This window comes from Arthrobacter sp. 05N33_2 (assembly GCF_056397425.1).
On record NZ_JBFTNJ010000003.1, the window covers coordinates 57672 to 114243 of the forward strand.

Annotated in this window: 53 protein-coding genes and 1 pseudogene (2 of these 54 only partly in view); 20 read left to right on the top strand and 34 right to left on the bottom strand. The window is 68.3% G+C overall.

Translation table 11 applies throughout. From position 1 onward, the window contains the following. A protein-coding gene (locus AC1DHX_RS03915; RefSeq protein ID WP_028276409.1) for a 1,4-dihydroxy-2-naphthoate polyprenyltransferase crosses the window boundary here: on the top strand, positions 1–854 show its 3' portion. It extends 28 nt beyond the left edge of the window; only the last 854 of its 882 coding nucleotides appear in the window; its start codon lies off the left edge, out of view; it ends in the stop codon at positions 852–854. 194 nt (positions 855–1048) lie between these two features. Here the strand turns inward: AC1DHX_RS03915 and AC1DHX_RS03920 are convergent, their stop codons facing one another. Beyond that, on the bottom strand, positions 1049–1372 hold the full coding sequence (locus tag AC1DHX_RS03920; protein ID WP_018775060.1) for a DUF4229 domain-containing protein: 324 nt from the start codon (positions 1370–1372) through the stop codon (positions 1049–1051). A 129-nt stretch (positions 1373–1501) separates the two neighbouring features. On the opposite strand from AC1DHX_RS03920, the gene AC1DHX_RS03925 reads away from it, so the two are divergent. After that, positions 1502–1930, top strand: a complete 429-nt coding sequence (locus AC1DHX_RS03925) for a PLD nuclease N-terminal domain-containing protein (RefSeq protein ID WP_223913634.1) — start codon at positions 1502–1504, stop codon at positions 1928–1930. Between the two features lie 218 nt (positions 1931–2148). Continuing rightward, entirely contained in the window at positions 2149–3138 is a 990-nt protein-coding gene (locus AC1DHX_RS03930; protein WP_476859277.1) for a hypothetical protein, read from the top strand. Between the two features lie 331 nt (positions 3139–3469). Here the strand turns inward: AC1DHX_RS03930 and ccsB are convergent, their stop codons facing one another. Genes ccsB through AC1DHX_RS03955 form a run of 5 tightly spaced genes read right to left on the bottom strand, consistent with a single transcriptional unit; the run spans position 3470 to position 8431 of the window. Next, positions 3470–4588, bottom strand: coding sequence for a c-type cytochrome biogenesis protein CcsB (gene ccsB, locus AC1DHX_RS03935; protein WP_459385545.1), 1119 nt, complete (start codon positions 4586–4588; stop codon positions 3470–3472). Continuing rightward, the gene (resB, locus tag AC1DHX_RS03940) at positions 4588–6375 is read right to left on the bottom strand and encodes a cytochrome c biogenesis protein ResB (RefSeq protein ID WP_459385546.1); all 1788 of its coding nucleotides are present in this window, start codon (positions 6373–6375) and stop codon (positions 4588–4590) included. The genes ccsB and resB overlap by 1 nt, the downstream gene beginning before the upstream one ends. Beyond that, the gene (locus AC1DHX_RS03945; RefSeq protein ID WP_476899869.1) at positions 6375–7130 is read right to left on the bottom strand and encodes a cytochrome c biogenesis CcdA family protein; all 756 of its coding nucleotides are present in this window, start codon (positions 7128–7130) and stop codon (positions 6375–6377) included. The genes resB and AC1DHX_RS03945 overlap by 1 nt, the downstream gene beginning before the upstream one ends. A gap of 12 nt (positions 7131–7142) precedes the next feature. After that, positions 7143–7763, bottom strand: a complete 621-nt coding sequence (locus tag AC1DHX_RS03950; RefSeq protein WP_459385547.1) for a TlpA family protein disulfide reductase — start codon at positions 7761–7763, stop codon at positions 7143–7145. 2 nt (positions 7764–7765) lie between these two features. Next, positions 7766–8431 carry a histidine phosphatase family protein gene (locus AC1DHX_RS03955; protein WP_230010601.1) on the bottom strand — a complete coding sequence of 222 codons (666 nt, stop codon included), beginning with the start codon at positions 8429–8431 and terminating at the stop codon, positions 7766–7768. 213 nt (positions 8432–8644) lie between these two features. On the opposite strand from AC1DHX_RS03955, the gene AC1DHX_RS03960 reads away from it, so the two are divergent. The 3 genes from AC1DHX_RS03960 (at position 8645) to AC1DHX_RS03970 (ending at position 11249) form a co-directional block, all read left to right on the top strand. Beyond that, positions 8645–9193 carry a YceI family protein gene (locus AC1DHX_RS03960; RefSeq protein WP_028278101.1) on the top strand — a complete coding sequence of 183 codons (549 nt, stop codon included), beginning with the start codon at positions 8645–8647 and terminating at the stop codon, positions 9191–9193. 218 nt (positions 9194–9411) lie between these two features. Beyond that, a complete protein-coding gene (locus tag AC1DHX_RS03965) occupies positions 9412–10149 on the top strand; it encodes a hypothetical protein (protein ID WP_476899870.1) in 738 nt (245 codons plus the stop codon). 212 nt (positions 10150–10361) lie between these two features. Further along, positions 10362–11249, top strand: coding sequence for a Yip1 family protein (locus tag AC1DHX_RS03970; protein ID WP_476859275.1), 888 nt, complete (start codon positions 10362–10364; stop codon positions 11247–11249). Positions 11250–11314: 65 nt separating this feature from the next. On the opposite strand, the gene AC1DHX_RS03975 is transcribed toward AC1DHX_RS03970, so the two are convergent. Both AC1DHX_RS03975 and AC1DHX_RS03980 read right to left on the bottom strand, forming a co-directional pair. Next, on the bottom strand, positions 11315–12010 hold the full coding sequence (locus tag AC1DHX_RS03975; RefSeq protein WP_028278098.1) for a redox-sensing transcriptional repressor Rex: 696 nt from the start codon (positions 12008–12010) through the stop codon (positions 11315–11317). Between the two features lie 74 nt (positions 12011–12084). Beyond that, positions 12085–12357, bottom strand: coding sequence for a glutaredoxin family protein (locus AC1DHX_RS03980; RefSeq protein WP_459385550.1), 273 nt, complete (start codon positions 12355–12357; stop codon positions 12085–12087). 131 nt (positions 12358–12488) lie between these two features. Here AC1DHX_RS03980 and AC1DHX_RS03985 point away from each other — a divergent pair, with 131 nt between their 5' ends. After that, positions 12489–13307, top strand: coding sequence for an HAD family hydrolase (locus tag AC1DHX_RS03985; RefSeq protein WP_243182128.1), 819 nt, complete (start codon positions 12489–12491; stop codon positions 13305–13307). A 215-nt stretch (positions 13308–13522) separates the two neighbouring features. Here the strand turns inward: AC1DHX_RS03985 and AC1DHX_RS03990 are convergent, their stop codons facing one another. The 3 genes from AC1DHX_RS03990 to AC1DHX_RS04000 all read right to left on the bottom strand — a co-directional run bounded on the left by AC1DHX_RS03990 (position 13523) and on the right by AC1DHX_RS04000 (position 15363). Next, positions 13523–13621 (bottom strand): 30S ribosomal protein bS22, encoded by a 99-nt coding sequence (locus AC1DHX_RS03990; protein WP_003792170.1) that lies wholly within the window; start codon positions 13619–13621, stop codon positions 13523–13525. A gap of 205 nt (positions 13622–13826) precedes the next feature. Next, positions 13827–14048, bottom strand: a complete 222-nt coding sequence (locus AC1DHX_RS03995) for a helix-turn-helix domain-containing protein (protein WP_018775046.1) — start codon at positions 14046–14048, stop codon at positions 13827–13829. Between the two features lie 199 nt (positions 14049–14247). Further along, the gene (locus tag AC1DHX_RS04000) at positions 14248–15363 is read right to left on the bottom strand and encodes a 3-deoxy-7-phosphoheptulonate synthase (RefSeq protein ID WP_476850221.1); all 1116 of its coding nucleotides are present in this window, start codon (positions 15361–15363) and stop codon (positions 14248–14250) included. A gap of 396 nt (positions 15364–15759) precedes the next feature. Between AC1DHX_RS04000 and AC1DHX_RS04005 the strand changes: the two genes are divergently transcribed. Continuing rightward, a complete protein-coding gene (locus tag AC1DHX_RS04005) occupies positions 15760–17106 on the top strand; it encodes an alpha-hydroxy acid oxidase (RefSeq protein ID WP_476859274.1) in 1347 nt (448 codons plus the stop codon). 103 nt (positions 17107–17209) lie between these two features. On the opposite strand, the gene AC1DHX_RS04010 is transcribed toward AC1DHX_RS04005, so the two are convergent. Together AC1DHX_RS04010 and AC1DHX_RS04015 are read right to left on the bottom strand one after the other, a co-directional pair. Further along, positions 17210–17773 carry an ArsR/SmtB family transcription factor gene (locus tag AC1DHX_RS04010; protein WP_476855779.1) on the bottom strand — a complete coding sequence of 188 codons (564 nt, stop codon included), beginning with the start codon at positions 17771–17773 and terminating at the stop codon, positions 17210–17212. Between the two features lie 81 nt (positions 17774–17854). Next, positions 17855–19078 carry an acetoin utilization protein AcuC gene (locus AC1DHX_RS04015; RefSeq protein WP_476859273.1) on the bottom strand — a complete coding sequence of 408 codons (1224 nt, stop codon included), beginning with the start codon at positions 19076–19078 and terminating at the stop codon, positions 17855–17857. 118 nt (positions 19079–19196) lie between these two features. On the opposite strand from AC1DHX_RS04015, the gene AC1DHX_RS04020 reads away from it, so the two are divergent. Both AC1DHX_RS04020 and AC1DHX_RS04025 read left to right on the top strand, forming a co-directional pair. Beyond that, the gene (locus AC1DHX_RS04020; RefSeq protein WP_476859272.1) at positions 19197–20627 is read left to right on the top strand and encodes a TrkH family potassium uptake protein; all 1431 of its coding nucleotides are present in this window, start codon (positions 19197–19199) and stop codon (positions 20625–20627) included. 40 nt (positions 20628–20667) lie between these two features. Then, entirely contained in the window at positions 20668–21306 is a 639-nt protein-coding gene (locus AC1DHX_RS04025; RefSeq protein ID WP_026266712.1) for a potassium channel family protein, read from the top strand. Positions 21307–21364: 58 nt separating this feature from the next. On the opposite strand, the gene proC is transcribed toward AC1DHX_RS04025, so the two are convergent. The 7 genes from proC to AC1DHX_RS04060 form a co-directional block, all read right to left on the bottom strand. Next, on the bottom strand, positions 21365–22198 hold the full coding sequence (gene proC / locus AC1DHX_RS04030; protein WP_476850224.1) for a pyrroline-5-carboxylate reductase: 834 nt from the start codon (positions 22196–22198) through the stop codon (positions 21365–21367). 486 nt (positions 22199–22684) lie between these two features. Next, positions 22685–23986, bottom strand: a complete 1302-nt coding sequence (locus tag AC1DHX_RS04035; RefSeq protein WP_476859271.1) for an RNA polymerase sigma factor — start codon at positions 23984–23986, stop codon at positions 22685–22687. Between the two features lie 21 nt (positions 23987–24007). After that, a complete protein-coding gene (locus AC1DHX_RS04040; RefSeq protein WP_028277719.1) occupies positions 24008–24349 on the bottom strand; it encodes a YciI family protein in 342 nt (113 codons plus the stop codon). Positions 24350–24463: 114 nt separating this feature from the next. Continuing rightward, complete coding sequence (locus AC1DHX_RS04045; protein ID WP_223913619.1) at positions 24464–25468, bottom strand: Ppx/GppA family phosphatase; 1005 nt, start codon at positions 25466–25468, stop codon at positions 24464–24466. A 92-nt stretch (positions 25469–25560) separates the two neighbouring features. Next, positions 25561–26004: an SseB family protein gene (locus AC1DHX_RS04050; protein WP_028277718.1), complete on the bottom strand. Its 444-nt coding sequence runs from the start codon at positions 26002–26004 to the stop codon at positions 25561–25563. Between the two features lie 115 nt (positions 26005–26119). Beyond that, positions 26120–28858 (bottom strand): type I DNA topoisomerase, encoded by a 2739-nt coding sequence (gene topA, locus AC1DHX_RS04055; protein ID WP_476859270.1) that lies wholly within the window; start codon positions 28856–28858, stop codon positions 26120–26122. Between the two features lie 235 nt (positions 28859–29093). Continuing rightward, positions 29094–29795: an ArsR/SmtB family transcription factor gene (locus tag AC1DHX_RS04060; RefSeq protein ID WP_476899871.1), complete on the bottom strand. Its 702-nt coding sequence runs from the start codon at positions 29793–29795 to the stop codon at positions 29094–29096. 190 nt (positions 29796–29985) lie between these two features. On the opposite strand from AC1DHX_RS04060, the pseudogene AC1DHX_RS04065 reads away from it, so the two are divergent. Then, positions 29986–31137 (top strand): annotated as a pseudogene (locus tag AC1DHX_RS04065) (MFS transporter); the annotation flags it as partial. Positions 31138–31251: 114 nt separating this feature from the next. Here the strand turns inward: AC1DHX_RS04065 and AC1DHX_RS04070 are convergent. Then, the gene (locus AC1DHX_RS04070) at positions 31252–32931 is read right to left on the bottom strand and encodes a DUF7059 domain-containing protein (protein ID WP_476859269.1); all 1680 of its coding nucleotides are present in this window, start codon (positions 32929–32931) and stop codon (positions 31252–31254) included. A 92-nt stretch (positions 32932–33023) separates the two neighbouring features. Continuing rightward, positions 33024–33803 (bottom strand): MerR family transcriptional regulator, encoded by a 780-nt coding sequence (locus AC1DHX_RS04075; RefSeq protein ID WP_476859268.1) that lies wholly within the window; start codon positions 33801–33803, stop codon positions 33024–33026. Positions 33804–34047: 244 nt separating this feature from the next. Between AC1DHX_RS04075 and AC1DHX_RS04080 the strand changes: the two genes are divergently transcribed. Both AC1DHX_RS04080 and AC1DHX_RS04085 read left to right on the top strand, forming a co-directional pair. Then, the gene (locus tag AC1DHX_RS04080) at positions 34048–34506 is read left to right on the top strand and encodes a hypothetical protein (RefSeq protein WP_223913613.1); all 459 of its coding nucleotides are present in this window, start codon (positions 34048–34050) and stop codon (positions 34504–34506) included. Positions 34507–34616: 110 nt separating this feature from the next. Beyond that, positions 34617–35162, top strand: a complete 546-nt coding sequence (locus tag AC1DHX_RS04085) for a DUF6023 family protein (RefSeq protein WP_476850232.1) — start codon at positions 34617–34619, stop codon at positions 35160–35162. A 34-nt stretch (positions 35163–35196) separates the two neighbouring features. Here AC1DHX_RS04085 and trhO read toward each other — a convergent pair whose 3' ends face one another. Further along, positions 35197–36090 (bottom strand): oxygen-dependent tRNA uridine(34) hydroxylase TrhO, encoded by an 894-nt coding sequence (trhO, locus tag AC1DHX_RS04090; protein ID WP_476859267.1) that lies wholly within the window; start codon positions 36088–36090, stop codon positions 35197–35199. 117 nt (positions 36091–36207) lie between these two features. Here trhO and AC1DHX_RS04095 point away from each other — a divergent pair, with 117 nt between their 5' ends. Next, positions 36208–36900 carry a GNAT family N-acetyltransferase gene (locus tag AC1DHX_RS04095; protein ID WP_476850234.1) on the top strand — a complete coding sequence of 231 codons (693 nt, stop codon included), beginning with the start codon at positions 36208–36210 and terminating at the stop codon, positions 36898–36900. 162 nt (positions 36901–37062) lie between these two features. Then, positions 37063–39489, top strand: coding sequence for a DEAD/DEAH box helicase (locus AC1DHX_RS04100; protein WP_476855528.1), 2427 nt, complete (start codon positions 37063–37065; stop codon positions 39487–39489). A 151-nt stretch (positions 39490–39640) separates the two neighbouring features. Here the strand turns inward: AC1DHX_RS04100 and AC1DHX_RS04105 are convergent, their stop codons facing one another. The 8 genes from AC1DHX_RS04105 to ssd form a co-directional block, all read right to left on the bottom strand. After that, a complete protein-coding gene (locus tag AC1DHX_RS04105; RefSeq protein WP_476863708.1) occupies positions 39641–40114 on the bottom strand; it encodes an Rv3654c family TadE-like protein in 474 nt (157 codons plus the stop codon). Continuing rightward, positions 40111–40581 (bottom strand): TadE family type IV pilus minor pilin, encoded by a 471-nt coding sequence (locus tag AC1DHX_RS04110; protein ID WP_476859265.1) that lies wholly within the window; start codon positions 40579–40581, stop codon positions 40111–40113. Before AC1DHX_RS04110 ends, AC1DHX_RS04105 begins: the two co-directional genes overlap by 4 nt. Then, on the bottom strand, positions 40578–40904 hold the full coding sequence (locus tag AC1DHX_RS04115) for a DUF4244 domain-containing protein (RefSeq protein WP_476850273.1): 327 nt from the start codon (positions 40902–40904) through the stop codon (positions 40578–40580). The genes AC1DHX_RS04110 and AC1DHX_RS04115 overlap by 4 nt, the downstream gene beginning before the upstream one ends. A 253-nt stretch (positions 40905–41157) precedes the next feature. After that, entirely contained in the window at positions 41158–42864 is a 1707-nt protein-coding gene (locus AC1DHX_RS04120) for a hypothetical protein (RefSeq protein ID WP_476859264.1), read from the bottom strand. Positions 42865–43203: 339 nt separating this feature from the next. Next, positions 43204–43815: a type II secretion system F family protein gene (locus AC1DHX_RS04125; protein ID WP_476855525.1), complete on the bottom strand. Its 612-nt coding sequence runs from the start codon at positions 43813–43815 to the stop codon at positions 43204–43206. 16 nt (positions 43816–43831) lie between these two features. Then, entirely contained in the window at positions 43832–44731 is a 900-nt protein-coding gene (locus tag AC1DHX_RS04130; RefSeq protein WP_476863709.1) for a hypothetical protein, read from the bottom strand. Further along, entirely contained in the window at positions 44728–46068 is a 1341-nt protein-coding gene (locus tag AC1DHX_RS04135) for a TadA family conjugal transfer-associated ATPase (protein WP_476859262.1), read from the bottom strand. Before AC1DHX_RS04135 ends, AC1DHX_RS04130 begins: the two co-directional genes overlap by 4 nt. Next, the gene (ssd, locus tag AC1DHX_RS04140; RefSeq protein ID WP_476859261.1) at positions 46065–47174 is read right to left on the bottom strand and encodes a septum site-determining protein Ssd; all 1110 of its coding nucleotides are present in this window, start codon (positions 47172–47174) and stop codon (positions 46065–46067) included. The genes AC1DHX_RS04135 and ssd overlap by 4 nt, the downstream gene beginning before the upstream one ends. Before the next feature lie 134 nt (positions 47175–47308). On the opposite strand from ssd, the gene AC1DHX_RS04145 reads away from it, so the two are divergent. Together AC1DHX_RS04145 and AC1DHX_RS04150 are read left to right on the top strand one after the other, a co-directional pair. Beyond that, positions 47309–49051, top strand: coding sequence for a bifunctional 3'-5' exonuclease/DNA polymerase (locus tag AC1DHX_RS04145; protein WP_476859260.1), 1743 nt, complete (start codon positions 47309–47311; stop codon positions 49049–49051). Between the two features lie 80 nt (positions 49052–49131). After that, entirely contained in the window at positions 49132–49455 is a 324-nt protein-coding gene (locus tag AC1DHX_RS04150) for a YegP family protein (protein ID WP_308288883.1), read from the top strand. 85 nt (positions 49456–49540) lie between these two features. Here the strand turns inward: AC1DHX_RS04150 and AC1DHX_RS04155 are convergent, their stop codons facing one another. From AC1DHX_RS04155 to AC1DHX_RS04165, 3 genes are all read right to left on the bottom strand, one after another. Next, positions 49541–50221 (bottom strand): NUDIX hydrolase, encoded by a 681-nt coding sequence (locus AC1DHX_RS04155; protein WP_230008029.1) that lies wholly within the window; start codon positions 50219–50221, stop codon positions 49541–49543. Further along, positions 50218–50988, bottom strand: coding sequence for an endonuclease III (gene nth / locus AC1DHX_RS04160; protein WP_230008030.1), 771 nt, complete (start codon positions 50986–50988; stop codon positions 50218–50220). The genes AC1DHX_RS04155 and nth overlap by 4 nt, the downstream gene beginning before the upstream one ends. A gap of 96 nt (positions 50989–51084) precedes the next feature. Then, positions 51085–52572, bottom strand: a complete 1488-nt coding sequence (locus AC1DHX_RS04165) for a hypothetical protein (protein WP_476859259.1) — start codon at positions 52570–52572, stop codon at positions 51085–51087. A gap of 431 nt (positions 52573–53003) precedes the next feature. Between AC1DHX_RS04165 and acs the strand changes: the two genes are divergently transcribed. The 3 genes from acs to AC1DHX_RS04180 all read left to right on the top strand — a co-directional run. Beyond that, positions 53004–55034 (top strand): acetate--CoA ligase, encoded by a 2031-nt coding sequence (acs, locus tag AC1DHX_RS04170; protein WP_476859258.1) that lies wholly within the window; start codon positions 53004–53006, stop codon positions 55032–55034. Between the two features lie 202 nt (positions 55035–55236). Beyond that, positions 55237–55713 (top strand): type II 3-dehydroquinate dehydratase, encoded by a 477-nt coding sequence (gene aroQ / locus AC1DHX_RS04175; RefSeq protein WP_230009056.1) that lies wholly within the window; start codon positions 55237–55239, stop codon positions 55711–55713. Positions 55714–55715: 2 nt separating this feature from the next. Beyond that, positions 55716–56572, top strand: partial view of a DUF2332 domain-containing protein gene (locus tag AC1DHX_RS04180; protein ID WP_476859257.1) — the 5' portion only. Its footprint extends 325 nt past the window's final position; the window shows 857 of its 1182 coding nt (coding positions 1–857); its start codon is at positions 55716–55718; its stop codon lies beyond the right edge, outside the window.

A 56572-nucleotide genomic window follows, 5' to 3' on the forward strand; every position in this document is an offset into this window, starting at 1 on the left:
GCGCCCGACTGCGCACCCTGCCGGCCGCAATCGCACCGGTGCTGATCGGCAGCGCAGCCGCCTACGAGATGGATTCGTTCATCCTGCTGAACGCCGTGCTGGCCGCCCTGGTCGCCCTGCTCCTGCAGATCGGCGTCAACTACGCCAACGACTACTCGGACGGGATCCGGGGCACGGATGAGGACCGGGTGGGTCCGCTCCGGCTGGTGGGCTCGGGGGCGGCCAGCCCGGAGCACGTCAAACGGGCCGCGTTCGCAGCCTTCGGGCTGGCGATGCTGTTCGGCCTGATCCTCGTGATCATCACGCAGGCCTGGTGGCTGATCCTGGTCGGCGTCGGCTGCGTGCTGGCCGCCTGGGGTTATACCGGCGGCAAGAACCCGTACGGCTATCTCGGCCTGGGCGACGTCTTCGTGTTTGTGTTCTTCGGCCTCGTCGCAACGCTGGGCACCACGTACACGCAGGCGGGGCAGTTGAGCCTGGCCGCGATCATCGGGGCGATCGGCACGGGGCTGATCGCGTGCGCCCTGCTGATGGCCAACAACGTCCGCGACATCCCGACCGACAGGAAGGCGGGGAAGAAGACCCTGGCCGTGCGGCTCGGGGACAAGCATGCGCGCGAAAGCTATGTGCTGATGCTGGCCGTCGCGATCCTGCTGGTCATCGTCCTGGCCCCCGCCCGGCCATGGATGCTGATCGTGCTCCTGCTGATCCCCGCCAGCCTCATGCCGTCCTGGCTGATGATTGCCGGGCGGCGCCGCAAGAGCCTGATCCCGGTCCTGAAGCAGACCGGACTAATCAACCTCGGCTTCGCCGCGCTGTTTTCAATCGGACTCGTCCTCAGCCACGGGTTCTAGGCAGGGGCTTCTAAGCCGCGGGCTCCCGGGGCTTCCCGGGGCTTCAGGGGACCAACCCTGGGGCTCAGGCCCCGCGGGCTCCCGGGGCTTCCCGGGGCTTCAGGGGACCAGCCCAGGGGCTCAGGGCCGCGGCTTCCCGGGGCTTCCAGGGGCTTCCAGGGGCTTCCAGGGCTTCAGGGGACCAGCCCGGGGGCTCAGGCCCCCGGTTGCCGGGAATCTTTCGGGCGGTTGTCCGTGCGGACGGCAATGTCGGGGTTCTCGTCCACGAGGCGGTCTTCCGCCTCGGCGTCGGCCACCTCTCCTGCGCTGCGCATCGGCTTGGCCTTGCCCGAGAACCGGTGGTGGAGCGTCGCGGTGGCCGCGTCGCGCTGCTTCTGGAAGAACAGGAAGCTGACGGCGAAGGACATCATTCCGGCGCACAGGGCGGCCAGGAGCACCCCCAGCTGCAGGTAGAGAAAGAGCGCAAACAAGGGCGCAAACAGCGCCAGTCGAATAAGGGTGTATTTGAGGAAAGCCACGCCTCAAGTTTAGCCGCCAGGACGGCGCGCTGCTTCGGCCATCCCGCTCCCCTCGTCCGCGGTGCCGGCAGCCTGCACCCGGGCATAGTGACCGGCGCCGTCGAGGCGCCCGACGGCTAGACTGAAGGTATGCTCCGTGTAGTGGTTCCGATCGTCATACTGGCCGTGTTTGTCTATGGACTGGTGGACCTCATCCGCACTGACGCGCGGCTGACCAGGGGCATCTCCAAGACCGCCTGGATTTTCGTGCAGGTCCTCCTCCCCGTGGTCGGCGCCACGCTGTGGTTTCTCATGGGACGCCCCCGCGCCACGGACACCGCACCGGTCGCCTACAGCCACCCGGTAGCGCCCGATGACGACCCCGAATTCCTGCGCAACCTTGAGATCCGCCACCGCAACCAGGCCGAGGCAGACAGGCTCAAGAAGCTCAAGGAAGAACTCGACGCCAAGGACCGCAAGAACGACGCCGGCAACGCGGAAGCCGGCGGCAGCGAAGGCGCCGGCGGTGCCCACGAACCCGGCGACGCCGGAACGCCGGGCACCGATGAGGTCAAGTAACAATCACGTAGCAGTCCAGTAGCACCGTTCCGTGCATCCATCTGCGGCCGTTCGCCCCAGATGGCCGGAATCCCACGCTCCAAGCGGCCACCTCCGGCAAACGGCCGCCACGCATCCGCGCCCGTGCCTGGCTGCCCACACCGCCCACTTCTCCCCCACACCCTGCCCGCGCTGTGGATAACCTCCAAGCCCCATCGGCGCGGGCGCAGAATGCCCGTATGCGCCCGCCCAGTGAGCTCCCCCCGCATCTTCGAAACCAGCCCTTCACCGTGGCCGAGGCCCGCACTGCCGGGGTGGGGCGACGACGGACCCGGGCCAGGGATCTCGTCAGCCCCTGTTACGGGGTGCGCGCGACCGCCGCCACCCCGGACAGTTTGGTGAAACGTGTGCATGCCCTGACGGCCGTGACGGGCGCAATCGTGAGCCACCTGTCAGCGGCAGTGCTGTGGGGATTTCCCCTGCCGCAGGCCTTGGAGAACCTGGCTGTCATCCATCTGACGAGTCGGCCGGGCCAGCGGGCGGCGCGGCATAAGAATGTGGTGGGCCATCAGCAGGCACTCGAACCGGAGGAGATCGTAGCTGGGGTGAGGGTTAGCTGCACCTCCCCACTGCGGACGTGGTTCGATCTCGCAGGCATACTAGGCCTCGATGACTTGGTGATCGCCGGGGACTTCCTGCTGCGGCGGAGAAATCCATTGACCACGATCCAGGAGCTGGACGCGTTCCTCGCCGGGAAGCAAGGCAGGGCGGGCTACCGGCGGGCTATGCAGGCCCGGTCCCTGATACGCGCCGACACGGACTCCCCCAAGGAGACCGAACTCCGGCTGCTCCTGATTCGGCATGGCCTGCCCGAACCCGCAATCAACGTGCCCATGTTCGATGAGACCGGCGGCTGGATCCAGGACCCGGACCTCTCCTACGAAGAAGAAAAGATCGCGATTCAGTACGACGGCGGGCATCACGCCAGTCCGGCCCAGCGTCGCAGCGACATCTTCCGGGATGAGAACGCGAGAGACGCCGGGTGGCGCGTGGTCGTATTGACCCAATGGCACTTGACCCCGCCCGGCCCTGGGATGGAGCCTGCCGCCGTTACCCGCGTGCGTGCGGCGCTGATGGAGCGCGGCTGGACTCCCGGCCCGGGCCCGAAGCCCGGGCAACGTCACCGTGCCCGCCCCCAGGCGCACCGATCTGACACGAATGGCCGCTAAGCGCATCGGCTTAGCGGCCATCTGTGGCAAATCGAGAGAGCGCGGGCCCACAGCTCCCTCCGGGCCCGCGCCCAGACGCGCCGTCCCAAGCTCGCGGCCGTGGCAGCCGCACCCTGGCACCGTCATGCCATGCCACGCTGCCCAACCCCCGTGCGGCGCACCGATCTGACGCGAATGGCCGCTAAGCGCAGCGGCTTAGCGGCCATCTGTGGCAAATCGAGAGAGCGCGGGCCCGCGCAGCCAGGGAAGGACCCGGAAGCACCCGGCCCGGGYGCGGTTATGGGCCCGGGTGCGGTTACGGCCGGGGTGCGGTTATGGGCCGGGGTGCGGCTTACAGTCCCGAGTAGGAGTGCAGGCCGTTGAAGAACTGGTTCACGATCGTGAAGTTGAAGACCACGCACAGGTAGCCGACGATCGACAGCCAGGCGGCTCGGGTTCCGGTCCAGCCGCGGGTGGCGCGGGCGTGCAGGTATCCGGCGTAGACCACCCAGATCACGAACGTCCAGACTTCCTTCGTGTCCCAGCCCCAGAACCGGCCCCAGGCTTTCTCCGCCCAGATGGCGCCGAACATAAGCGTAAACGTCCAGCCGACGAACGCGATCGCGTTGATGCGGTAGGACAGGTTCTCCAGGCTCAGGGCGTTCGGGACCAGGCGCATGAACCCGAGCTTGTCGGCACCGCCGGCGGCGATGGTCTTCTGCCGGTGCGACTGCACGAGCTGCAGCGCGGACATCGCGAAGGTCAGGGTGAACAGGGCCGAGGACATTACCGCGATGGAAACGTGGATGATCAGCCAGTAGCTCTGCAGCGCCGGCACGAGGTGGCCCACGGGGGTCCAGAACGCGATGGAGGCGGCAACCAGCATGATGATGGCCAGTCCGATCACGAACGTGCCCAGGAAGCGCAGGTCGCGGCGGATCAGCACCAGCAGGAAGACGGCCACGGCCACGAACGCGCCCGTGGTGAGGAATTCGTACATGTTGCCCCACGGCACCCGGCCGGCACCGAGCGCGCGGGTGATCACGCCGGCCGCATGAATCGCGGCGCCGAGGACGGTCAGCGCGACGGCGACGCGGGCGGGGGCACGCCGCTCACCGGCGTAGCGCATGCTGCCGTCGGCGGTCTGGCCCGCGCCTGCGGCGGTGCCCGGGCGGGAGGTGGCCGACGTCGGACGCTCGGCACGGCCTGCCGGGCCGCTGACGTCCGCATCGGAGCGGGCGACGTCGGCTCCGGCGGCCCCCGCGCCGACGCCGACGGGAACGCGGGCGGCATTGGCCTCGGCCGCCGCACCGGAGAGCTCCGCGGCCTTGAGGTCCACCGCGCGCAGCGTCTTGCTGCTCTTGGCCAGGTCCCAGGCGAAGGCGATGAACGCCACCGTGTACGTGCCGGCGGCCAGCAGCATGAACAGCTCGCTGTACTGGCCCATGGTTTCGTTGATCGAGAACGGCATTACTGATCYTTCTTCGACTCGGAAGAGCCGGCTGTTGACTGGATGAAGTCTTCTGCGGGTTGTTCAGGAGCGGCGTGCGTGCCGCCGGCACCCGTGCTGCCTGTTGCCGTGCTGGCCTTATCCGCCCGGTCATTATCCGCTGTTGCGCTGGGAGCGGGCTGGGAGCCGGTCGCGGCCTCATCGCCCAACAGCCAATCGTCGGAAAGGAGTTTGCGGATTGCCGCGGCCTCCCCGGCCAGGCGGTGGTCCTCACCGCGGGCCAGGAGACCGTACTCCACCATGGTGCGGCCGTCCTCGTGTGTGCCGGTGCGGACCCAGACGCGGCGACGGTTCACATAGAGCGAGGTCACGAGCCCGGCCACGGCCAGGAGCGCGAAGATCAGGGCGTACAGCTGTCCGGGGTTGTGGTGGATGTCCACGCCGATGTAGCGCTTGACGCCGTCGAAGCTGATGGAACCCTTGCCGTTCGGCAGCGTGTAGCTGCTCCCGGGCGCCAGGACGATGCCCTTGGTGTCCAGGTTGCGGGCGTTGAGCGGCGTGAGCTTCTTGACGTCGAGCTCGAAGACGTTCTGCGGGGAGCCCGCGTCCAGGCCGAGGTCGCCGAAGTAGGAGTTCAGGGTCAGCTGCGGGTTGATGAGCTCCGGATCACCGCTGAAGGACACGCCCTTGTCGGTGACAAACGCCGTCGGCAGGAAGAACCCGGCGAAGGCGAGCTGTTCGGGTTTGGCGTCCGGAACCTTGATGACGACGGAGGAGTAGTAGTTCTCGCCCTGGAGCTTGGCCACCACGGGTCCCTGCATGGCAACATTGCCCGCGCCGTCGCGAATCGTGACGACGGGAGCGTAGCCGTTGCCGGTGAGGTACACGCTGGTGCCGCCGAGGCTGAGGGGGTCGTTGACCTTAAGCACCTCCTTCTTGGCGGGTGCGTCCGGGTTTTCCTTCGTGGTCACGGCGGCGGTGAAGTCGATGGGCTGACCAAACTTGCCCTTCGATTCACGGTCGAAGGTGATGTCGAACTTGTCCAGCTGGACCGAATAGGGCTGCAGCTGGCTGCTCTGGAAATTGGTGCCGGGGGTGAACTGGTCGTAGCCGACGAGGGTGTTGACGAACGTGTCGCCCTCCACCAGGATGCGCTGCCCGCTGTAGCCGAAGAGGCCGCCGGCTGCCACCGAAACCAGCACTCCGATCAGCGCGGTGTGAAAGACGAGGTTGCCGACTTCCTTCAGGAAGCCGCGCTCGGCACCCAAGGACGGGCGGGCGCCGTCGCGGTCCCGCACGTCGACGCGGTAGCCGCGCTTTTTCAGCAGCTCGGCGGCGTCGGTGATGGCGGCCGACGCCGGGATCCCGGCGTCGGCCGGAATCACCAGGGTGCCGTATTCGGGGAGCCTGGACAGGCGGGCGGGGGTGCGCGGGGGCTGGGAGCGCATCGCTTTGTAGTGCGCGATGGCGCGCGGGATCACGCAGCCAATCAGCGAGACGAACAGCAGGATGTAGATCGCGGAAAACCAGGCAGAGGAGTAGACGTCGTAGAGCTGCACCGAGTCCAGGATCGAGCCGTAGTCCGGGTGGTCCTTGATGTACTGCGTGACAATCGCCGGGTTGGCCGGGCGCTGCGGAAACAGCGAGCCGGGCACGGCGGCGACGGCCAGCAGCAAGAGCAGGAACAGGGCTGTGCGCATGCTGGTCAGCTGCGTCCACGCCCACCGGAGCATGCCCAACGGACCCAGCGTGGGCAGGACGGCCTCGGGCTTCGGGGACTTCTTCTTTTCGTTCACGCGCTCGCTCATCAGATTGGCAAATTCACATCGGTTTGGAACCAGTACTGCAACCCGGAGACCCAGGTGCCCCACACACCGCTCGCCATCAGGATCCCAAGCAGGATCAGGATGCCTCCGCCGGTGCGCTGGATGGCGAGCCGGTGGTTGCGGAAGAAGGACATCACGCCAATGCCGCGGCGCACGGCCAGGGCGATCAGCAGGAACGGGATTCCCAGCCCAAGGCTGTAGACGAACGCCAGGAACGCCCCCTTGGCCGCCGAGGAGCCGCCGGAGAGGCTAAGCAGCTGGACGGCCGAATACGTCGGACCGATGCACGGTGCCCAGCCCAGCCCGAAGGTGATGCCCAGCAAGGGCGCACCCCACAGACCGGCCGGGGGTTTGGCATGGATCTTGGCATCGCGCTGGAGCCAGCCGAAGCCGCCCATGAACACCACGCCCATGACGATCACCAGGACGCCCAGCAGCTGGGTGATCCACWTGTTCTGCGAGCCSGTGATGARGCTGCCCAGCTGCCCGAAGGCGCCGCCGAGCAGCACGAAGATCACGGAGAAACCGAGGACGAACAGCCCGATGCCGGCCAGCATGCGCCCGCGCTTTTGCTTCTGCAGGTCGACGCCGGTCAGACCCGTGACGTAGCCCAGGTATCCGGGCACCAGCGGGAGGACGCAGGGCGAGAGGAAGGAGACAAGTCCGGCCAGCAGCGCGACGGGAATGGCAAGCAGCAGCGATCCGTTCAGGATGGCTTCGGCGAAGGGGCTGTTCACGGTGGGGCCGCGCTACTCGGCCACGGCGGCGGCGATGAGGGACTTCAGGGTGCCCTGCTGGATTTCGCCCAGGACCCGGGAGGCGACGCGGCCCTGCTTGTCCAGCACGAGGGTGGTGGGCACGGCGCCGGGCGGCACGAGGCCGGAGACGGCCAGCAGCACGGCGCCGTCCTTGTCGTTGAAGCTCGGGTACGTCAGGTTGAAGGTCTTGTCGAACGCGTCGGCCGTGGCCTTCTCATCGCGCAGGTTCACGCCGAAGAACTGTACGCCCTTGGTCTTGAATTCCTGGTTCAGCGCCTCGAGGGAGGGCGCCTCGACCCGGCAGGGGGCGCAGGCGGCAAACCAGAAGTTCAGCACGGTGACTTTGCCGGGGAAGTCCGCCGACGTGACGGCCGTGCCGTCGAACAGCGTCCCCTTGAGCGCCACGGGACTCTTGCGGTCCGCGACGGCGAACTCGGTGACGGACCCGTCGCCGGCCACGTAGTTCTTGTTGTCTCCGGCCTTGGCCTGTTTGGCGAGGGCGTCGTCCTGGGCGCAGCCGGACAGCCCGAACACCGCGGCCAGCGCGGCCCCGCCGGCGGTCAGGACGCCGCGGCGGGACAAAGGCATGTTTTCGCGGTGGTTCGCGGACATGGTCAGGCTCCCGGGGTGCTGGCGGCACCGGGAAGCAGGGCGGCAGCGGGCTCGCTGTAGTCGACGCGCACGAGGCCGCCGGCGTCGTCGAACACCAGGGAAGTCAGGGACGTCAGGGTGCATTCGCGCTTGCGCGGGTCGTGCCACAACGGCCGGCCTTCGGCGCTGAGCCGCGTGGCCCAGATGGGCAGCTGGTGGCTGACAAGGATGGCTTCGGCCCCGTTGCCGCCCAGCTCGATGGCCCGGATGCGTGCGTCCTGGACGGCCGCGATGACCCGCGCGGCCTGCTCCTTGTACGGCTCACCCCAGGAGGGCCGCAACGGGTTGTACAGCCGGGCCCAGTGCTTGGGCCGCAGCAGCTCCGCCTTCGAGACGCGGAGGCCCTCAAAGTAGTTGGCGGCCTCGATGATGCGGGATTCGGTGGCAATCTCCAGGCCCAGGGCGTCGGCGATCGGCTGCGCCGTCTCCTGCGCGCGGGTCAGTGGGGACGCGGCGAGGTGGACGATCCTGGCCCCTTGCGCCGACCGCTCCCTGAAGTGTTCCGCCAGGGTGCGGGCCATCTCCCGGCCGAGTTCGGAGAGGTGGAATTCCGGCAGCCTGCCGTACAGGACACCATCGGGATTGTGGACCTCGCCGTGGCGGAGCAAATGAACAGTGGCTTGGGGCATGTCTACCAGTTTCTCAAAGATGCCGGTCGATCTGAAATCTTCTACGGGAGGTAGAACTGATGAGTTTGGAAAAATGTTCCCCGGAGTTGGAATAAAAGATGCAAATGCATGTTTATACTGGGTGAAGCAGTTAGTTGAGATTTCAACCAATGATGCTTCAACTAGCGATCAGACGAACCACCGCAGTACCAACCCGACTCAAGGAGAACCACCATGGCACTTCCCGCAAACGTCACCACCGGCACCTGGACCCTCGACCCGTCGCACAGCGAGATCGGCTTCACCGTCCGCCACGCCGGCATCAGCAAGGTCCGCGGTCAGTTCACCGACGCCGCCGCCACTCTGGATCTCGCCGAGAACGTCACCGATTCCAAGGTCAACGCCTCGATCAAGACCGCAAGCTTCGACTCCGGTGACGCCAACCGCGACGGCCACGTCCGCGGCGAAGATTTCTTCGACGTCGAGACGTTCCCGGAGATCTCCTTTGTCTCCAACACCATCGTCCCCAAGGGCGACGCCTACGAACTCCAGGGCGACCTCACCATCAAGGGCATCACCCGCCCCGTGGCCCTCGAGACCGAATTCAACGGCGTGGCCGTCGATCCCTTCGGCAACACCCGCGCCGGCCTCAGCGCCGAAACCACGATCAGCCGCAAGGACTTCGGGCTGACCTGGAACGCCGTCCTGGAGGCCGGCGGCGTGCTGGTCAGCGACAAGGTTGCCATCAACCTGGAACTGGCCTTCATCGCTCCCGCAGCATAGCCAGCATCAAGCATGGTCGCGGCCCGGTCACTCCCGTCCGCGCCTGACGGCCGACGCCGGTCAGCCGGGTCCAGCGCCCCGCTTCATCTTCGCGATGAAGCGGGGCGCTGTTGTTTTTCGCCGCTGCTGTCTGCCCCTCTCGGGCGCCGCCGTCGGGCACCGCGACGCGGCTCCAGATTCCCTAGATAACAGGGAAACGGCGGTCTACAGTGAGAGCCATGAGCAACCCGAGTGATGTACCTCCGCAGCAGCCGGGCGCCCAGCCTCCGGTGTCGGGCAGCGTCCCGCCCGCCGGCCCACCGCAGCTTCCCGCCAACCCGCCGCCCCCTCACGGATACCAGGCACCCCCTCCCGGGTACCAGGCACCGCCGCCGGGGTATCAGGCACCCCCTCCCGGGTACCAGGCACCGCCGCCGGGGTATCAGGCACCGCCGCCGGAGTACCAGGGCCAGCCGGCGTCGGCCGGCGGATTCCGCTTCGAGATGCCCACCGACCGCCCCAGGAACTTCGGCGATGCACTGCCTGCCGGCGGGCTCTCCGGCATGTTCAAGGTTGCCGTAATGCCCACCGAGCTGAAGGTCTCCTACTGGATCTGGCTGATCGGCGGGCTCCTGGGCCTCCTTGGTGGAGTCATCGGGTTGTTCGGGTCCTTCGTCCTGGTCGCCTTTGCGCCGGCAATCGGGCTCCTGGTGCTGCTGCTCGTGATCGTGGCGCTCGCACTGGCAACCGCTCAGATCATCCTGGCCATGAAAATGAAGGAAGGCCGGGAATGGGCCCGCTTCGCCCTCACCATCCTTGCCGGCATCTCCCTGTTGCTGGCACTCGTCAGTTCCGGCATCGCCGACGGCCGGGCGGGCGGAGGCCTGCCGGGCTTCCTCATCAGCCTCGTTGCGACCGTGCTCATGTGGCTRCCGAACGCACAGRCATGGTTTGCCGCCAACCGGGGCCGAATCTAGGCCTGCCGCCGCACAGGGCAGCCGCGGAATCGTGGCAGCGCCAGGGCTCCCCCGCCGCCACGCGCCGGCCATCGAATGGGGCTTGAGAATACCTCTCCGGAATGATCCACACGATGGCCGGCCCGCGGTACGGTTGAGCTAAACCATGCTGGGGGCAGGGCAGGATCTCTGATCCCGGTGGCCGATTCGATCGACACGCAAAGGACCCCTTCATGAGCAATCCCCCAGTCCAGCCCCCGCCTCCCAACGGCTCCGAGCCGGGCAGGGAATCCACTCCGGCCCCGCAGGCGCCGCAGTACGGCGAGAACGCCCCGCAGACGCCGCAGTACGGCGAGCAGACACCCCCGACCTACGGCCAGAACGCCCCGCAGACGCCGCAGTACGGCCAGCAGGCACCCCCCGCCTACGGCCAGAACGCCCCGCAGACGCCGCAGTACGGCCAGCAGACACCCCCCGCCTACGGCCAGAACAGCCCGCAGACACCGCAGTACGGCCAGAACGCCCCGCAGGCACCGCAGTACGGCCAGCAGACACCCCCCGCCTACGGCCAGAACGCCCCGCAGGCACCGCAGTACGGCCAGTCCCCGTACGGCCAGTCCCCCTACGCCCAGTACCCGTCCGACCAGCCGCAGGCTCAGGGCGCGGTTCCCCAGTTGGTCAATACGTCGTTCTGGCTGATCATCGCAGCCGGAGCCTTGTGGGTCATCTCCATGCTGGTGTCCCTGGGAACCCTGGACACCCCTGCCGTCAGGGACATGTTCGAGCAGCAGATGGCAGCGAGCGGCACGAGCGTCGACTTCGAATCCATCAAGGGTGTCCTGATCGGCACCATCGTGGTGTTTGCCGCCATCAGCGCCGGGCTGTACGCCCTCGTGGCATTCAATGTCCGCAAGGGCAGGAACTGGGCCCGCATCCTGGGCACCGTGTTCGCCGCATTGTCGGTCTTCAACATCATCCCGCTCAGCCTCGCCACCCTGGCGGCACTCGTGGGCATTGCGGCTATCGTGCTGCTTTACCTGCCCGCGGCAGCGCCGTATTTCCAGAAGCGGCAGCCCTTTGCCAACCCCTATGGACAGCCTGGAGCCCCCTTCGGGAAGTAGCGTCGCCAAGAACCACCCAGTGGGATACCGCTCAGCGGGCGCGGGAACCGGAGGGCTGGCCGATCTTAGTCGGCGTCTTCCGGGTCCTGCGCCCTTTGTGCGTGATAGGCCAGAATCTGCAGTTCCGTTGCCATGTCCACCTTGCGGAGGTTGACTCCCGGGGGGACCTGCAGCATCACCGGTGCGAAGCTGAGGATGCTCCGCACGCCGGCGGCTATCACCCGGTCGCAGACGTCCTGGGCCACCGCCGCCGGCAAGGCGAGGACCACCATGTTGGCACCGGTCCGTTGCAGTACCGGCTCAAGGTCGGCGGCGTCGCTGACCCGCAGCCAACCGACTTCACTGCCCACCACCATCTGGTCGGCGTCGAAAATTGCCACAATGTCAAAGCCTCGAGACTCGAATCCGCCGTACCGGGCCAGGGCTTTGCCGAGGTTGCCCGCACCGACGATCGCGACTTTCCAGTCGTGCGTCAACCCGAGGGCGGCGGCGATGTTGCGGTTGAGGTACTGGACCTCATAACCGACACCCCGGGTTCCGTAGGAGCCGACATAGGAGAGGTCCTTGCGCAGGGTCGAGGAGCTGACTCCGGAGGCCTCGGCCAGCGACTCGGACGAGACCCGGTCCACCCCCTCAGCCAGCAGCGTGGTCAGGGCGCGCAGATAGATGGTCAGCCGGGCCACGGCCGCGGGCGGAATCTGTTTGGCCGCAGTCCCGGCTCCCCCGGGGACAGGCCCGGGAGATGAATCCAGCGAAGTCACTATCTGCTCCATTGCGTCGCGTTGTGCTTCCCACTCTAGAGCCCCCGCGCATCACGCAACAAAGCACCCCGCCGTCAGGAAGGCTGGTCGAGGACCCGTTGCAGGGTCCGGGTCAGGCGGGCCTCGTCGATCTTCCAGAAATCGCGCTGGACGCCGTTGACCAGCACCACCGGGATCTCCTCGGCGAAACGTTCCCGCAGTCCGGCGTCGTCCTCCACCGATTTTTCCGACCAATCTATTCCGAGCGCAGCGGTGACCCGGCCGACGGCGGCGCGCGCCTCTGTGCACAGGTGGCAGTCAGCCTTGGTGATCAGAACTACATCGGGTAAATGTGCGGGTTTGGCCATGCATCCACCGTAGCCCGGCGGCCACTTCGGCGTCGACGCGCGGCGCAGTCCGCCCGGGTCCGGGCCCGTCCTGCCGTCGCATCGCGCGTCCCGCGGGCGGCCGGGGGCCCGTCATTGACTAGACTCGTGGCATGCCCGAGGAGAAATACGTCATTGTGGCCAATGAGCCTGCTGCATCGACGCAGCACGGCGAGGCCGCATTTTTCGACGTCGACAACACCCTCATGAAGGGCGCAAGCCTTTTCCATGTCGCCCGCAAGCTTTACCAGCGTGGCGCCTTCACCCTGCCGCAGGCTGCCGGGTTCGCCTGGAAGCAGTTCATGTTCGTGCTGCGCGGCGAAAACATGGATGACGTCCATGCCGTCCGCGATTCCGCCCTGACGCTGGCCGCCGGCATCACGGCGAAAGACATCGAGGCGTTGGGCGAAGAGGTCTACGACGAGATGATTGAGTCGCGGATCTGGCCGGGGGCAAAGGCCCTGGCCGAACAGCATCTCCGGGTCGGGCGCAAAGTATGGCTCGTGACGGCGACGCCGATCGAGGTGGCCACTGTCATTGCCGCCCGGCTGGGCCTGACCGGGGCGCTGGGCACAGTGGGCGAGATCATGGACGGCTCGTACACGGGACGGCTTGTGGGCGAGATCCTCCATGGACCGGCCAAAGCGGTCGCGGTCCAGCACATTGCCGAGGAGCAGGGCCTGGACCTGAGCCGCTGCTGGGCGTACAGCGATTCCCACAACGACATCCCGTTGCTGAGCATGGTGGGGCACCCCGTTGCCATCAATCCCGACTCCAAGCTGCGCCGCTACGCCCGCGAGCACAACTGGCCGGTCTACGACTTCCGTGCAGGCCGGCGCGCCGCCACTCTGGGCTTCAAGGCCGCAACGGTCGGAGGGGCCATCTACGGCCTGTGGCGGGGGTTCTCCCGCTTCCGCGGCCCCAGCCGCTAGGCCGCCCGCGGCTTCCGCTGCGGATTCGGACAGACGCGGCGCGGATCAGGGCCGCCGTCCTCTGATTCCGCAGCCCGCGTCCGAATCCGGTGCGAATTTACGCGCCACCTCCTCGGCGTCGCCCCGGCTGGCCCCAACGCAAATCAACCGCCGAAGGCAAGAAAAATGCCCGTCGCCTGGAAGGCAACGGGCATTTCATGCATTTCGAAGTATTGCTACTTCTTATTGCGACGCTGGTGGCGCGTCTTGCGAAGCAGCTTGCGGTGCTTCTTCTTGGCCATACGCTTGCGACGCTTCTTAATAACTGAACCCACGAAAGTTCCTTACCGGCTAGATGCAGTACCTGCCTGTTGGGAAGGGTCCGCGGGCTAAGCAGCAGACTGAAACAACTGACAGGTTCTTACAATGACGTAAAACGTTCCTTAACAGGGTACCGCCTCTGCGAGGCACCCCACGACCGCGGGCCCCGTGCGGGACCCAAAGCAGTCGATTCACGCTGTGATTGTTGCCGCTGACTGATCAGCCAGTTCCGGCGTGGCCGTCATTCCGGTCGACGACGGCACCCTTGAGGTACTGCTCGACGGCGTTTTCCGGCACGCGGTAGGAGCGGCCGAACCGCACGGCCGGCATCTCCCCCGAATGCACAAGACGGTACACAGTCATTTTCGATACCCGCATAAGTTCCGCGACTTCGGCCACGGTCAAAAAACGGGCCTTGGAGAAGTTGGCCTCCGTAGACATTTCCCTATTCCTTTGCTCAAGCGAACGGCAGCCCCACCTGTTGACATGGCGGTGTGCCGATGCTGAGCCATCAAACAACCATGTGTTAGCAACACTAGTTGCTCATGGTGCCAAAGTGAAAGACTTCCTCAGGAATCCCCACACGATTTCCGCAGGAATCTCGAAAATCCCGCGGCACGCTCCTCCTCCTGCTCCTCCCTCAGGCACGGGTCCGCCGCCTGCGGGCCGAGGCGGCCAGCTGGCCCAGTACCGACGCCGTCACGTCCCAGTCCATGCAGGCATCAGTGACGCTCTGGCCGTAGACCAGCCCCTCCCGTCCGGAGCCGGTAACGGCGTTGACATCAAGGTTCTGGGCCCCGCCCACCAGGAAGCTCTCGAGCATGACGCCGGCGATGGCCCCGGCGGCGGCTCCGGCATTTTCCAGCTGCGCACCGATTTCGAGGGCGACCTCGGCCTGGCGGTGATGGTTTTTGCCGCTGTTGGCGTGGCTGGCGTCGACGATCAGACGGGGGTTGAGCTGCTTCGCGGCGAGTTTCGCTGAGGCCGCTTCAACATCGGCGGCTGAGTAGTTGGGGCCATTGCGCCCGCCGCGGAGGATGACGTGGGTGTCCGGGTTGCCGGCGGTAGCCACAAGCGCCGCCCGGCCGTCGTCGTCGATCCCGAGGAACGCCTGGGCGGCAGCGGCGGAGCTGCACGCGTCCAGCGCCACCTGGAGATCGCCGTCGGTCCCGTTCTTGAAGCCGATCGGCATCGACAGCCCGGAGGCCAGCTGGCGGTGGATCTGGCTCTCCGTGGTGCGGGCGCCGATCGCGCCCCAGGCGACCAGGTCCGCGACGTACTGGGGGCTGATTGGCTCAAGGAACTCGGTGGCGGTGGGCAGGCCGAGGGCGGTGACCTGGCGCAGGAAGGACCGGGCCGCGCGCAGGCCCGCGGCGATGTCGTGGCTGCCGTCCAGCCGGGGGTCGTTGATCAGGCCCTTCCAGCCCACCGTGGTGCGCGGCTTTTCGAAGTAGGTGCGCATGACGATCAGCAGGTCTTCGCGGTGCTTCTCTGCCTGGCTGACCAGCCGGCGGGCGTATTCCAGGCCCGCCTTGGGGTCGTGGATGGAGCAGGGGCCGACGATGACGAGCAGCCTGTCGTCCACACCGTCCATGATGGCCCGGACCTCGTCCCGGCCCCGCCCGACCACCTCGGCCAGGCGGGCCTCCAGGGGCAGTTCCGCCATGAGGTCCTGCGGGGTGGGCAGCGGGGTGAACTCGCTGACGCGCAGGTTCGAGGTGGAGTGTTGGGGGCCGGTGGCTGCTTCGATGCTCATATTCGGGTCCTGTTCCGGGTGCGGAGCGGGCCCTGGTCAGAACCCGCCGAAGATATGGCGAAGGGCAGAGAATAATCTCTGCCCTGTTGGCTCTGAAGGAAAGTTGGATGCGTGTCAGTTAGACGCGGGCCCCTCCAGAGCCAACGAAAAATACGCATACCAACGGTTAGTCATAGCGTTGACCATAGCCCCGGAGCCGCGGCCGGAGCAAACGCCGGACGTAACAATCCGCGGCGGCCAGTTCCGGGCGGCCAGGACCAGGTCCGTGGTCGCCGGGCAGGCACGTCGCGGCGGTGTTCGCCGGCACTGCCGCGAAATGACATCTCGACGCACACCGGCACCACCTAGAGTGTGAGGAAACCCAGCACAGCATCCGATCCGCAAATGGAGGCAGCCATGACGCACACCGTCCCGCCCGGCAACCCCGAGGCTCCGACCACTCCCGCGGCCACGGCCCCTGGCCCTGCGGTCTCCGCATCCGGGCACCACACAGCCGCGGCCGCCGGCGGGCTCCCTGCCGCGTTGAAGCGCCGCGTGCCCAAGTACGCCGACCTTGCTCCCCTGATGCAGTTCAAGAAGCCGGAATTCAGCCGGGCCGCCAGGCTGCGCCGTGCCAGCACCATCTGGGACCTGCGGGACATGGCCAAGCGCCGCACACCCCAGGCGCCCTTCGACTACACGGACGGCGCCGCCGAGGCCGAAATCTCCCTCCGCCGCGCCCGCCAGGCGTTCCTGGACATCGAATTCCGGCCCGGGGTCCTGCGGGACGTCTCCAGCATCGACCTCAGCGCTGACATCCTGGGCGGGCCGTCCCGCCTCCCGGTGGGGATCGCGCCCACCGGCTTCACCCGGATGATGCAGTCCGAGGGCGAATACGCCGGTTCCCAGGCCGCAGCAGCCGCCGGCATTCCGTACACCCTCTCCACCATGGGCACGGCGTCCCTGGAGGACGTGGCCGCCGCCGCACCCGCGGGCCGCAACTGGTTCCAGCTGTACCTGTGGACGGACCGGGAGCGTTCGCTGGAACTGATCCAGCGTGCCGCCGCGGCGGGCAACGACACCCTTATGGTCACGGTGGACACCGCCGTCGCCGGCGCCAGGCTCCGCGACGTCCGCAACGGCATGACCATCCCGCCCGCCCTGACACTCAAGACCGTCCTGGATGCGTCCTACCGGCCCGCGTGGTGGTTCAACTTCCTCACCCACGAGCCGCTGACCTTCGCGTCGCTGTCCCGCTACACGGGCACGGTCGCGGACCTCATCAACGCCATGTTCGATCCCACCCTGACCTTTGCCGACCTCGACTGGCTGCGCGAGACGTGGAAGGGCAAGCTCGTGGTCAAGGGCATCCAGACGGTCGAGGACGCCCGCAAGGTGGTGGACCATGGCGCGGACGGGATTGTGCTCTCCAACCACGGCGGCCGCCAGCTGGACCGGGCACCGATCCCGTTCCACCTGCTCCCCGAGGTCTCCGCGGCACTAAAGGCCGACCACAGCGACGCGGCGATCATCCTGGACACCGGCATCATGAACGGCGCGGACATCATCGCCGCCCTCGCCCTGGGCGCCGACTTCACGCTGATCGGCCGTGCCTACCTGTACGGGCTCATGGCCGGCGGCCGGGCCGGTGTGGACCGTGCCCTCCAAATCCTGGAGAAGGACATGGAACGCACCATGGCCCTGCTGGGCGTCAGCCGGGTCGCGGACCTCACCCCCGAGCACGTGCGGATCCTCCGCACCTAGCACCTCTGACAAGCCCCTGGCGCCCGAAAGATCGGCCAGGTGCCTTTGGGCGGAGCGGATGGCCGCGCGCATACCCAGGGCGGCATACGCGGGGCAGGAAAGCCTACTTCTTGCGGCCGAACTTGGGCAGGTTGGCCAGGAGATCGGCGGCCCTGGTGGCGGCCCGGCCCACGGTCCGCCCGATCTGCTGGGGCATCTTGTCTTCCCCCGCCGTTCCCACCGGGATGACGACGGCGGGGCTCAGCGGGCTGCCGGCAGGGCGGCCCGCCAGTGCTGCGGCGGGTTGCGCGGCGACCGGTTGTGGGACGGCTGGTTGCGGAACAGCGGCGGCGGCCAGACCTTCCGGGACGGCTGCGGGGCCGGCTTCGGGGTGGAGGGCGGCGGCCGCGTCCGCCGTCGCGGCGGGGCCGACGTCGAACGCCTGCAGCCAGGTCGCGATCCCGGTGAGCGGCTTGGGGTTGAGCGTGTAATACCGCTTCTGGCCCTGGGCGCGCATGCTCACCAGGTCCGCTTCCCGCAGGACTTTGAGATGCTTGGAAATGGTGGGCTGGCTTGCTTCAAGCTCCTGGACCAGTTCCCCCACCGCTTTGTCCCCCTTGCGGAGGGCTATCAGAATGTCACGCCTGGTTGCCTCAGCAATGACGGCAAATACGTCGTCTGTCACCATGCCCTCCACACTAGCGACATATACGCCAGATGGCATCCACGAATTGTTGCGTTGGTGCAAGCCCCCAAGCCCGGCCCGGATTCAGTCGAACCAGGGGTCCAGTCCGTGCAGGGGAAACACTTCCTTGCGGGTGGCCATGATGGTGCGGTCCACCTCGTCGTTGGGGTCGAAACCCACTTCCCAGGACCGCCACCAGAGGTCCACGTCGTCGCCCATCGTCTCGGGGGGCTCCACGCCGAACCTGGCGCCATATTTGTCTTTGACGTAGTTGCGCCAATCCTCCGGAACCGGGGTGCGCAGCGGCACCGGGCGGCCGGCGGCGATGGCTATGAGGTGGCTCCAGGACCGCGGCACCACGCTGACCACGTTGTAGCCGCCGCCCCCGGTGGAAATCCACCGGTTCTCGCAGTAGCGTGCGGCGAGGTTTCCTATCGCCGTGGCGGCCTCGCGCTGGCCGTCCACGCTGATGTTCAGGTGGGTGAGCGGGTCAAGCCGGTGCGAGTCGCAGCCGTGCTGGCTGACGATCACTTCCGGTTCGAACGCGCCAATGAGCTGGGGCACGACGGCGTGAAAGGCCCGCAGCCACCCGGCGTCGACGGTGCCGGCCGGGAGGGCGACGTTCACGGCGCTGCCCTGCGCGTTCGGTCCGCCGATCTCGTTGGCAAACCCGGTGCCCGGGAAGAGGGTCAGTCCGGATTCGTGCAGCGAAATGGTCAGGACGCGCGGATCGTCCCAGAAGATGCTTTGCGTGCCGTCGCCGTGGTGCGCATCGACGTCGACGTAGGCCACCCGCCGGACGCCGCCGTCGAGCAGCCGCTGGACCGCGAGGGCGGCGTCGTTGTAGATGCAAAAACCGCTCGCGCGGTCCCGGGAGGCGTGGTGCATCCCGCCGCCGAAGTTCACGGCCCGCACGGCGCTGCCGTCCAGGACAGCTGCGGCCGCCAGCAGGGAGCCGCCGGCCAGCCGGGCACTGGCTTCGTGCATGCCGGCAAAAGCGGGGTCATCCTCGGTTCCTAGACCCCTGGCGTGGTCGGACGTGTCCGGGTTTGCGCTCACGCGCCGCACGGCGGCCACAAACTCCGGGCTGTGGACCGCGCCCAGCTCCGCGTCGCTGGCGACGTCCGGAGCCGCTACCGTGACGTGGTCCAGATCCAGCAGTCCAAGGCTGCCGGCCAGCTTCGCTGTGAGCTCCATGCGCTCCGGCGCCATCGGGTGGGAGTGGCCAAAGTTGTAGGCAGTCATGGCTGGGGCCCACACCACCGTCGTTGGCAGCGCGGTCTGAGCGAGTCCGGGCAGGAATGTCATCAATCACAGGCTACCCGAGCCGTCCCCGGCTTCCCGCGCGCGCACGGGCGTTCCCCCGGCCATTACCCGGTGTTTAGTGGTTTACTACTTGGGGAAGAAGTTTCAACCGAGGAAGAACATGACGCAAAGCCAGTCGAGGTCCACGAGCCCGGCCAGCTGGCAGCCAGGCATGCCGGAGCGGGAAGGCCTGTGGATCTTCACACGCCTGCGCGACTTCATTGACAGCATCGCGAACAGCTCACCCGCCCGCCTGGCGCTCTCGGCGTTCGGCGTCGTGATTCTGGTCTTCACCGCTTTGCTCTCGCTGCCCATGGCTTCCGCGACGGGACAAGTCACACCACTGCATCAGGCGTTCTTCACCGCGGCGTCCGCTGTCTGCGTCACGGGACTGACCGTGGTCTCCACGGCTGTGCACTGGTCCTTCTTCGGCCAGCTCGTGATCCTGGTCGGCATTTTCGTGGGCGGCCTGGGCACCTTGACCCTCGCGTCGCTGCTGGCGCTCATGGTCAGCAAGAGACTCGGTGTCCGCGGCAAGCTGATCGCCCAGGAGGCCATGAATGCCGGCCGGCTTGGCGAAGTCGGTACGCTGCTCCGGATCGTGATCGTGACCTCCGTGGTGATCGAGGCCGCCCTGGCCGTGACCCTGATCCCCCGCTTCCTGGTCCTCGGGGAGAGTTTCCCCCAGGCCCTCTGGCACGGGGTCTTCTATGCCATTTCATCGTTCAACAACGCCGGGTTCACGCCGCATTCGGACGGAATCGTGCCGTACGAAACCGATCTCTGGATCCTTGTCCCGTTGATGCTCGGGGTATTCCTGGGCAGCCTGGGCTTCCCGGTGGTCATGGTGCTGCACCAGAACGGGTTCCGGTGGAAGAAATGGAACCTCCACACCAAGCTGACCATCCAGGTGTCCTTCATTCTCCTGGCCGCCGGCACGGTCCTCTGGGGCTTCCTGGAGTGGGACAACCTGCGCACCATCGGGGACATGGACCTCGGCGACAAGATCACGCATGCGCTCTTTGCCTCAGTCATGTTGCGCTCCGGCGGCTTCAACCTCGTGGACCAGAACCACATGGAGTCCACCACCATGTTGCTCTCCGATGCCCTCATGTTCGCCGGCGGAGGTTCCGCATCCACGGCCGGCGGCATCAAGGTCACCACCATTGCCGTGATGTTCCTGGCGATCACCGCCGAGGCCCGCGGCGACGCGGACGTGAAGATCTACGGCCGCACCATCCCCGAGGGCACCATGCGCGTGGCCATCTCGGTGATCGTCGCCGGCGCCACCCTCGTCTCGGTCTCGGCCCTCCTGCTCCTGCATATCAGCCATGCATCCCTGGACCGGGTCCTGTTTGAAACCATATCCGCCTTCGCCACGGTGGGCCTCAGCACCAACCTCAGTGCAGAGTTGCCGCCGGAGGGGGTCTACGTCCTCGCTTTGCTCATGTTTGCCGGGCGCGTCGGGACGGTCACCCTTGCCGCCGGCCTGGCCCTGCGCCAGCGCAGCCAGCTGTACCACTACCCGGAAGAGAGACCGATCATTGGCTAGTTCCTCAGGCGCCGTCAACCGCCCCGCCCACAACGCCCCCGTGCTGGTGATCGGGCTGGGACGTTTTGGTGCATCCACCGCAGAACAGCTGGTCAAGCAGGGCCGGGAGGTCCTGGCCATTGAACGCGACCGCACCCTCGTCCAGAAGTGGGCGAGCGTCCTGACGCACGTGGTGGAAGCCGACGCCACCAACATCGATGCCCTCCGCCAGCTCGGCGCCCAGGAATTCAGTTCCGCCGTCGTGGGCGTGGGCACCTCGATCGAATCCTCCGTGCTGATCACGGTGAACCTCGTGGACCTGGGAATAGAACACCTCTGGGTCAAGGCGATCACGCCCTCGCACGGCAAGATCCTCACCCGCATCGGCGCCAACCACGTCATCTACCCGGAGGCCGACGCCGGCGTCCGCGCCGCGCACTTGGTCTCCGGGCGCATGCTGGACTTCATCGAGTTYGACGACGACTTCGCGATCGTGAAGATGTATCCGCCGCGCGAGACCGTGGGCTTCACCCTGGACGAGTCCAAGGTCCGGTCCAAGTACGGCGTCACGATTGTGGGCGTGAAGTCCCCGGGCGAGGACTTCACCTACGCACGGCCGGAAACCAAGGTTTCCTCGCGGGACATGCTCATCGTTTCGGGCCACGTGGACCTGCTCGAACGGTTCGCTGCCCGCCCCTAGGCCGCAAGCGGAGCCTGCGGCTCCCAGGCCTGCGGCTCCAGGGCCCGCCCGGGCCGGCTCAGGCGAGCTGTCGGGTGATTTCCGCGGCGCGCTCAGCCGCCGCGCGGGCGCCGTCGGCAATGATCGCCGGCAGTCCGCGCTCGTCAAAGGTGGCGATGGCCCGTTCCGTGGTGCCGTTCGGGCTCGTGACCGCCTTGCGCAATGCGGCAGGATCCGCGCCGGGCTCAGCCAGCATGAAGCCCGCCCCGGCGACGGTCTCGCGGGCCAGCAACAGCGACAGCTCCGGGTCCAGGCCCAGCCGTGCCCCGGCCTCGGCCATGGCCTCCGCCAGGTAGAAGGCGTAGGCCGGGCCCGAGCCGCTGATCGCGGAGAGGGCGTCCACCTGCTCTTCCGGGATCTCCACGACCGTGCCGGCGGCGGCGAGGATGTCCTTGGCGCGCTGGAGCTGCCCGGCGGAGCAGCTGGTCCCAGGCGAGACGGAGACGACGCCGCGGCCCAGCTTCGCCGGCGTGTTCGGCATCGTGCGGATGACGGGCTGGCCGGCCGGCAGCGCCGCCTCCAGCTGCTCCAGTGACACGGCGGCCGCAACGCTGATGACGATCGTGCCCGGTGAAAGGGATCCGCTGATTTCCCGGGCCAGGTCCGCGATCCCCACGGGTTTGACGCCCAGTATCACGACGGCGGAGCCGGTGGCGGCCTGTTTATTGTTGTCCGGCTCTTCTTCGCCCGCGATGGCGGTGATCCCGGGGTGGCGCTGGGCCAGCTCGGCCGCGCGCCCGGCCCGGCGGACGGTCGCGACAATGTCGCCCGGGTCGACGCCGCCGTCGATCAGCCCCGCCATAATTGCCTCGTTCATTGACCCACAGCCCAGGAATGCGATTCGGTTGCTCATGTCCCCATCATTGCAGTCTGACGTGATTCCCAGCCAGCTCCCACCTTCAGCGCAGTCAGCGCACAACTTTGGAACCTAACGTTGTAACTACCTCATTGAGGGTGCGAGTGATGCAGCAGGCATGCGGATGCCTGCGCGGCACCGGTGGTTGCAGCGGGTTTTCCCATTTTCCCGCAGCGGACCGCCGGTGCCTTTGCCGTTTAAAGCCCTGCGGCGGAGCCGGCCACCACCCAAGGGACGCAGTCGGATTGCCAGCGAACACACAGGGAAAACTCGCTGCGCACCCATGATCGGCCATTACCTTTAAAAGTGCCTCAACAGGTGCGAGTGATGATAGCCGGTTCCCCCGGAGCCGGCGGTGCGCCGGGCGATTTGCAGCAGAGTTCCCCCAAGTCCTGCTCCAGATCGCCCGGCCCTACTCTTTTAACCGGCGCGAACGGGCCCGCCACGGGCGCGGCCCGGCCCAGGTTTCCAACCGTCTGCTTTCTACCCGTCTGCGGCCCCGCCGAACACCGGGCTGCGGAGCTTGCCTTCCAGGAACCGGCGTTCCGCGGCGCTGCCGGCAAGCGCCAGCGCCCGCCTGTAGCCTTCGGCGGCCTCCGGATAGCGGCGCAGCCGCACCAGGAAGTCGGCGCGGACGGCGTGGATGAGGTAGTAGGTGTCCAGTCCCAGGCCCTCGACCGCCGCCAGCCCGGCAACGGGCCCGTGGAGCTCTGCCAGGGCCACGGCGCGGTTCAGCGCCACGACAGGACCCGGCGCGACGGCCAGAAGCTGGTCATACAACTGCAGGATCTGCGCCCAGTCGGTGTCCCCGGCGGCCGCGGCGTCGCTGTGGACGGCGTTGATCGCCGCCTGGAGCTGATACGGTCCCGGCTGGTTCCGGCGCAGGCACCGGCGCACCAGCTCACGGCCTTCGGCGGCCAGGGCGCTGTCCCAGTGCCCCCGGTCCTGGGCCGCGAGCAGCACCAGTCCCCCGTCGGGCGTGAATCGCGCGGCGCGGCGGGACTCGATGAGCAGCATCAGCGCCAGCAGTCCCGCCGCTTCCGGTTCGTCCGGCATCAGCGACGCCAACAGCCTGCCGAGCCGGATGGCTTCCGTGCAGAGCTCCGTACGTTCCGGGCCGTCGGCGGGGCCCGCGGTGTAGCCCTCGTTGAAGATGAGGTAGACCACCGCCAGCACCGATTGCAGCCGTTCGGGCAGGTCGGCGCCCTGCGGGACCCGGTATGGGACCTTGGCATCCCGGATTTTCGCTTTGGCCCGGACCAGCCGCTGCGCCATGGTCGCTTCCGGAACCAGGAAGGCCCTGGCGATTTCCGCCGTCGTCAATCCACCCAGAAGCCGCAGCGTCAGCGCCACCTGGGCGGACCCGGCCAGGGCAGGATGGCAGCACGTGAAAATCAGCCGCAAAGTATCGTCGTCCACGTCCTCGGCCCCTGACTGTTCCGCCAGGAACTGCTCTTCGGCGGCCGGCGCGGGTCCGGCCCCGGACCGCACCGCCGCGAGCAGGGCCGCCTGTGCGTGCTTGTCCTCGCGTGAGGCTTCCCGCCGCAGCCGGTCAATCGCCCGGTGCCGTGCCGTCGTGATGATCCAGCCAGCCGGGCTGGGCGGGATGCCGGCCGAGGGCCAGTGCTGGACCGCCGCGGCAAAGGCATCCTGGACGGCGTCCTCGGCAATATCGATGTTCCCGAACGTCCGCGTCAGAACGGCTACGGCGCGGCCGTACTCGCGCCGGAACACCCGGGCGATGTCCGCCTCGGTCGCTGCCTCATGTCCACGGCGCTCACCCACACCAGCACCCCCGACCGGCGGCTAGTGCTGGAAGGGACGGACTTCGACGGGAAGTGTGGTGGCGCCGGCCAGCTTCCTTGCCCAGCCAAGGGCCGCGTCCAGATCCTCGGCCTCGATCACGGTGAATCCGCCGAGGTGCTCCTTGCCTTCGGTGAACGGCCCGTCGGTCACCAGGATCTCGCCACCGTTGGGCCGCAGGACTGTCGCGGACTCCGCCGGGTGGAGACCCGCGGCGAACACCCAGGCCCCCGCCGCCTGCATTTCATGGTTCAGGGCCGCCAGGTCACGCATGATGGGTTCGAGGAACTCAGGGTCCGGGGCAGGGCCGTCCGGCTGGTAAATGCTGAGCAGGTACTGCGTCATTTCGGGTGCCTCCTTGTCGAATCGGCCGGCGCCGTGCCGGCCTCTCAGCACTTACACGATCGAGGACGCTCCGGATCGACACAGTCTCGACACCCGCCGCTGGTCCAAGCCGTCTCAGAGAGCCTTTTCCGGCGACTGAAGCCGCGCCGGCGGTTGCTCTGCCACATGCGGCGGGGGATCGATCGGCCCCTCAAACACCAGCTGGTCCAGGCGGCGGAGGATGAGTCCTTCACGCAGGGCCCACGGGCAGGTCACCATGCTGTCGAACTTGAACATTTCCAGTGCCGCTTCCGCGACGAGGGCGCCGGCGAGGACCTGCGGCGCGCGGGCCTCGGAGACGCCGGGCAGGTGGAGCCTGTCCCCTATCTCCATGGCCGAGATCCGCTGCGCCCAGAGCCCGAGGTCGAGGGCCAGCAGCTCCCGCTTGACGTAGGGCCCGGCGCCGCTGGGGGCAGCCCCGGCAATCCTGGCGAGGGACCGGAAAGTTTTGGACGTACCCGCGACGAGGTTGGGCGGGCCCAGCTTCTCGAATTTGCGCACCGCGGGCTTGAGCGTGGAGCGGATGTAGCGGCGCAGCTCCTTGATGCTCTTGGCCGAGGGCGGGTTCTCGGGCAGCCAGTCGCGCGTCAGCCGGCTGGCGCCGAGCGGAACGGACATCGCCAGCTCGGGCAGCTCGTCCTGTCCGAGGGCCATCTCGAAGGAGCCGCCGCCGATGTCCAGGTTCAGGATGGGCCCGGCACCCCAGCCGTACCAGCGCCGGACGGCGAAGAAGGTCATGGACGCCTCTTCGCTGCCCGTGAGCTCCCGGAGGGTAACGGTGGTTTCATGTTTGACGCGGGCCAGGACGTCAGCGCCGTTGGTGGCCTCGCGGATGGCCGAGGTGCAGAACGCGAGGAGGTCGTCGGCTTTGTGCTTGGCCGCGAATTCCCACGCCTCGAGGACGAACTCGACCAGTTCATGCTGCCCGTCGTCGTCGATGTTGCCGTCGTCGTCGAGGTACTGCACGAGCGACAGCCGCCGCTTATGCGAGGCGTAGGGGACCGGGCGGGCGCCGGGGTGGGCGTCGACCAGCAGGAGATGGACAGTGTTGGACCCGATGTCGAGGACGCCTAGACGCATGCTGCCATTATTCCCCCCACGGAGCGGCCGGCCTAGCTGCGACGGCGGTATTCGCGAAGAATACCGCCGTCGCAGTCTGGCCGATTACGGGCCTAAGCCGGGTCGGCGGTGCCGTCAGCGGGCTCGTCCGTTGGCTTGAAGTCGCGGCGGATGTTGGCCACGCCCTCCGGGTCGATTTCAAAACCGTAGGCGGCGCCGGGGTTGATCACCATGCCGAGCTCGGCGCCGAGGTTACCGATGATCGCGGCGCCCTGCGTGCCCAGCACGTTCGGGGCGGCGGCGAGATACTGCTCGGTGACGCGGCTCGGGTGCGAGAAAACGGCCAGAACGGGCTTGCCGGAGGAGTTGGCGAGGACCAGCGGCTCCACCTGCGAGTCGGGGCCCTCGAGGGCGTCGGAGCTGACCACATAGACCTCGTTGTTGAGGAAGGCCAGGATCACGTCCACCGGGTTGGCGTCCGGCTGCTCCCCCCGGGCGAGCTGCTCCTCGAGTTCGTTCAGCGGCTGGTTGTCCAGGTGTGCGGGCTGTTCAGTCATATTCCTACTCGATCACGTCCACGGCCGGTCCGCAAACGCGAAATCGCCGGAAACCTGCGGATTCGCCGGTATTTTCCGGCGAATCGGCAGGTTTCCGGCGATTTCGGCGTGCTGCCTACTTCTTGGCCGGGGCCTTCCGTGCGGGCGCCTTGCGGGCCGTCGTCGTGCGCTTGACCGGGCCCTTGGCCCGCTTCTCCGCGAGGAGTTCGACGGCGCGTTCCCGGGTCAGCTCCTCGATCGAGGTGGTGCGCGGCACGGTGATGTTGGTGATGCCGTCGGTGATGTACGGGCCGAACCGGCCTTCCTTCACCACGATGTTCTTCTCCGAGACCGGGTCCGGTCCGAATTCGGCCAGCGGCGGCACGGCGGCACGGGCGCCGCGCTGCTTGGGCTGCGAGTAGATCTCCAGCGCCGCCTCAAGCGTGATCGTGAAGATCTCCTCTTCGGAGCCGATGGAGCGGGAGTCCGTGCCCTTCTTCAGGTACGGGCCGAACCGGCCGTTCTGCACCGTGATCGGGTTGCCGTCGGCGTCCTGGCCAAGCACGCGGGGCAGGCTCATGAGCTGCAGCGCCTCGTCCAGCGTGATGGTGTCCACGCTCATGGACGCGAACAGGGACCCGGTGCGCGGCTTGGCCTTGACGGGCTTCTTCGGCGGCTTGGGCTTGCCGTTCTTGTAGTACTCAACGGGCTGGTTGGCCAGCTGTTCCTCGGTCATCTCCGGGATGATCTCGGTGACGTAGGCGCCGTAGCGGCCATTCTTGGCCACGATCGTGTGCCCGGTGTGCGGGTCCGCGCCGAGGACGCGCTCCTCCGGGGCAGCGGTCTCCATGAGTTCAACGGCTTTGGCGGCCGTGAGCTCGTCCGGGGCCAGGTCCTCGGGGACGTTGGCGCGGGCCGCCTCCACCACTTCGCCGGTCTCGGGATCCACCGTCGCGGTGGAGCTTTCCAGGTACGGGCCGAACTTGCCGACCCGGAGGGTGATCGCGTCCGTGATGGGGATGGAGTTGATCTCGCGGGCATCGATCTCGCCGAGGTTGTTCACGATGCTCAGCAGGCCGGGCTCGGAGTCCTCACCGAAGTAGAAGTGCTTGAGCCACGCGGGTCCGGCCGCCTGGCCGTTGGCGATCTTGTCCAGGTCCGCTTCCATGTCGGCCGTGAACTCGTAGTCCACGTAGTCGTGGAAGTGCTGTTCGAGGAGCCGGATCACGGAGAACGCGATCCAGCTCGGGACCAGCGCGGAGCCCTGCTTCCGGACGTAGCCGCGGTCCTGGATCGTAGAGATGGTGGAGGCATAGGTCGACGGGCGGCCGATGCCCTTCTTTTCCAGCTCCGCAGTCAGCGAGGCTTCGGTGTAGCGCGGCGGCGGCGAGGTTTCGTGGCCGACGGCGACAATGTCGCTGGCAGTGAGCGCGTCGTCCTTGGCCACGTTGGGCAGCCGGCGTGCTTCCTCGGACTCGTCGTCGCCGCGGCTTTCGTCCTTGCCTTCTTCGTAGGCGGCGAGGAAGCCGGGGAAGGTGATGACGGTGCCCGACGCCGAGAACTCGGCGTCGCGGCGGTCGGCCGGGTCACCAACGGTGACGGCGCCGAGACGGATCGTGGCGGTGGAGCCCTTGGCATCAGCCATCTGCGAGGCGACCGTGCGCTTCCAGATGAGCTCATAGAGGCGGAATTCGTCGCCGGAGAGCTGCTGGGCCACCTGGGCCGGGGTGCGGAAGGAGTCGCCGGCGGGACGGATGGCCTCGTGGGCTTCCTGCGCGTTCGCTGCCTTGCCGCTGTAGACCCGCGGCGACTGCGGCACGTACTCGGGGCCGTACAGCTCGGAGGCCTGGCGCCGGGCGGCCGTGACGGCCTCGTTGCTCAGCGCGGACGAGTCCGTACGCATATAGGTGATGTAGCCGTTTTCGTAGAGCCGCTGGGCCACCTGCATCGTGCTCTTCGAGGAGAAGCGCAGCTTGCGGCCGGCCTCCTGCTGCAGGGTGGAGGTGGTGAACGGCGCCGCCGGGCGGCGGGTGTACGGCTTGGTGTCGACGGAGCGGACGCGGAAGTCGGCGTCCTGCAGCCCCGCCGCGAGCGAGGTGGCGAGTTCCTCGTTGAGGTGGACGGCGTTGCGGGAGGTGAGCTCGCCGTTGTCGTTGAAGTCCCGGCCGCTGGCGACCTTGGCGCCGTCGACGGCGGCGAGTTTGGCTTTGAAGGAGCCGGAACCGGCGCCGAACTGGCCGGTGAGGTCCCAGTAGGAGGCGGCCTTGAAGGCCATCCGCTCGCGTTCGCGGTCCACCACCATGCGGGTGACAACGGACTGCACGCGGCCGGCGGAGAGGCCACGGGCCACCTTGCGCCACAGCACCGGGGAGATCTCATAGCCGTAGAGCCGGTCCAGGACGCGCCGGGTCTCCTGGGCGTCCACCAGGTCCTGGTCGACATCGCGCAGGTTGTCCATGGCGCGGTGGATGGCTTCCTTGGTGATTTCACCGAAGGTCATCCGGTAGACGGGAACCTTGGGCTTGAGCACTTCGAGCAGGTGCCACGCGATGGCCTCGCCCTCGCGGTCCCCATCGGTTGCGAGATAGAGAGCGTCGGCGTCTTTGAGCTGCGCCTTGAGCTCGGCGACCTTCTTCTTCTTGTCCGAGGACACCACGTAGTAAGGCTTGAAGTCGTTGTCGATGTCGACGGCGAACTTGCCCAGCGGGGTCTTCTTCAGTTCCGCGGGGAGCTCCGAGGGCTGCGGGAGGTCGCGGATGTGACCGATGGAGGCCTCCACAATGAAGCCTTCGCCGAGGTACTTGGCGATGGTCTTGCTCTTGGCGGGAGACTCCACAATCACGAGTTTCTTGCCGGTTTTGGCCTTGCTTGGCACGGTGCTCCTACAGAAAAAGGTGGCTCGGGCAGATGCGCCCATACCCGCCTAGTTCACCATATTTTGCAGAATCCCGCGCATCCGGCCGGAAATGACGGCCCGGCGGACGCGGCTTCCGGCCGCAATAGGGCCACGTGCCGGCCGGCCCCTGAGCGCACTCCGGATGCGGTTCAGCGCCGTGCCCGCGACCGGTTCAGGCCTTCCCGGCGGCGGCTCAGCCCTCCCCGCCGGCGGCTCAGCCCTTGCCGGCGGCGGGCTTGACGGGGGCGGGTTTTGCGGCGGCGGGTTTTGCGGCGGCCGCCGGGCCGCGGTCGTCCGGAATCATCGACCACATCGTGGCCATGCGTTCGGCACCTTCGGGCAGGTGGTCCGGATCCTCAAGTTCGTAGTCCCGCAGCAGGTCGAAGATCCGCCGCGTCAGTTCGGCCCGCTGGTCCGGCGTCAGGTACAGCAGATTGCTGGCCAGTACTACCGAGGACGGCCCGTCGGCGGTGTCGCCGCTCTCGCGCCGGGCGTTGCGGGCCGTGGCGTAGGCACGGACCCGGCGGCGGTAGGCGTCGAGCTCGAGGTCCAGGACGGCGAGCTCGGGGCTGGCCACTCCCCCCAGCGAGTGGATGGTGAAATCTGTACCGGCGGCCTGCCAGCGCCGCTCCCGGGCATCCCCCGCGGTGGCGGCGGGAATCACGATGCCCCACTTCTGCAGTGCCCGCAGGTGGTAGCTCATGGCACTGGGAGTCAGCCCGGTCTGCGCGGCAAGCTCGGTGGCCGTCCGGCTCACCTGCGTGGAATACAGCTCGGAAATGACCTCCAGCCGGGCGGCGTGGGCCAAGGCAYGGATCGCCTTCGGGTCGGTGATTTCCACTTGCTTCTCCGGACGGTGCCGGCGCCTGGTGGCCGGCGGAGCCATTGACTCCGCCGTCGGGGTTTCTGCGTTCACTCCTCCAGTGTATCCAGCCCCGCCAAACTATGAAAGAAATGCTTGACATTTGTTTTGCCGCCGGACTAGGTTCCTTTTTATGAAACATACACTTCATAAATTGCCGGCATCCGCAGCCGGCGTGCCGCCCCTGTGGCGCAACCGCGACTTCCTGATTGCCGGCACCGCCCGGTTCGTGGCGACGGCGGGGATGGGCGCCGTCGTCGTCAGCGTGATGCTGCATCTGCAGAACGCGGCCGCCGCCGGCGAAACTCCTGTCGCCGGGCCATGGCTCGTGGCCGCGTACCTGCTCTGCTCAGCGCTGCCGCTGGTCCTCCTGGCCCCGTGGGCCGGCCGGCTCGCCGACACCATGGATTCGCGCACGCTGGCGACGGCGAGTTCGGCGGTCAGCGCCGCCGCCGTCGCCGGCATGGGCCTTGGCATGCAGTACCTGGAGAACTATCTGCCCGTGCTGTTTGCCATGACGTTCCTGCTCGACGCGGCCCAGTCCGTGGCCAGCCCCACCTGGCAGGCCCTGCTGCCGCGGATCGTCGGAGAGGACCGCACCCCCCGGGCCATGGGGACCATGCAGGCGACCATCATGATCGCGGGGATGGCAGGACCCGCCGCGGGCGGCCTGCTCAGCGGCTGGGGCGGGACCGGGCTGGTGTTCACCGTGGCCAGCGGCTGCTACGTCGCCATGGGGCTGGGCGCGCTGCTGATCCGCACCCGCCGCGGCACGGCGGCCGAACGTGCAGGCCAGGCGAAGCCCGCGCTGCTGGACGGGCTGCGCCTGATCCGCCGGGACAGCCTGGTCTGGGCCCTGGTCCTGGGGGCGATGTTCTTCATCGTCGTCGGCGAAGCCACCAACGTGCTCGAGGTGTTCCTGGCCCGCAACGAACTTGGCGCCACCGAAATCCAGTACGGCCTCCTGTCCGCAGCCTTCGGCCTCGGCATGGCGGCCGGGGCCGCGATGGCCGGCAGGATCAGGACGCCGCGGGTCCGCCTGCGCGTGCTGCTGGCCGCCATGACCGGAGCCTCGGCGTGCCTGGTCCTCACCGGGATCGTCCCGAGCGTGGAACTGCTTTTTGCGGCCTACACAGGGACGGGAGTGGCCTGCGGCGTCCTGAACGCCTGTTTCGGGGCCATCGCGATCCTGCGGATTCCGGAAAGCGGGCGCGGCCAGGCGATGGCGATTGTCGGCGGGATGACGCGTGCCGTCTCCATTGGCGCGCTGGCCCTGGGCGGTCTCCTGGGCGCCCTGGTGCCGGTCCGCGTCAGCTTCGTGCTCACCGGCGCCGTCGGTGCCCTGGTGGCCCTCGCCCTCACGGCGTACGTCCTGCCGCGGTTCGGCCGGGAGGACTCCGCCGCCAACACTCCAGCGGCGGCCAAGGCGGCAGCCGGGGCAGCGGCGGACGCGGCGTTGCCGGCCAAGGACGCGGCCGAACCGTTGTTGGCGGGCACGGCCGCGACGGTATCAGGCAGGCAGCAGGAAGCCGTCGCGGACGAGGTTCCCGACTTCCTCGAGCAGGCCGGCGCGGAACTCCGCGCTGCCAAACCCCTCGTAGCCGCCCAGCAGCGCCTCGAGGGCGCCGATGATCTGCCCGACGGACAGGTCGCCGTCGCACGCTGAGACCAGGCCCGCCAGCTCGGTACTGAGCAGGTTGGTGCGGCGCAGCCCGGCACCCTGCCGCAGCAGGATGACGCCGGGGTGTTCCGCACCGGGGCGCTGGTGCCGTTCTTCGGTGACGTCCTCCGCGACCAGCAGGTGGGCGGCGGCCAGATCATGGCCGGCCAGCCAGTCGGCACGCTCGACGGCGGCGCCCAGGTGTGGCCCTACCGGCTGTTCGATCGGGTAGGTGATCTCCTCGAAGCGCGACAGCACCCGCCCGGCGCCGTCGGCAGGCCTCCGCAGCCAGATCATGCCGAAGCCGATTCCGGCCACATTGCGCGAGGCGAAGTCGTCCAGGTAGGCCGCGTACGAGTCCTCGTAGAGCCGGCGGTCGCGGCTTTCCGAGGCGTCCTGCAGCCAGGTCTCGGCGTACTGCTCGGGGCCCACCTGCTCGCGCTGGATGAACCAGACGTCGGTGGCCGGGCCGGCCCAGCTCTGGGGCCGGTCGGCCCAGCCGGCGCCGGCCGTGATCTCCCAGTTGCCCAGAAGCTGGGCCGTTCCGCCCGGGGCAAGGACCGAGGGCAGCGCACGGACCAGCGAGGACACAATCTCGTCCCCCGGCAGGCCGCCGTCGCGGTACGTGAACTGGTCCGTGGCGGTCTCGCCCAGGCTGCGGGGGGTGATGACGAACGGCGGGTTGGAGACCACCAGCTCGAACTCCTGCCCCGCGACGGGGTCCAGCAGGGATCCGAGCCTCAGGCTGACGCGGGCGTCAAGGTCGGCCGGGTCCAGGTGCAGCTCGGCGGCGTTGAGCAGCAGGTTGAACCGGGTAAACGCCAAGGCGCGTTCGGAGATGTCCGTGGCTGTCACGTGCTCGGCGTGGTGCAGCAGGTGGAAGGTCTGGATCCCGCAGCCGGTGCCGAGATCGAGGGCCTTGGCAACATGGCGGCGGGCGGTGACCTGGACCAGGGTGGTGGAGGCCTGCCCAATCCCCAGGACATGGTCGTGACGAAGAACGCCGGCGCGCTGGTGGGCCGCGAGGTCGCTGGCCACCCAGAGGTCTGCTCCGCCAGCGCTGGTCCCGTCTTCCCCCACTGTCGGGTCCCAGCCGTACGGCCTGAGGTCCACCCCGGCCTGGACCAGGTCACCGCCCGCAGGCTCCACGAGCCCAAGTTCCACCAGCCCCTTGGTACGGATGCCGGGGAGGGCGGCGTCGAGCGTCGCCGCGGGCTGCGGTTCAGACAGAAGCCAGAGACGCACGACGCCGGCGAGCGCCGCCGTCGCCGGCTCCCCGAGGGAACGCCCGGTGACGATCAGGGCCGGGATGAGCTGGTCCCGGCCCAGGGCCGAGTGCGCGGCCTCGCCGAGCAGCTCCGCAACCCCGTCCACGGTGTAGCCAATCGCACGCAGGTCCGCGGCCAGGGCCTCGAGGAGGCCGGCGAGGTCGCTGCGCGGAGCGTCCGGGGTGTTGCCGGCCGTGAACGGGGCTGAGGGAGCCTGCGTTGAACGGGAGGGTGCGGCGGGGCCTTGCGCTGAGGAAGTCACCGGACAAGTTTAGTCCGGGGGGCCGGGCCATGGGGTGGGACCTGGGTTGGCCCCGTCAGCGCCGGGGCTGGGCTTGGGGCGTGCGGGTCCGGCTAGAGCTCGGTCTCGGCATAGATTTTCAGCGCGTCCCGGACGAAGGCGGCGCCGTCCTCACCGCCGTAGTTGGCGGCGAACCTGGGATCGGCCACGTACATCTCGCCGAGCCCCGTCACGTACCCCTTGATGCCACCACCTGCCGCCGGGCTGCCGCCCGCTGCGGGTGACGCCGGCGTGCCGGGGATTCCCCTGAGCCATTCGACGTGGCGCCGGGCCAGGTCCTGCGCCTGCGCGCTGTCCGCCGGGACTCCCGACGCCGCAGCAGCCGTCCACTCGGCACCGAGCTGCCGGGACTGTTCCGTCCAGGCAGCCTTCTCCCCGGCCCCCATGCTGCGCCACCAGGCGTCGGACTTTGCATAGGCGTCCTTGCCCCACCGCTGCTGGACTTCCTCCTGGTACTTGGTGTGGTCGAAACCGTCGAACATTTCCTCCGCCATGATCTTTCCTCCCGTTTGCAATGCCTCAATGGTGTGACGGACCGCGGCAATCTGCCGCCCCAGCCTGTCCTGTTCCTGCAGCAGCCACGCCAGGTGCCGGCCCAGTGCATGCTCCGCGTCCGCCTCGTTGCCGAGCACGTCCGCGATCGCCGGCAGCCCGAGCCCCAGGTCGCGCAGGAGCAGGATCCGCTGCAGACGGACCAGGGATTCCTGGCCGTAGTACCGGTAGCCGTTGTTGCCGGTGCGGCTCGGCCTGAGCAGGCCAATGTCGTCGTAGTGACGCAAAGTCCGGCCGGTGGTGCCGGCCAATTTCGCGATCTGCTGAACGGACCAGTCCATGCCTCCACCCTTCTGCTCCTTCGAGGCCCGCGTTCCTCGGACCCCCCACTGTTACCGTGCCGACCGGCTACTGCCGGCCATCGCTTCCGGTCGTCGCTTCCGGCCATCGCTGCCAGCCATCGCTTCCGGCCGTCGCTTCGACTCTAAACTTTGACGCAGCGTCAAAGTCAAGGGCCCGCAGGGAGAGGGTGCCCGGGACGTCGGCGCGGCCGGAGGGGAGCCTTCGAGACGGTAAGTTTGAGGCATGGTTTTCCCTTCCTCCCACGTCCCGGCCGCCCGCCTGGCAAGGCGGACGCTCAGCGGCGTGGCCGCCGCCGTCGTCGTACTGGCTGCAGCGGCATGTTCCCCGGCCGGTTCGATTGAGGGCGCCGATGTCCCGGCGTGGAAGGCCACCGCGCTGCCCTCCGCCCCGGGAACAGTGCTGGAGGATGCCGGAAAAATCCTGAACCGGGATCCGATCGTCCGGACCGCGTCCGGCGTGCCCGCCGGCACCTACACCTTGACCATGACCTGCGACGGCGGCGGGAAGGCGTTCTTCGCCGTGAGCCTGGACGGCAGCCAGCTCGCCGAAGCCGGAGCCGCCTGCAACGGCAGCCGCGAAACCGCCCGCATCAAAGTGCCCGCCGCGGGCAAGGTCACGCTCAGCACATCCAGTGTGGATGCCCCGCTTCTCTACGCGTACCACCTGGCGTCGTCCGAGTAGCACCCGCCGCAGCCCGGTTCGTGGCGTCCGGCCCGGCGCCCCGTGGACGCCTGTCCGACCCGGACCTTTGGCCTCTGGCGTTTGATTCCGGGCCGCCCTAATCTCAGGGTATGCCAACTGTGCCGGCGAGCAGGGTGCCGCGACGGCGCACCCCGGCGGCCGCCGTGGTGCTTTCAGTTGCGGTATTTCTCGGGGCAGTCCTGTCCGGCTGCGCCTATGAATACAGCGCCGACCACTGGGACGATGAATCGACCTCCGCTGCCCCTCCGCCGACCACTGACGCCGCCCTGCCCCAGGACCCCCATCTCAACGAGCCGGTGACGGGCGAGGAGCTGGATGACTGGGTCGATGCCGTACTGCCCGACGCCGAGGGGCAGGTCTTCCAGACGGGTTTCGGGACGCTGGAGGCGGACGAGGAGCGCAAAGAGACTACAGCCCAGCTGCCCAAGGGTACTTACGCCCTGACCCTGGCCTGCCGGAGCACCCGCCGCGTGTCCTTTTCCATCGAGAACGGTGAGAACGAACTCGTGGACCTGAGTCTCCGGTGCGGGACGTCCAGGGTGAACGTGGTGCAACTGGCCGCAGATGCGTCGCTCTCCATCAAAGTGGATGCGAACGCACCGGCAAACTTCGCGTTCCGGGTGAGCCGCATCTGAGGGTTCCCGGCCGGCCAAATGTCCGGCTCGCGCCTCAGGCGGCGCAGCCCTCGGGGCATCGCAGGGTGTCGGGGCTCGCGGCGCACCCGGCGCAATAGAGCGTCAGGGTCCGGCAGGACGGATTCGAGCAGTTTTCGAACTTGCTCGTGGGTGCCGAGCAGCGGACGCACTCGCCGATCGTCTTGGCGTCCCCGCTGAACTCGACGTGCATGCGCTTGTCGAACACATACAGTGAGCCCTCCCACAGGCCCTGGTCCTTGAAGGCCTCGCCGTAGCGGACAATGCCGCCGTCGAGCTGGTAGACCTCCTTGAACCCGCGGTTCACCATGAGGCTCGACAGCACCTCGCAGCGGATGCCGCCGGTGCAGTAGGTGACAACCGGTTTGTCCTTGAGGGCGTCGTATTTGCCGGAGTCGAGTTCCTTGATGAAGTCGTGGGTGGTGGCGACATCGGGAACGACGGCGTCCTTGAACTTGCCGATCTGGGCCTCGAACCCGTTCCGGCCGTCGAAGAACACGACTTCGTCGCCCTGCTGTTTCTTGGCTTCAATGAGTTCGTGGAGTTCCTCGGGTTTGAGGTGGGTTCCGCCGCCCACCACCCCGCCGGCGTCGACTTTGAGTTCGCCCGGGGCGCCGAAGGAAACGATTTCGTCCCGCACCTTGACGCTGAGCCGCGGGAAGTCCGCAGCCCCGCCATCGGACCACTTCACGTCGATGCCCTGGAAACCCTTGTACTCGCGCGTGGTTTTGACGTACTGCTTCACGGCGTTCAGTTCTCCGCCGACCGTGGCGTTGATGCCGTCCCTGGAAAGGATGATGCGGCCGGTTAGTCCGAGTTTTTCGCACAGGGCGCGCTGCCAGAGCCGGACGGCGTCCGGGTCCGGCAGGGGGGTGAATCCGTAAAAGAGGACAATCCTGTTCAAAGCCACGCTTTTAAGGGTACTTGCTGGGGCGGGCGGCCGGGCGACAGTCACAATTGGATAAGCAAGCGGCTTCCCCCGACCCGGCCCCTGTTGCTTGTGGCACTGCTGGAATACGCTCATCACATGAGTCTTGACGCCATGGTTGAAGACACCACTCACCTGCTGGAAATCTGGGTTGCCGGATGGGCCGGCTGCCGCGGATATGAGACGCGCAGGGAGGGCAGGTTCCCCGCGGCCTTTCGCGGTGACACCACCCACGAATGGGAGTACTTCGCCTACGATCCGTCCGACGCGGAGTTCGAGGCGCTGGCGGCAAAGACGGCCGAAGCGCCGGCCCGGGTCCTCACCATCCTCACCAACGATGTGGCCCGATTCACCATGCTGGGGCAGCGGAATGGGCTGCATGTCACCTCGGCCTCCCAAACCATGATGATCGTGGACATGGAGACCCAGGATTCGGAGGACCCCTGGCTTTCGGATGACGACCTCAGGCTCGAGACGTCCCGGACCGACGGCGTCCACCACGCGGTGGTCAGCGCCGGCGAGGACGTCGCCGCGAGCGGACGCGTGTTTGTGGTGGGACATACCGCCATCTTCGACAACATCGTGACGTCAGAGGCTTACCAGCGGCGGGGGCTGGGCAGCTTCATCATGAAGGCCCTGGCAGCCCAGGCGTTCGAACACGACGTCGACTCCGGGCTGCTGCTCGCCTCGCTGGACGGCCAAAAACTCTATTCGCACCTCGGCTGGCGCGAGGTGTGCCACGTCCTGATGTTGTCGACGTCAGACGAAGGGGCCGACCTGTCCGTGGGCTGAGGCGCCGCGAGCGCCGGCCGTCCGGCGGGCCTGAGCCCGGGGCAACGCGTTTGCCAGGCAGCCGCGCCGAAGCCACCGCGCGAAGCCGCAGCGTCTGCCGGGCTGAGTGCCGGGCTGAGTGCCGGGCATGGGCGATTTGAGGGCGGATGAAAGAATATGTGAGTGAACCCGCATGAGTCCCTGATTCCGTTGCTGGGCCGAGGTCCGGACCCGGAACAGCTGCGTCATGTGCGGACGATCCCCGCCCGCCAGGCCGTCAATGCGCCGTGGCCGCAGTGGTCCCACCCGGATCTCGTGGCAGCCTACGGTTCCCTGGGCATCCACGAGCCCTACCTTCACCAGGTCCGCGCCGCCGAACTGGCCCACGGCGGAGAGAACGTGGTCATCGCCACCGGCACCGCGTCCGGCAAGTCCCTGGCGTATCAGCTGCCGGCCCTGGACGCGATCCACCGTTCCGAGCTCAGGGTCCTGTCCGATCCCGGGAAAATCCACGACGACGGGGCCGTGACCCTCTACCTGTCCCCGACCAAGGCGCTTGCCGCCGACCAGCTCGCAGCGATCAGGGCACTGAAGCTCCCCACAGTCCGGGCCGAAACCTACGACGGCGACACCGATCCCGCGTCCAGGCGCTGGATCCGGGACCACGCGAACTTCATCCTCGCCAACCCGGACATGCTGCACTTCGGCATTCTCCCGAACCATGCCTGGTGGGCCAGGTTCTTCCGGCGCCTCCGCTACGTGATCGTGGACGAAGCCCACAGCTACCGCGGCGTCTTCGGCTCCCATGTGGCAAACCTCATGCGCCGGCTGCGTCGGATCTGTGCCTACTACAGCCCGGGCGGCTCGCATCCCGGACCGGTGTTCATCGCGGCGTCCGCCACGGCGTCTGAACCCGGGCAGTCCTTCGGCCGGCTGATCGGCGCGCCCGTGCGGGCCGTTTCCGAAGACAGTTCGCCCCACGGGTCCACGACGGTGGCGTTTTGGGAGCCGGCACTGACCGAACTCCGGGGCGAAAACGGTGCCAAGGAGCGCCGGACTGCAGTCGCCGAGACCGCCGACCTGCTGGCCAACCTGGTGTCCTCCCGGACCAGGACCATTGCGTTCATCAAGTCCAGGCGCGGGGCAGAGTCGATTTCCTCCATCGCCAAACGCCTCCTCGACGAGGTGGATCCCAGCCTGCCGCAGCGTGTGGCCGCGTACCGCTCGGGCTATCTGCCGGAGGAGCGGCGGGCCCTGGAAAAGGCGCTGCGCTCCGGTGAACTGTTGGGCGTCTCGAGCACGTCCGCGCTGGAGCTGGGCATTGACATTTCCGGTCTCGATGCAGTCCTGGTCGCAGGCTGGCCGGGCACCCGCGCGTCGTTGTTCCAGCAGATCGGCCGCGCGGGCCGCGCCGGCCAGGACGCGATCGCGGCCTTCGTGGCCAGCGACGACCCGCTGGACACCTACTTGGTGAACCACCCCGAGGCGATTTTCGACGTGTCGGTGGAGGCCACGGTCTTCGATCCCTCCAATCCATACGTTCTGGGCCCCCACCTGTGCGCCGCCGCCGCGGAACTGCCCCTCGGGTTCGCCGAACTGGAGCTCTTCGGGGCCACCGCTGAGAAGCTGCTGGACCGCCTGGTCCTGCAGGGCTACCTGCGCAAACGGCCGGCAGGATGGTTTTGGACCCATCCGCAAAATGCCGCAGCCATGGTGAACCTCCGGGCCGACGGCGGAGGTCCGGTGAGCATAGTGGATGCGGAGACGGGCTCCTTGCTCGGCACCATGGATTCGCCGCAGACCCATTACCAGGCCCACACAGGGGCCATCTATGTCCACCAGGGCGACAGCTACGTGGTCGAAGACCTGAATGAGGACGATCACTGTGTGGTGGTGCGGCGGGCGAACCCGGACTACTACACGACCGCCCGGGACGTGACCCAGATCGAGGTCCTTGAAACGCAACGCACCACCCAATGGGGCGATGTGGCCGTGCATTTCGGCGATGTGAAAGTGACAACACAGGTGGTCTCCTTCCAGCGCAAGGCGTTAATTTCGAACGAGATCCTCGGCGAAGAACCCTTGGAATTGGGCGCCAGGGACCTGTTTACCAAGGCGGTCTGGTTTGTCATGGACAACCGCTCGCTGACCGGCGCTGGGCTGATCGAGGCACAGTTCCCCGGAGCGCTGCATGCTGCCGAGCACGCGGCCATCGGACTCCTTCCGCTGGTGGCCTCCAGCGACCGCTGGGACATCGGCGGAGTGTCCACGGCCATCCACGCCGATACCGGAGTGCCCACCATCTTTGTCTACGACGGCCATCCCGGCGGGGCCGGCTTCGCCGAACGCGGATACGACAAGGCGAGGTTGTGGCTGACCGCCACGCGCGACGCCATCAAGGCCTGCGAATGCGAGTCCGGCTGCCCCTCCTGCGTCCAGTCACCCAAGTGCGGCAACAAGAACAACCCGCTCGACAAGGACGCTGCCGTCACACTGATCGATGTGCTGCTCCAAGACGCCACCGACCTCATGCACGCCGGCAATCCCGGAACAACGGCCGCCGCGGCCGGGACCCCGGACGATCAGCCCGCCCAGCCGCTCCGMGCCTGACCACGTCTCAGCGGCCGGTTCGTGGGCGGCGGCCGGCAGGTTCGGAGCCGGGGCGGCAGGCAGGTTCGTGTGAGCCGGGCGGCGGCAGGGCTGCACGCCAGGCCGCAGACGGCTGCGCGGCTTCTGGCGACCGCCGGAGTTGGTGCATCTTTCACGGTGCTGGCCCGTTCCCGGCCGCAGGGGGCGGTCCGGCCCTGGCCAGTCCCGTGGCCGCCCCGAGGAACGGTCCGGCGCTGAACTCGGTGCGCACCTGAACGGTGTCGTCCGGTCCTTCGGCACAGGCAGCCAGCGTGGCGTTGTTCTTCAGCGCGACCTCTCTAGCCACAGCGCAGGGTTCGCCGGACGTGATGCCCCGCGCGGCATCCGCCGCAGCCAGCGCTGCCAGATCGGCGGCCGCCGCAGCCCTCGATGCCGCAACGGCCGATTCGGCCAAAAGAAGCAGCAGGGCCAACGCCATGATGACCACCAGTCCGAGTCCCAGGGCAAGGACGGTCCCCGACCCCCGCTCTGACGACGTACACCGGTGCCGGGCGTGGGCGGGTTTCGGGCTCCGGGGTCGCGGCCCGCGGGCACGGACAGGTGCAGGTGCAGGTGCAGGTGCAGGTGCAGGTGCAGGCGACATCATGTGCCGCCTTGCCACGGGGAACGGGAGACGCCTTTCAGTTCGGGCTCGTCCAGCCCGGGCCGTTGTGCCGCGCCGGGAGCCTCCGCACGCGCCCACGCGCTGGCGCTGAGGGCCCAGGGAACCAGGGAGCCAACGGCCCCGGGGACCCGGCCGGAAACGGTGACCCTGTGCCACTCGCCGTCGTGCGTCACCTCGGAGTCCGCCGCGTCGCCGGCGAGACGGCGGACAATCTCACCGACTTCGCCTGCCGCGGCTCCCCTCGCCACCGCCCGGGCACCGCCGCGGGCCGCTTCCTCAACCCGCAGCTGCATCACCCCGGCCGCCGAACCCGCGAGCAGCACGGAGAGCAGGAGAACGACCGAGGGCAGCGCGACGGCGAACTCAGCAGTGACGGCCCCGCGGCACTCCCCCGTCGGCGGCGGCTCCCCCCGGCCGCCGCTCCCCCGGGCGCGCCAGAGTCCGTTCATGGCAACGTGAGCGCCGTCCGGATGAGGTTCAGGAGGAACCCGCGGACCTCATCGCTGCGCATGATGAACACGAGGACCCCGGCGAAACCCACGGCGGCCAGGGTTGCGATGGCATATTCAGCGGTAGCCATTCCCGCCTGTGCGGCCGGCGGCCCTGTGCGGCCCCGCGGTTGAACGGGAACAACCGAGCTGGCGCCGGGGTAGATCTCATAGACCTCCGCAACGCCGCCCTCCCCTGCTTCAATGCGACGTGCAGCGGGAGTGTCCTGATTTGTTGACATCTGCTTTCCTTCCACGGGACACCGGCGTGATCGCCGGCTGATTCGACTCTCCCGGCTTGCACGTCGCGCCATAAGCCCCGATGGCAGCTAAGTGGAAAACGTGCCCGAAGATGCCGTCGTGGCGGCCTGTGGAGGAGAAGTGTCTGGCCCATTCCGGGCGGCCAACGGCCGCCAAACGCAAAGCCCTGGTCCGCCGGCGTTTCGCCCGGGCCAGGACAAGGCTGAACCCGAGGGGCTGCGGTCCGCACTGCGACGACAGCCCCTCGGGTTCAGTTGGTGCGGGTCACCCGCGTCCCTAAGGCAGGAAGTATCCCGCGAGGTCGGCGATGAGGTGTGAGGATCCGGAGGACCGGTTGAACAACGTCACCTTTCCGTCTGAGCCGACGGGGACCGAGACCAGGTTCGGCACAGTCTGTCCGGCGGAGAAGTTCAGGTTGGACGCGTCCGGACGGGTGGAACCGGAGGGGTAGGCGGTGATGTAGCCGATGGACTGGGGCGACACGACCGTCAGGTTGAAGACAGCCGCCAGGACGCTCGAGGGGATGCCGTTGGCGCCGGCAATCTGGAAGGACACCGTGGAGTCCGGGCGAACAGCCGTTGCGTTTCGGGTGTCGAGGATCCTGGATGGACCCGTGGCCTTGAACGCACCGGTGGCTGACGGCGTGCCGCCGAGGTAGTAGCCGGCAACGTCTGCGATCAGGTGCGAACGTCCGAACGAACGATTGAGCAGTGTGACTTTTCCGTCTGGACCGATGGGGACCGTGACCAGGTTCGGCACTGTCTGTCCGGCGTTGAAGTTGAGGTTAGACGCGTCCGGACGCGCCGAGCCCGAAGCATAGGCCGTAATGTATCCGATCCTTGTTGGCTCGGTCACTGTGAGGTTGAAGACCACAGCAGAGGCAGATGCCGGTATGCCGTTGGTCCCCGCAACCTGCAGGGACACAGTGGAATCCCCTGCAAGCGCCGTCGTGGACCGGGTGTCCAGCAGCCGCTTTGGCGCGAGGCTTTGGAAGGCGCCCGGCGTCGCTGGCGTCCCCGTGACGTAGTAGCCGGTGACATCGGCGATGAGGTGGGTTGTGCCGGAGGATCTGTTGAACAGCGCCACTTTTCCGTCCGCACCCACCTTGACCGTTACYAGGTTGGGCACGTTTTGGTTGGCACGGAAGTTCACATTGGATGCATCCGGCTTTGTTGTCCCGGAGGGGTAGGCGGTGATGTAACCAATGGATTTTGCTTCAGTGACGGTCAGGTTGAAGACGACCGCCGCGACATTTGCCGGGATCCCATTAGCCCCTGCAACCTGGAAGGAGACGGCCTTATCGGCACCCACCGGCACCGTTTTCCGGGTGTCGAGGAACCGTTGTGGGGCAATCGGGGCAAACGTTCCGGGCAGCTGGGCGGCCGCCTTTCCGGCCTTGATAACGACGTCGTCAATGAAGCTGTCGCCTGCCTGCCGCCGGTGTTCGGCACCGAGTTGCATCTTGGTGACCGCGGTAAAACCCGTGGCGATCTGCTTGCTGGAATACAGGAGTTTGCCGTCGAAGATCACCTCGACCGTGGAGGAGGCCCCATTTGCGACGACGTGCGTGACGATATGGTGCCAGGTGCCGAGAGGGACATTGACTTTCATCGGGGTGTATCGGAGGGTTCCGTCGGGCGCCGCGACCCGCAGCCACATCGGGCCGACGCCGCCGTTGGATCGGTAGACGTCTATGAACCGGGTAGTCCCGTTGAAGAAGCGGAAGTACGGGACGTTGTTGCCGGCGACGCCCTCTTTGGTGATGTTGAACCAGCCGTCGGCGTAGACCTCATTGTTTCCGGCAGGAAGTGGTGCGGAAAAATTGGCCACCGACCCGGCATCCGTGGTGACGTGAACAAAGGCTGAGCAGCGGCCCGAGTGCTGCTGTGCCGAGGAGACATCGGCAGTGCCTGTCCCCGCGGTGAATGCGGCGGCGAAGCCTGCAGTGGTGAGGCTTCCGGACTCGAAGTTCGTGGCAATCACCGTTGTGCCAGGGTATTGGTTGGTCGGTTGGGGTGCTCCCGGCTGACAGGTCGGTACGGCGGCGGACGCCGGACTGGCACCGACCGCCAAACCGGTCAACACTAGTAGGTTGAGCGCTGCAATCACGCCCGCTTTATACAGTCGAATCATTGATCTGCCCCCCTGGCATGGCTCCCAGTTAGTACGAGACCCCAGATACTCCGGGATTCGAGGCGCCAAGGAGGTGCTGTGAGAAGCCGACGCACGAGACCGCTCATACTCCGACGGTGCCTGCCCCAAAGGTATCCCCCAGCAACTTGAATAAACCTTGGGCCCGGGGTGATCCCCGGGCTGCCGGCATCACGCCCGAAGCAGCCCCAGGAGCACGGGCACGACGCCGAGGCAGACGAAAGCCGGCAGGGAGCACAGGCCCAGCGGCACCACGAGCTTCACCCCGAGCGTGGCCGCGCGCTGCTCGGCGGCCCTGTTGCGTTCACGGCGGAGCCGGGCCGCCTGGGCATAGAGGAGCGCTGAGGAGGGGGCGCCGGTAAGCGCGGCGAAGGAAAGAGCGTCGCGCAGGGCCTGAAGTTGGGGCGCCCGGGCACCGGAGCTGCGCCATGCCGTGCCCCAGTCCGCACCGATTGCGAGGGCTGACACAACCGGCCGAAGCTGCCGCCCGAGTTCCGGTGGCATGAGGGCGGCCACGAGGTCGAGGGACCGGCCAAGTCCGGCTCCCGCATCCAACATGGCGCCGATCAGTTCCAGCATCATGGCGGTGTCCCGCAGGCCCGGGAGGCCGTGACGTCCGTGCCGGCCGGCGTCGTGGACCGTCGGGCGCCGGGCGGCCCCGCCGGCAGGGGCCCGAAGCTGGCGCCGGAGCCGCCGGCGGACACGGCCCGGGCGGGCGAGGACGACTGCGGCTGCCCCGGCAAGGCTCGCTGCCATCACGAATCCGGCAAGTTCGGGCCTCACGGCGACCACCGCGGAGTCACGTTGGTGCTTCCGCCGCGGCGCGGACGAGCCTTGCGGACCACAACCGGCCGACGGCGGTCAGCGCCACGCCTGCGGCCAACGCCGCGAGGCCCCAGGGAGTTCCCAGCAGTGTCGCCACCGGGTCCACGCCGAGCAGCAGGCCGAGACCCAGGCCCGACAGGGGCAGCCAGGTCAGCAGACGAACGGTCGCGCGGGGGCCCGCCAAGGCCGTCTGCCGCGCTGCCTCGGCGTCGTCCTCCGTTTCAAGGTGGGCGGCAAAGCGCGCCAGGACATCGGCCAGGGGGCAACCGCTGGCTTCAGCGGTGTCAAAGCATGCGGCGAGCTCGCCCCACACACGCACGTCGCGGCGGGCCCGGATGCCGACGGCACCAGTGGTGACCGTGACGACGGCGCCCGCACCGGCAGTGAGCGCGGAGACCTCGCGGCGGATGGCCGCGGCCACGGAAGACCCGCGCCGGGCGGCGGCACGCGCGGCTGCGAGGATCCTGCGGGACTCCGGGCCGAGGACCGTGCCGGCGCCGTTTGCGGTGCGGGGCTGGCCGGCGCTGTGAACTGCGGCCTGGGCCGCCGGCCCGTCCCGCGCGGTGTCACCGCCGTACAGGGCCCACAGTTCATCCCACAGCCGGGCGGGGATGCGCCCTCCCTTCAGCAGCGCGGCCAACTGCTGGACCAGGACTGTCATGGGGACGGGCCCGGCATCGGGAGATCCCCTGCCGCGCCAACGGGTCATGCCCCCGACGGCCCGTCCTGGGCGGGATCCCGGGGACCCGTAGGCCGCGGGAGCTCGCGTGCCCGCGGCGTGCAAGGCCCTGCGGGTACGATGGCCGGCCGCGCGCGGGGTGGGAAATGCCAGCCACACGGCCAGGACCAAAACGACGATGAGGAAGACGGTCATCGCTGCGTCCAGGGCTGGAGGGATTCGCGGCCGGAACCCGGCGGCCGTCCTGCCGGCAGCGCCGCCTGCAGTCCGGAGGGGTCCGCCCCGGCCAACCCGGGATCCAGGCCGAGACGGCGCGCCAGCAGCGGCCAGGCTCCGCCGAAGCGGAGCTCGCCCTGTTGGATCTCCAGTGCGGCGGCGACAACCAGGCCCGAGTCTAGGACCTCCATGATTCCAACGCTCGCCACCTGGCGGCCCGATTCGGTCCGCTCGACGTGCACGACGACGTCGATCGCGCTGGCGACCTGCAGCCGTACCGCGTCCTGGCCCATGCCGGCGAGCGCGCCGAGGGCCGTCAGCCGGGCAGGCACAGCCGCCGCCTCATTCGCGTGGATGGTCCCGCCGCCTCCGGTGTGTCCGGTGTTCATCGCCGAGAGCAGCTCGCGGACCTCGGCGCCGCGGCATTCGCCCACCACCAGCCGGTCCGGCCGCATCCTGAGGGCCTGGCGGACCAGTTCGCCCAAGTCGACGGCGCCACCGCCTTCCAGGTTTCCGTGCCGGGATTCCAGCGCGACGACGTGCGGGTGGACGGGATTCAGTTCTGCGGCGTCCTCAATCAGAACGAGTCTCTCCCCGGGGTGGCACAATCCCAGCAGCGTCGCCAGTAACGTGGTCTTCCCCGAACCGGTGGCCCCGCTGATGAGGAAGCTCAGCTTGGCCGCCACCATGCGTTCGAGCACGGACTGGACCAGGCTCCCGGGCGACCCGGCCCCGAACATGCCGGCGCGCTTCAGCTCGGGCATTGAGAAGACCGTGGCCCGGCGGATCCGCACGCTCAGGAGGGTCCCGGCCGTGGAAATGGGCGGCAGCACCGCGTGCACCCGGTAGCCGCCGTCGAGCCGGACATCGACGCACGGCGAACCGTCATCCAGGCGGCGGCCACCGGCTGCCACCAGCCTCGCGGCGAGGGCCCGGATCTGCGGTTCCCCGGAAAAGACGACCGGCGCCTTTTCCAGACCGCGGCCGCGGTCCAGCCAGACCGAGTCCGGCCCGTTGACAAAGATGTCTGTCACGGCGGGATCACGGGTGAGCGGTTGCAGGGGGCCCAGGCCGTTCAATTCCGCGCTGATGCTCTCCACTGCGGCCAGGGCGCCGGCCGTGCCGAGCAGCCGCCCGCTCGCCTGGACCGCGGCCGCCACCCTTGAGGGGGTTACCGGGGAGGCATCGGCCATGACGGACTCGCGCACGGACTCGAGCAGCGTCTGGTCGAGAAATCCCTGCGAGCGGCGGCGGCCCGGTGCCCGCCGGGCGGGACGTTCCGGTTCGGCCGGTTCTACGGCCGCGTGGGCACTCATGAGCCGTCTCCGCCGTTCAGCTCAAGGAGTCCGGCCGCGAACCGGCGGACGGCGCGGTGCCGGCCGGTTTCGAGAAGGCGGCCGAGTTCCGTTGCCCCGGCCAGATCCTTGATGTCCGGCATGATGCCCTGAAGGACAAGCCCCACGGAGCCGGCGATCAGCGGCGCATCCAAAGCGGCGCCGCGACTGGCCCGGACCACGAGAGCGGTGTCCACGGGTGGAAGCTCCTGCAGCAGCCAGGCCGTGGCGACGGCGGCCCGCAGCCGGGCGGGCGCCACGACGATAATCCGGTCGCATTCGCCGGCGAAGGCCCGCAAGGACTCCCGTTCCCGGCCGATATCCAGCACCACCAATTCGCAGCCGCGGCGTGCGGCGTCAAGAACCGCGGCCACGGTGGTCGCGTCCACCCCGGCGGCTTTGTCACGGGTTCCCGGCCACGACAGGAAGGAGAATCCGCCGGCGACCGGCAGCGACTCCTCCAGCTGGGCGGGGTCGATACTGCCGCTCACCCCGGCCAGATCCGGCCAGCGGAGCCCGTGGGTTTCCTCGGCGGCCAGCGCAAGTTCCAGGCCTCCGCCCCGGGGGTCGCCGTCGATCAGCAGCACCCGGATCCCGGCCCCGGCGGCGGCCTGCGCGATCCAGATGGCGGCGGTCGTGGCCCCGGCACCGCCGCAGCCGCCGGTGAGACCCAGCACCAGGCCGCCGGCTTCCGGGGCGCGGGACCGGCTCAGGTATTCCGCCAGCCAGGCGGCCGCGTCCGGCAACACCGCGACGCGTTCGGCCCCGACGGCGGCGGCCAGATGCCATAACCCTTCTCCGTCACCTTCGAGGCCGAGCATCACGGCAGGGGTCCTCCGCCGGGGCGGCAACCCGCGGATGTCGCTGCCCACCAGCACGGCGGCCGCGGCGTCCCAGAACGGCGCGGCCTCGGCAACGTCCTGCACCGTCCGCAGCTGGCCCCCGGCTGCTGCGACGATGCGTTCCACCTCGCTGCGCAGCACATCGGCGCCGGTTACGAGCAGGATTTCCGCGGAATCCCCGGGGGTCCAGGGCTCATGCGCCCGCGGTGGCGGTGAGCCTGGGCCACGGTCCTGGTGCCTGTTCATGCTGCCACTGTGCCCGGGCCGGGACCGCAGCGGAACCGCCGTCGTGGGCTATGTGGACAAGTCCGGCGTCTTTCCTGCACCGCGGCCGGGGACCGAGCACGGACCACGTCCCGGAGCAGGGCAGAATTGATCCTATGTATCTGCTGCTCGCTGCCCACGCCGACGGCGCGGCACTGCAGCAGCTCACGGCCGATGGCGCCCCCGAACCCTCCAATCCGGAACCCCGTGTGGTCAGGGCCGGCGACCTCGCCGGAATTGTGCGCGAGTTTGAGGAGCGGCACCCGCGCTGGATCTGGCACCGTACGCAGGACTGGTATCCCGCGTTGCTGCGCGCCGGGGTGGAACTCGAGCGCTGCTACGACCTCACCTTGTGCGGTTCGATCCTGGCCCACTCGGAGTTCACCGCCCACACCGGCTACGCGCAGGCGGCGGAGAAGCTGACCCAGGACGACGAGCTGAACCAGCCCCCGCGGGGGCTGCAGCCTCCTGCCCCGCCGCCGGAACAAGGGGCCCTGTTTGATGCCCCGGCCTCCGGCCGGGGTCCCGGCCAATCCCTTGAGGCTCTCCGCGCCGAGTACGCCGCGCAGCAGGAGGCCCTGCGCCAGGCGGGACCTGCGCCCGGAACGGCCTCCGGCACGGTCGTCGTCCCTGACACCGGCCGGCGCCAACGGCTCCAGCTGCTGCTCGCGGCGGAATCCGCCGGAGCCGTGATCGCCGCCGAAATGCAGCACACCGGCGTCCCGTGGCGGGAGGAACTCCACGAGCAGATTCTCGCAGAACACCTCGGACCCCGCCCGGCTCCCGGTCAGCGTCCGGCCAAACTCGAATCGCTCACGGCCGAACTGAGGCTGCTGCTGAAGTCGCCCGCGCTGAACCCGGACTCGCCGCAGGAGCTCATGCGCGCCCTGCACCGCAACGGTATCGAAGTTAAAACCACCCGCCAATGGGAGCTGAAAGAATCCAGCCACCCCGTGATCGTGCCGCTGCTGGCCTACAAGAAACTGGCCCGTCTCCACGCGGCCAACGGCTGGGCGTGGCTTGATACCTGGGTGAAGGACGGCAGGTTCCAGCCTGAGTACGTGGTGGGCGGCGTGGTCTCGGGCCGGTGGGCGTCGCGGGGCGGCGGGGCGCTGCAAATCCCGCGCCAGGTCCGCGGCGCGGTCCACGCCGATCCCGGCCACAAACTGATCGTTGCCGACGCCTCGCAGCTGGAGCCGCGCGTGCTCGTGGCGCTGGCCCAGGATTCCAAAATGGCCGAAGCCGCCCGGGACAAGGACCTCTACGCCGGCATTGCCGCCCAAGGCTTCGGCGGCGACCGGGCGAAGGCGAAGGTGGCCCTCCTTGGAGCAATCTACGGGGCGACCACGGGCGAGTCCGGCCGGCTGATGCCGCAGCTGGCCCGCACCTACCCCCGCGCCGTGGGCTTCGTCGAGCAGGCTGCCCGCGACGGCGAAGCCGGCAGGACCGTGACTTCGCGCCTGGGCCGGAGCAGCCCGCCGCCGTCGGAGCGCTGGCTGCAGAGCCAGCACTCCACCACCGCGGAAGAGCAGCGCCGGGCGGACTCGATCGCACGCTCGCGCGGCCGCTTCACCCGGAACTTTGTGGTCCAGGGCTCGGCCGCTGACTGGGCGGCATGYTGGCTCGCGGAATTACGACGGAGGCTTCGCGCCATACGGTCGGACGGCGCAGCCGCCGGCGAACTGGTGTTCTTCCTCCACGACGAGGTGATGGTCCACTGTCCCGAATCCGCCGTCGGGGATAGCATCAAGGCGATCGAGGACTCCGCAAATGCCGCGAAGGAGCTCTTGTTCGGCCGCATTCCGGTGGAATTTCCGGTCAGCGTGGCCGTCGTCGATTCGTACGACAATGCCAAATGAGTGACCGAAGTCACCGCCTGTAACGTACCCGTCGGTAGCGTTGTGTGCGCTCCGTCACCGGGCTACCCTCGGAAAGGCCGGTGAATTTCCCGTACGATCCGCCGGCTATTGCAACGACGCAAGGATATTGGGGAGGCACAGGTTTGGCTGGCATTTTTGAGATCGCGCAAGCTGGCGACAAGGCTTATTTCTTCAGGCTGACGGCGGCGGATGGCACGGTAGTGGCCGTGTCCCCGCTCTTCAGCTCCATCAAGAGCGCGGCGGCGGGCATCAACGCCGTGCGCGAGAACGCCGCGACCGGCCTGGTTGTGGATCATTCCGGCGCTCACAGGCGGGTCGCCTCCAGCAGGTCGGGAGGACGGGCGATGGCTCCCCTGGCAGGCAGCCCGGTGGCTGCCGGCTAGGCGGCCGCAACCCCGTTGCTGCCTGGCAGGCAGCCCGGTGGCTGACAGCCAGCGGACCGGCCGGCGGGCCGGCGCCGCGCGGGGTTCACACATCAATCCCGTAGAGCCGCGCGCGGTCCCACGGCACGGCCCAGCCCAGCTGTTCAAAAAGCTGGTTCAGGATCATCCCGGTAAAACCCCACACCACGACGCCGTTGACGGTGAAGGCTGGGCTCTGGAATGTCTGGCCGGCCCGGCTGACCGTGGCCATCACCCTGTTGTCCGGGTCCAGCAGGTCCCTGACCGGGACCCGGAACACCTGCGCGGATTCACCGTAGTCAACCACCCGGACCGGCGACTGGGCAGCCCACCAGGCCAGGACCGGCGTCACCAGGAAATTGCCCCGGGGCAGGGCCAGTTCAGGCATCACGCCGAGTACGTCCACCCCCGCAGGGTTCAGGCCAGTCTCCTCCTCCGCCTCGCGGAGGGCCGCGTCCACCACGGACTCACCCGGATCGATGCCGCCGCCGGGAAACGCCACCTGCCCGGGATGGTCCTCCAGCGTTTGGGCCCGCTGCAGCAGCAGCACGTCCAAATCGGCCGGAGCCAGCAACTTCTCGGACACAGCGGGGACGTTGTCGAGCGCACCAAAGAGCATCAGCACCGCTGCCCTACGGACCCGCTCGCCGGGTTCGACGGCGAGTTCCCGCCAGCGCGGATCCGGGGCCGGCGCCGTGCCCGCCTCCACCGCGGCAACGAGCTCGACGAGGTCCTGGCGCGCGGTCACGGCTGTTTCCTCTGCGATTCCATCCGGATTTCCGCGGCGCGGTGCGTCTCGGCCAGCAGCCGGGCCAGCAGTTGCTCCTGGCCCGGGGCGAGTTCGTACTTCAGCAATTTCTTTGACTTCTCCGGGTCGGTTTCCCCCATGCCGTAGCTGGGGCACCAATTGGCCACCGCGCAGGCGCCGCACGCCGGCTTCCGGGAATGGCAGACACGGCGGCCGTGAAAGACGACGCGGTGCGAGAGCATGGTCCAGTCCTTCGGCTCGAACAGCTCAGCGACGTCCGACTCGATCCGGACCGGATCATCCGACTCGGTCCAGCCAAAGCGCCGGGCCAGCCGGCCGAAGTGGGTGTCCACCGTGATGCCCGGGATGCCGAAGGCATTGCCCAGCACGACGTTCGCGGTTTTCCGCCCGACGCCGGGCAGCGTCACCAGGTCCGCGAGCCGGCCCGGCACCTCGCCGTCGTACTCGTCCACCAGCCGGGTGCACAGCGCCAGAAGATTTCTGGCCTTGGCGCGAAAGAAGCCGGTGGGCTTGATGATGGCCTCCAGCTCGGCCGGATCCGCTTCCGCCATCCGCCGCGCATCCGGGTAGCGCGCGAACAACAGGGGCGTGATCTGGTTGACCAGCACGTCCGTGGTCTGCGCGGACAGCACCGTGGCTATCACGAGCTCGAACGGCGTGCGGAAGTCCAGCTCCGCGTGGGCATAGGGGTACTGCTCCGCGAGTTCCCGGTTGATCCGGCGCGCGCGGCGCTTGAGCGCCAGCATTGACTCCCCCGACGCCCGCGGCGCACCCGGCTTGGCGCTCCCCGGGATCGGGTTGCCGGGTTCCGAGCCGCCGGATTCCGTGGTCACGGCGGCGGACTAACCGCGTTCGATGTTGCTGAGGTCCCGCAAAACGCCGAGCCGGCCGTCGGTGTGCTGGACCAGGAACTCGTTGCCGCGGTCCTCCAGGGCAAGGACCCAGCCGCCGGGTTCAATGACGAACGCCGGGGCGCCGGTGCGCACATCGACGGCGGTGCGGGGCTGCGCGACTGCGAACCAGAAGGCCTCGTGCACGGGGTGGACATCATCCTCCGCGGGCCGGCTGGCGGGATCAACGGTCGCGCCGATGGGTTCCTGCGGCCGGACCTGTTCCTGCGGCCGGACCTGGGGGTTGACCGTAGTGGGGGCACTGCCGCCGGTGGCGGCCGGCACGCCGGCGGCCTGGGTCTGTTCCGCGGCCTGGGTCTGTTCCGCGGCGGGAGCGGTCTGTGCAGCCGCACCAGCGGCACCATCGGCGGCGGCACCAGCGGCGGCGGCACCGGCTGCAGCAGGGACGCCCGCGGTCCGGGTCTTGTCCGCGGCGGACGGAGCAGACTCCGGAGCCGGGGCCTGCGTCGGGGCCGCCGATGAATCCGTAGATGCCGGCGCTGCCGCGCCGGCGGCTGGCACCACGCCCGAGATCTGGGTCTCCGGTGCGCCGGGCGCGCCAGCGCTGGGGGCCGCGGCGGACGCCGCACCCGCCGAAGATGCCCCGGCAGAGGGCCCGGCAGGTGTGGTTGCCGCCGGCGTGGCCGTCTGGCTGCCGGTGGCCTGACGCTTGGCCCAGCCCGCGGCCTCCCCGGAAGCGGCTTGGCCGGACGCAACCGGGCCGGACGCAACCTGGCCCGATGCGGCCGCCAGAGAGGCGCCCGCCCCGGCCGCGCCGGACGCACCCGCAGCGTCCTTGGTCAATTTGGATTCCTTCGGTTGTTTCGGTTGCTTCGGCGCCTTCGGTGCCCGGGGCTTTCGCACCGGGACAACAGCTTCGCGGGCAACCACGTGGGCAGGCGCGTCCTCCCGGCCCAGGAAGTCGCCGGCAAAGAACGGGATCCAGCGGCCCAGCACCGTGGCGGCGAAGAGCCCCAAAGCGCCCAGGAGCGCGATCAGCATGCTCGGCACGAACGCCCCGGCGGCGGCGAGGAAAAAGAAGGCCAGCGTGAAGGACGCTACAACGGACGCGAACTGGTCGATCGACAGGGATCCGATCCGGATCTTGGTCGACGGGCTGAGGCGGCGGGCCACAAACAACGCGGTGACAATGAGGGGCAGCACGATGCCCAGGCCCAGGAAGAAGAGGCTGCCCAGGTTCCAGAGGTTGTAGGCGAAGGCAAACATAGGAATCAGTGAGGCGATGAAAAGAAGCAGCGTGGAGCCGAAAACGGTGAGGTCACGGATGGTGAACGGGCCGAGGACGGCTTCGTTCTTCTTCCCGGTCTTTTTGTCCACCGTGAAGCGTGGCGCATCCCCGAACCCGGCGGGCCCCGGCTGCGCCGTTCCACCCTGGTTCTGGGCGGGCGCCCGGAGCTGCCCGTTGTCTTGCTCGTTCATTCCGTATCTCCTTAGCATGGCGGCGCCCTGGACAGCGCCGTCTAACGGCAGGCAAGGACAGGACCGCCAGCGGTCCTGTCGCCTCCATCGGATGTCACAACTTCATCTCAGCCTAGCCAAGTGAATGGCCGATCACTAGCTGACAAGCCGTGGGCGGACGCAGCAGAATTCCCCAGATTTCCGAATCCCGGACGCTTGCCCCGGCCCGCCGTCCGGCGCCGGGGACAGACCACTCGGCGCTTAACGAACACCGCTCACGGTGCTGTTTGTGACGGGGCGCACGTTTGGTCGGACCCAAGTATTAGTGTTGATTCCAGACAGCGCTAGCGGCACTGCCGCCGTCTGCCGCCGCCCGACGTCGCGCATGCGGCCCGGCGCGACGGTGGCGAGCACGGCCGCGCAGCCCGGATCGATGAATGATGAGGTTCACCATGTCCCAGCAGACACCCGGCTCCACGGCCACGCAGACACCCCAGGGCGATGCGTTCGAAAACCTGTCCCAGGAGAACCGCCGTTTCGCGCCGTCCGCCGAGTTCGCCGCGAACGCAGTGGTCACCGCCGCCGATTACGCAGAGGCCGACGCCGACCGTCCGGCGTTCTGGGCGAAGCAGGCCCGGGAGCTGCTGAGCTGGTCCAAGGACTTCACCCAGGCGCTGGACTGGTCCGACCCGCCGTTCGCGAAGTGGTTCGTCGGCGGCGAGGTCAACGCCGCCTACAACGCCCTGGACCGGCACGTCGAGGCCGGCAACGGGGACCGGGTGGCCATCTACTTCGAGGGCGAGCCGGGAGATACCCGCACCTACACCTACGCGCAGCTGACCGAGGAGGTGAAGAAGGCCGCGAACGCGTTCGAGTCCCTCGGCGTGGCCAAGGGCGACCGTGTGGCCGTGTACCTTCCCATGATCCCCGAGGCCGTCATCACCCTGCTGGCCTGCGCCCGGATCGGCGCGATCCACTCCGTGGTCTTCGGCGGCTTCTCCGCCGAAGCCCTGCGCTCCCGGATCGACGACGCCGAGGCCAAGCTCGTGGTCACGGCCGACGGCACCTACCGCCGCGGCAAGCCCAGCGCGCTGAAGCCGGCCGTCGACGAGGCGTTGTCCCACGAGGGAGACGGCACCGGACACACCGTGCAGAACGTCGTAGTGGTCAAGCGCAACGGCCAGGCCGTGGACTGGCACGAGGGCCGGGACCACTGGTGGGCGGACACCGTCGGCGCCGCGTCCCCCACACACACCGCCGTCGGGCACGACTCCGAACACCCGCTCTTCATCCTCTACACCTCCGGCACGACGGGCAAGCCCAAGGGCATCCTGCACAGCACCGGCGGCTACCTCACCCAGGGCGCCTACACGCACAAGGCGGTCTTTGACCTCCACCCGGAGACCGACGTCTACTGGTGCACCGCCGACGTCGGCTGGATCACCGGGCACTCCTACGTCGCCTACGCCCCGCTCATCAACGGCGCCACCCAGGTGATGTATGAGGGCACCCCGGATTCCCCGCACCAGGGCCGCTGGTGGGAAATCGTGGAGAAGTACAAGGTCTCCATCCTCTACACCGCCCCCACCGCGATCCGCACCTTCATGAAGTGGGGCAAGGACATCCCGGCCAAGTCCGACCTCTCCTCGATCCGGGTCCTCGGTTCCGTCGGCGAACCCATCAACCCCGAGGCCTGGATGTGGTACCGCGAGGTCATCGGCGGCAACGCCGGCAAGAACGGCGAGCGGAAGGAAAACCCCGCGCCGATCGTGGACACCTGGTGGCAGACCGAGACCGGGGCGCAGATGATCGCCCCGCTGCCCGGCGTCACGGCCACCAAGCCCGGCTCGGCCCAGGTCCCGCTGCCGGGCATCGCCGTGGACGTCGTGGACGAACTCGGCGAATCCGTACCCAACGGCCACGGCGGCTTCCTCGTAATCCGCGAACCGTGGCCCGCCATGCTGCGCGGGATCTGGGGCGACCCGGAGCGGTTCAAGGAAACGTACTGGTCCCGCTTCGAGACCATGTACTTCGCCGGCGACGGCGCCAAGAAAGACGAGGACGGCGACATCTGGCTGCTGGGCCGGGTGGATGATGTGATGAATATTTCCGGCCACCGCCTCTCCACCGCAGAAATCGAATCCGCACTCGTGTCCCACCCCGCGGTGGCGGAAGCCGCCGTCGTCGGAGCCGCGGACGAGACCACCGGACAGGCCGTCGTCGCCTTCGTGATCCTCCGCGCCGACGCCACGGACACCGGCGACGCGATCGTCCAGGAACTCCGCAACCACGTGGGCAAGGAAATCGGCCCGATCGCCAAACCCAAAACCATCCTCGTGGTCCCGGAACTGCCCAAAACCCGCTCCGGCAAGATCATGCGCCGCCTGCTCAAGGACGTCGCCGAAGGCCGCGAAGTCGGCGACGCGACCACCCTGGCAGACAACACCGTCATGGCCCAGATCGCGCAGTCGCTGAAGAAATAGCCGGCTCGTTCCGATAAGGGTTCGTCGGCTGTGTTTGGCTGGCCTGTTTGTCCGGCGGCGGCGCCGCCCACCGTGGTGGGCCGCGCCGCCGTCGTCGTTGGTCCTGTCTGTCGACGCGGCCGCGGCGGGAACATCCGCAGCAGCGAAGAATGCCGCAGTAACGAACGGCGCGCGCGGGCCGCGGCGCGATAGATTTGCAGACATGACTGAAGCCACCTCCGCCACCGTTGCCGGCCGCGGCACCATCCTGGTTCTCAACGGACCCAATTTGAACCTGCTTGGCACCCGCGAGCCCGAGAAATACGGGACGGCGACGCTGGCCGACGTCGAACAGCTCGCCAAAGACGCCGGTGCCGCGCACGGCCTGGACGTCGAGTGCTTCCAGTCCAACCATGAAGGGGCCCTCGTGGACGCCATCCACGCCGCCCGCGGGAAGGCGGTGGGAATCGTGCTCAACGCCGGCGCCTACACGCACACGTCCGTGGCCATCCGGGACGCCATTTCCGCTGTTGCCCTGCCGACGGTCGAGGTGCACATCACCAATGTTCACGCCCGCGAGCCTTTCCGGCACCATTCCTACCTTTCGGACATCAGCAAGGCCGTGATCGCCGGCGCCGGGATTCTGGGCTACCGCTTCGCGGTGGAATACCTCGCCGGGCTGCACGCGGCCGGGGACTGAGCATGTCCCCCGCCGAACCCGCGGCGGCGGAAGCATCCGGGGAACCGTCCGCAGCTCCGGCCCCTGCCACGGGCACCGCCTCGGACACAGCACCGGGCGCGGCTACGGCTACGGACACAGACACAGACACAGACACAGCGCAGTGGTACCGGCACTTCGGCACGGTCGACGCCCCCGGCTCCTCCCCCTGCTATGCCGCGTGGTCCGTGGGGATCGCCGGGGACGCCGAGGTGATCCGGCGGATTGATCAGTGGCCGCACAACAAGCGCCAGCCGCTGCTGATCCTCGCCGCGGCCCGGTTCCTCGGCGCGCAGATCAGCCCTTACCGCGATTTCCGGAGGTTCCTGGACCATCACTGGGACGCGGTCTCGGAAATCGTGCTGTCCCGGTCCACGCAGACGAACGAGGCCGGCCGCTGCGCCACCCTGCTGCCCTCACTCGCGCAGATATCCGCGGCAGAGGGCCGGCCGCTGGCCCTCATCGAGGTGGGCGCCTCGGCGGGGCTGGCACTGTTCCCTGACCGCTACGGTTACGAGTTTGTCGACACCGGGGCGGGGGCACCGGATGAGTCGGCGGCGGACCCGGCGGCGGCGGAAGCAAGGACGACGCGGCTGGTTCCGGATGGCGCCCGGCCTGCCACGTTTCCGGTCTTGCGCTGCCTGACCTCGGGCCCGGTGCCGCTGCCGGCGGAAATCCCCCGGGTGGCATGGCGTGCCGGGATCGACCTCAACCCCCTGGACGTGCGCGACCCGGCCGACGTCGCCTGGCTCGAAGCCCTCGTCTGGCCGGAGCAGGAGTTCCGGCTTGAACGGCTGCGCCAGGCGATCGCCATTGCCAGGGAACGGCCGCCGCTGCTGGT

What these genes read in the sequence shown, in the direction of transcription:
- AC1DHX_RS04050 (WP_028277718.1), bottom strand. Translation starts at nt 26,004, where the DNA reads ATGACTGAACAGCCCGCACACCTGGACAACCAGCCGCTGAACGAACTC.
- ccsB (WP_459385545.1), bottom strand. Translation starts at nt 4,588, where the DNA reads ATGCCGTTCTCGATCAACGAAACCATGGGCCAGTACAGCGAGCTGTTC.
- AC1DHX_RS04005 (WP_476859274.1), top strand. Translation starts at nt 15,760, where the DNA reads ATGACGCACACCGTCCCGCCCGGCAACCCCGAGGCTCCGACCACTCCC.
- AC1DHX_RS04015 (WP_476859273.1), bottom strand. Translation starts at nt 19,078, where the DNA reads ATGACATTCCTGCCCGGACTCGCTCAGACCGCGCTGCCAACGACGGTG.
- AC1DHX_RS03950 (WP_459385547.1), bottom strand. Translation starts at nt 7,763, where the DNA reads ATGTCCGCGAACCACCGCGAAAACATGCCTTTGTCCCGCCGCGGCGTC.
- AC1DHX_RS04075 (WP_476859268.1), bottom strand. Translation starts at nt 33,803, where the DNA reads ATGGACTGGTCCGTTCAGCAGATCGCGAAATTGGCCGGCACCACCGGC.
- acs (WP_476859258.1), top strand. Translation starts at nt 53,004, where the DNA reads ATGTCCCAGCAGACACCCGGCTCCACGGCCACGCAGACACCCCAGGGC.
- AC1DHX_RS04040 (WP_028277719.1), bottom strand. Translation starts at nt 24,349, where the DNA reads ATGACGCAGTACCTGCTCAGCATTTACCAGCCGGACGGCCCTGCCCCG.
- AC1DHX_RS04080 (WP_223913613.1), top strand. Translation starts at nt 34,048, where the DNA reads ATGGTTTTCCCTTCCTCCCACGTCCCGGCCGCCCGCCTGGCAAGGCGG.
- AC1DHX_RS04095 (WP_476850234.1), top strand. Translation starts at nt 36,208, where the DNA reads ATGAGTCTTGACGCCATGGTTGAAGACACCACTCACCTGCTGGAAATC.
- AC1DHX_RS04000 (WP_476850221.1), bottom strand. Translation starts at nt 15,363, where the DNA reads ATGAGCATCGAAGCAGCCACCGGCCCCCAACACTCCACCTCGAACCTG.
- AC1DHX_RS04045 (WP_223913619.1), bottom strand. Translation starts at nt 25,468, where the DNA reads ATGCGTCTAGGCGTCCTCGACATCGGGTCCAACACTGTCCATCTCCTG.
- aroQ (WP_230009056.1), top strand. Translation starts at nt 55,237, where the DNA reads ATGACTGAAGCCACCTCCGCCACCGTTGCCGGCCGCGGCACCATCCTG.
- AC1DHX_RS03925 (WP_223913634.1), top strand. Translation starts at nt 1,502, where the DNA reads ATGCTCCGTGTAGTGGTTCCGATCGTCATACTGGCCGTGTTTGTCTAT.
- AC1DHX_RS04110 (WP_476859265.1), bottom strand. Translation starts at nt 40,581, where the DNA reads ATGAACGGACTCTGGCGCGCCCGGGGGAGCGGCGGCCGGGGGGAGCCG.
- proC (WP_476850224.1), bottom strand. Translation starts at nt 22,198, where the DNA reads ATGAGCAACCGAATCGCATTCCTGGGCTGTGGGTCAATGAACGAGGCA.
- AC1DHX_RS03980 (WP_459385550.1), bottom strand. Translation starts at nt 12,357, where the DNA reads ATGGCCAAACCCGCACATTTACCCGATGTAGTTCTGATCACCAAGGCT.
- AC1DHX_RS03985 (WP_243182128.1), top strand. Translation starts at nt 12,489, where the DNA reads ATGCCCGAGGAGAAATACGTCATTGTGGCCAATGAGCCTGCTGCATCG.
- AC1DHX_RS03930 (WP_476859277.1), top strand. Translation starts at nt 2,149, where the DNA reads ATGCGCCCGCCCAGTGAGCTCCCCCCGCATCTTCGAAACCAGCCCTTC.
- AC1DHX_RS04130 (WP_476863709.1), bottom strand. Translation starts at nt 44,731, where the DNA reads ATGACCGTCTTCCTCATCGTCGTTTTGGTCCTGGCCGTGTGGCTGGCA.
- AC1DHX_RS04165 (WP_476859259.1), bottom strand. Translation starts at nt 52,572, where the DNA reads ATGAACGAGCAAGACAACGGGCAGCTCCGGGCGCCCGCCCAGAACCAG.
- AC1DHX_RS03995 (WP_018775046.1), bottom strand. Translation starts at nt 14,048, where the DNA reads ATGTCTACGGAGGCCAACTTCTCCAAGGCCCGTTTTTTGACCGTGGCC.
- ssd (WP_476859261.1), bottom strand. Translation starts at nt 47,174, where the DNA reads ATGAACAGGCACCAGGACCGTGGCCCAGGCTCACCGCCACCGCGGGCG.
- AC1DHX_RS04085 (WP_476850232.1), top strand. Translation starts at nt 34,617, where the DNA reads ATGCCAACTGTGCCGGCGAGCAGGGTGCCGCGACGGCGCACCCCGGCG.
- AC1DHX_RS03955 (WP_230010601.1), bottom strand. Translation starts at nt 8,431, where the DNA reads ATGCCCCAAGCCACTGTTCATTTGCTCCGCCACGGCGAGGTCCACAAT.
- AC1DHX_RS03970 (WP_476859275.1), top strand. Translation starts at nt 10,362, where the DNA reads ATGAGCAATCCCCCAGTCCAGCCCCCGCCTCCCAACGGCTCCGAGCCG.
- AC1DHX_RS04010 (WP_476855779.1), bottom strand. Translation starts at nt 17,773, where the DNA reads ATGGTGACAGACGACGTATTTGCCGTCATTGCTGAGGCAACCAGGCGT.
- nth (WP_230008030.1), bottom strand. Translation starts at nt 50,988, where the DNA reads ATGCTGGCGCTCAAGCGCCGCGCGCGCCGGATCAACCGGGAACTCGCG.
- AC1DHX_RS04135 (WP_476859262.1), bottom strand. Translation starts at nt 46,068, where the DNA reads ATGAGTGCCCACGCGGCCGTAGAACCGGCCGAACCGGAACGTCCCGCC.
- AC1DHX_RS04105 (WP_476863708.1), bottom strand. Translation starts at nt 40,114, where the DNA reads ATGATGTCGCCTGCACCTGCACCTGCACCTGCACCTGCACCTGCACCT.
- AC1DHX_RS03960 (WP_028278101.1), top strand. Translation starts at nt 8,645, where the DNA reads ATGGCACTTCCCGCAAACGTCACCACCGGCACCTGGACCCTCGACCCG.
- AC1DHX_RS04020 (WP_476859272.1), top strand. Translation starts at nt 19,197, where the DNA reads ATGACGCAAAGCCAGTCGAGGTCCACGAGCCCGGCCAGCTGGCAGCCA.